Source organism: Planomicrobium soli, assembly GCF_003014655.1.
In the GTDB taxonomy this organism is placed as follows: domain Bacteria; phylum Bacillota; class Bacilli; order Bacillales_A; family Planococcaceae; genus Planococcus; species Planococcus soli_B.
The window spans coordinates 173,015-229,594 of the sequence record NZ_PYAT01000006.1 but is presented as its reverse complement, the minus strand read 5'-3'; the positions used below and the strand labels follow the sequence as shown (position 1 = coordinate 229,594).

The window sequence follows — 56,580 nt, the reverse complement described above, 5'->3', positions numbered from 1 at the left end:
CTTTCAGCAGATCTTCAATAATGTCGTGGCGCGAACCGCGTTTTCCTTCCGCAACCTGGTATTCAAGGTTCGAATAATTGCGCGCTGCTTTGGCTACATGATCCACTGCCCGGTCACTCAACCTCGCTCTGCCTAAATTGGTATGTAAAACCGTCCCGGTTCCATTAATCACTTGCATTAGACGGTCTTCCTTCCATTTCCCAGCTTTTTTCTCGATGTTGCTGAAAATCAGTGCTGCAAAGTTCGAATGGGCTGGAGAACCAGCCCATTGCCCTTGCAACAGCCGCTGACGCATTTCATTGATCTCCTGCTGAACGAACTTTGTCGCCTGCAGGTGAGTGAGTCCGAACCCTGTTGCTATCTCTTCGAAGCGGCTGTCTTTCTGCAGCTCGTGTACAGGCGGAATCTGGCGCAAATACTCTTTCATCCTATCCCCTCCTATTCTTAGCGATCCGGCTGAAAAGTTATCTTCCATCCTTCTCGGCCCATCGCCGTTTGTCCTGAGCACGCGTAGTCACGCCTAATTGATCGAGCAATTCCAGAAACGGAATCAAGTATTTTCTGGAAAGGTCGAGCGTGTCCTTCGCTTCTTTTAAACCGAATTCCACTTCCGTTTCCGCCTGCAGTTTAGCAACTGCGGCTTCAACTGCGGAACGGTGGACCAGCGTATCCTCCATAAAGCGGTACGCTTGTTTCGTATGAAGCAGATACGCAGTCATTTCGGAGATGTCCGCTTTTGGTATTGGCGTGCCACCTGTATACTCTTCCCATTTTTTCACTTGCACGCCGTCTTTTTCGATCGCTGTAATGATGCCTTCCATCCGCGTCTTCCACTGCTTCGGCAAATGCGGCTCGAAGTTTCCGAGCGCCATATACTGCTCCGCTTTTCTAACTTCGTTCAATTCCGCCAATTTATCGAGCGTATATTCAATAAACGGTTTAGGGTAAGCGCTGCTGAATGTTTGAACAAGTTCTGCTTTGCTCATTCCGATGCGCATCGGAAATTCTTCATGATAGGCATGCAGCCGTTCCAGAACTTCATCTTTTAGTTTGATGAATGTTTTCGATAAGCTGTACTTGCCAGCGGAAACTTCCACTATTCTCTCTTCTGTGATGCCTTTCGCAACGGTCTCCCGGAGCAGCCCTTCATCGAGCGATGTTTGCTGGATCAATTGTTTAACATCCAGCAAGATCTGCTTCGCCAGTACGTCTTCTACTAAATCATCCGGTGTGCCTTCTTTCATCTCCTGGAGCATCGTGATGGTTTCTTCGCCGAACCGGTATTTGCCGCCTCTTGGCTGAATCACCCAACCGCCGCCCAGCGTTTCAACAGGCGTTGGACGCCGCAAAATAAAACGGTCACCGCGGCGGACCACCACCTCTTCATCCAAACGGATCTGGCACAGCACTTCCTCATTTGTCTGCTCCAATTCGTTGCGGTCGAAAAAGACAATTTTGCCCATCACTTCAGACGTCCCGACATGCACCTTAACCGGAGCACGCTGTTTGATAGGGGAAAAGGTTTCATTGATCAGCTGTAGAGCAACATCGATTGTATCGGTGACCAAGAAATGGTCGGACGCCACGAGCACATCCCCCCGGCTGATTTCGTCCTTATCTACCCCACCAAGGTTGATGGCGGTCCGCTGTCCGGCCCTTGCTTGTTCCTGTTCCTCGTGATGGACTTGAAGCTGGCGGGCTTTTACTTTGTGCCCTTTCGGCAACAGCGTCAGTTGGCTGCCTTTTTGGACGACTCCTTCATAGATAGTCCCTCTAACGACTGTACCTTGCCCTTGAACGGTAAACACCTGGTCGATCGGCAAACGGAACGAGCCGTAGGCATCACGAAATTTCACATTTTTCAATTGGTTAAAAATCGTTTTCTTCAGTTCTTCGATGCCTTTGCCCGATACACTGTCAACGAGGACGTACGGTGCCCCGTCGAAAATCGTCCCTTCCAGCCGTTCCCGGATATCTTCTGTCACTAGTTCCAGCATCACTTCATCGACCCGGTCGATTTTTGTGATGGCAACGATGCATTGCTCAATGCCAAGAAATTGCAGAATCTCCAAGTGTTCCTCGGTTTGCGGCATGACGCCTTCGTCAGCAGCGACCACTAGTACGACAAGATCGATACCGGCTACACCGGCAATCATCTGACGGATAAAGCGTTCATGGCCCGGTACGTCAACAATTGAGACATGCGCCCCGTTTTCCGTCTTCAGTGGCGCGTATCCGAGTTCAATGGAGATACCGCGTTCTTTTTCTTCTTTCAGGCGGTCTGTATCCACGTTCGTCAGCGCTTTTGTCAGCGTTGTTTTGCCGTGGTCAATATGCCCCGCCATGCCAATCGTAAAATAAGTATCGGTCATTTTCTCACATGCTTTCTTTGAGTGTTGGTATCTTTACTTTAATCTTCGCGACGAGCGGTTTCAAGCGCTTTGCCCTTGCGCTTGAGCAAAGCGCTTGCGGTTCTATTTTTTTCAGTATAAACTTATCTTTGCTAGATTATGGGGTTGGTTGGGTGACTGGTGTCCTCCTGGGTCTTCAAAACCCTGAGGGGCCTGCGTGCCAGGCTCGGTGGGTTCGATTCCCACACAGTCCCGCCATACATAGAAAATCGATGGCCGTCATTTTGACGGCCTTTTTTCATTTTCCAAGCGCTATTTTTCTTTTCCTATATACAGGCAAGATAAGTGACAAATTAGACTAATTTCATGATAATTAATAGAGGAAATCCGTTTTACATATACCTTATTGGAATTTCTAACAAACTGCGTCACTAAAGGATTGAAATCTTATGAAGATTGTATTGGTTTCGCCGAATTATCCACAGCCGCGCGGCAATACTGTTACTGTCGAACGGATTGCGGCGAACTTAAGAAAGTTAGGCGTTCAAACTGAAATTATTTCTTCAACCGACGAGCCGTTTCCATCCCGATTGCCGGACGCCGATTTGGTTCATGGATTCCACGCCCATCGATTTCACAAATTTGTCGAGCAACTGGCTGAGCCGCCCTTTCGCTATGTTGTGACAATAACCGGCACCGATTTGAATGTCGATTTGTTTGAGCCGGACAAACGTGAAGATGTACTTGCTTGTTTGAAAAGGGCGGCGGCTATCCATGTGTTTGATAGAAAGGCAAAAGCGGTATTGGTTCAGGAAGCGCCGGAATTGCAAGATAAAATTTTCCCGATTGCCCAAGGAAACAGTGAATTTTCAACTGCCGATTCTTTTGCCGAAAAAGAGCCGGGCACCTTTTTGTTTGTATTGCCCGCGGGCATCCGCAAAATTAAAAATGTTCCCGCTGCTATCACCATGCTTGAGAAATTGCACGTTGGCTATCCGGATCTTCGCCTTTGGCTGGCCGGACCGGTTCTGGAAGAAGCCGAAGGAGAGCTTGTTGACAGCTTGATTGAGCAGCACAAAGACTGGGTCCGCTATTTAGGAGCTGTACCCCATCCGCTTATGGGTCCACTTTACAGACAAGCTGACGCGGTTCTGAACACTTCCCTCTCGGAAGGGCAGCCGGCCGCCATATTAGAAGCGATGGGATATGGATGCCCTGTTCTCGTCTCCGATATTCCCGGAAACAGCAGCATTGTCTCTAATGAAGAAAACGGCTTTCTCTACAACGATGAAACCGAATTTCTTGCTTATGCCGAATCACTGATGAATAATTACGAAGTGAGAGAAAAAATGGGGCTCAAGGCAAAAGAACACATTGCCGAGAATCATTCAAGCACTAAAGAGGCCGAGGCATTGCTCGCTATATATAGAAGCATCTTGTATTAAGCCCGGTTTTGGTTGCATAAAGACAAATTGAACAAAAAAGGAGAGAATACAAATGGCAGAAAAAGAAATGGTTCGCTTAACTTCTTTATCTACTAAAGGCGGTTGAGGCTGCAAAATTGGTCCTGAGGACCTGGCGCAGGTTCTGCGCCATTTACCGAGAAATGTAGAAGACCCTAATCTGCTTGTGGGACTGGATACAGCCGATGATGCAGGTGTTTACAAAATCAGCGACGAGGTTGCACTCGTCCAGACCTTGGATTTCTTTACCCCGATCGTCGACGATCCTTACATGTTCGGCCAGATCGGTGCTGCCAACTCATTAAGCGATGTATACGCGATGGGCGGTAAGCCGCTGACGGTTATGAATATTGTTGCTTTCCCAATTAACACATTAGATAAAAACATTCTTGCTGAAATTTTGGCGGGTGCGTCGGATAAAGTGAAAGAGTCCGGTGCCACATTAGTTGGTGGACATTCAATCGACGATCAGGAGCCGAAATTCGGCTTATCGGTTACCGGAACGATCCATCCGGATAAAATCCGCTCCAACGCTGGTGCAAAACCGGGCGACCGCCTGATTTTGACCAAACCGATCGGTGTCGGCATCTTGACGACAGCAATCAAACAAGGCATTTTGCCGGAGGAAGACTTGAACGAAGTAATGACGGTCATGGCGACGTTGAACAAAACAGCAGCCGAAGTCATGGCGAACTACTCAGTCAACGCATGTACTGATGTGACCGGTTTCGGACTTCTTGGCCATACGATGGAAGTTGCAAAAGGCGGAAACGTCGGCGTGACTGTATCCAGCAAAGATGTTCCTGTCCTTTCAAAAGCCAAAGAGCTTGCGGAACAAAATGTCATTCCAGGCGGAACACGCAAAAATCTGAAATGGCTGGCCGGCGACATCGATTATGCTGATAGCGTCAGCGAAATCGACCGTCTCATCCTTTGTGATGCGGTCACTTCAGGCGGATTGCTCATTTCCGTTCCAGAGGCCGAAGCCGAAGCGCTTCAACGCGACTTGCTTGAAAGAAACGTTCATTCAGCGATCGTCGGAACCGTTACAAGCGAAAATGCTGGACGGATTCAGGTGATTTAATCACAAGGGCTCCCTAAAGAGCCCTTGTTTTACCATTGTGGCGGAAAGCACAAGAAAGAAAAAATTGAAAAAGAGGTTTTAACATGAAAAAATGGAGTATTTTATTTGCTTTAACGCTCGTCCTGTCAATATTCTTAGCCGCATGCGGCAGTTCGGAGAACGGCAGCGGAGAGCAAGAAACAGAAGAAAAAGAGGTATTCACAATCGGAGTCATCCCTGCCCAAACGGAAGGCGAGATGGATACTGCTATGAAGAAACTGCAGGATTTGTTGAGCAAAGAATTAGATCGCGAAGTATCGATCAAAGTTTATCCTGATTACAACGGCGTAGTCGAAGCGATGAACTACGACCAAATCAACATGGCGTATCTTGGGCCGTTGACTTATGTTATCGCTGAAGCAAACAGCAATGCAAAAGCAATCATCACACAATTGATTGACGGCAAGCCTTATTATCATTCTTATATCATCACGCACAAAGACAATCCGTGGAATACGATTGAAGAGATGCTTGCAGACTCCAAAGAAGTCGACTTTGCATTCGGTGATCCGAACTCGACTTCCGGCTCGTTGATTCCTTCTATTGAATTGCAGGAGCGCGGCGTCTACAAATCAGAAGACGACAATGAGTTTGCTACTGTGCGCTTTACCGGTTCGCATGATGCAACAGCACTTGCTATCCAAAACAAGCAAGTGGACGCTGGAGCTATCGACAGCGCCATCTATGACCAATTGGTTGAATCCGGGAAGATTGAAGGCGAACAATTCAAGACCATTTGGGAATCTGAAGAATTATTCCAATACCCTTGGGCTGTTCTTGAAAGCACAGACGATGCAACTGTGAAAAAATTGCAGGAAACATTCCTTGCGATTGAAGATCCGGAAATTCTGGATGCGTTTGGAGCTTCCGGCTTTACCGAAGCCACTAACGAAGATTACGAAAGCATCAAACAAGCAGCGATCAAGCAGGGAATCATTAAAGAATAGAGTTGATCATGGTGTGGTTTAAAAAAAGCAACATTATCACGGTAGTTATACTCCTTATATTTATCTATTTGAGTATGAGGCTGACAGAATTTGATCTGACAAAATTCAAAGATTTCCGCAACATGATCGATTTCTTGTCGAAGTGGTTCCCGATGGACTTTTCACTGTTGCCGGCAATGGTCCAAGATACGTTAGAGACACTGTCTATGGCATTTTTAGGAAGTGTGCTGGGGCTTATCATCGCGTTGCCGATCAGTTTTCTGGCAGCGCGCAATACAGCTCCATCCAAGGCGCTTTTTCAATTCACCCGAGTCGTGCTTAGTTTTGTCCGGTCGATTCCTGAAATTGTCTTCGGACTGATCTTGCTGACCACGCTTGGACTTGGGCCATTTCCCGCAGTGCTGGCCATCATGTTCCACAATGTCGGCGTATTTGGAAAATTGATTTCGGAATTGATTGAAGCGGCTGATCCCGGTCCTCAAGAAGCGATGAAAGCGGTAGGAGCGAAAAAATGGATTGCCTATCTATTCAGCATCATGCCACAAATTTGGCCGAATGTTTTATCGCAGTTTTTCTACCGCTTTGAAGTCGCCATCCGGACCTCGCTGATCCTTGGATTCATCGGCGGAGGCGGTATCGGACAGCGGTTGTTCAATGACTTTAAAACATTCCAATACTCAGCCGTTTCGCTCGATGTACTGATTATTATGGTTATGGTTATCCTCATTGACTTTTTAGCCAGCTATGTCCGGAATCGGATCATATGAAGGAGGCGCCTTACATGATTGAAGTAAAAAACTTGTCTGTCCAATACCCTGGAAGCGAAGTTGAAGCCCTTACTAATCTGAATCTGACACTGAACAAAGGCGATTTCGTCTGTGTACTCGGAAAAAGCGGTGCCGGAAAATCGACGTTCATCCGCTGCATCAACGGCTTGCAAATACCGACGAGCGGTGAAGTTTGCCTAGATGGCCGAGTGTGTTTGGATCCGGATTATGTATCACGTGCCAAGGAAGAAAAATTGCGGAAAGTGCGCCGGGAGATGGGAATGATTTTCCAACATTTCAACTTGGTCCCCCGCCTCAGTGTATTGCAAAATGTCTTAACTGGAACATTCGGCTATCGGTCGTCTTTCAAAAATTTAATCGGTTGGTTTTCCCAGGAAGAGCTCGCGCTTGCCCGGAAAATCATCGCAGAAGTCGGATTATCAGAAATGGCCGACCGCCGGGTAGAGAACTTGAGCGGCGGCCAAAAGCAGCGCGTCGGAATCGCACGTGCCCTTGTCCAGCAGCCCCGGGTGCTGCTTGGAGATGAACCGGTAGCAAGCCTTGACCCTGGCACTTCGAACCGCATCTTCACTTTGCTGAAAGAAATGCATGAACGGCTCGGGCTGCTTACAGTCATTAATGTCCATGACGTCGATTTGGCCAAGCGTTACGCCACCCGGATTATCGCCTTGCGAAACGGGGAAGTGATTTTTGACGGGCTGCCGGAACAATTTACGGAAGAAACGTATCACGCTACGTACGGCTCTAAATCTGAGAATTCCTTTTTTGGTGCTGGAATCTAATCGCATAAGGGGATGAATCTAATGATGAAAAATCCTTGAGCAGTCGACAATACTCGAGTCGTGTACGACTCCACTAATGAAAATGTCGTGACCAAAATCGGAAGCTCCGGAGAAAAATTTGTTGTCTTGACCTTCGATGATGGGCCAAGCCGCCTCTTGCCCCAATTCCTTGATGTGCTGAAGCAGGAAAACGTTCCGGCCGTCTTTTTTTGGCAGACGCGCCTGCTGCATCCAAAACGTCCATGGCAGCGGGTACTGGATGAAGGGCATTTGATCGGCTCCCATACCGTCAAACACCGGAACCTGGTTGAGCTGACCAAAGAAGAACAATTTAAGGATATCAGCAACAGCATCAATGCCATCGAACAAATCACCGGTAGTTCCGTCCGCTATTTCCGGCCGCCTTATGGCCGATTTGATGCCGATACGCTTCAAGTGACCGAGCAATTGGACACAACACTGGTCATGTGGAAAATTGCTTCAATGGACTGGGAGCTGAAAAAAGATCCAGACCAAATAATTGCTAATGTTACCGAAAACTTGGAAGACGGGGCAGTGATCCTGCTGCATGAACTGCCGCAAACGTTAAAAGTTCTACCTGAATTGATTGCGTCCATTAAAGAACGGGGCTATGGATTTACACTCCTGTAGATGATACAGAAAAGGTGCCTTGAAGCGGGCTTCACAAAAACTGTGAACCCGCCTTCAAGGCACCTTTTTCTTAATTGAGAGTTTGCTCTTTTTTAAGACTGCGCAAATTCCTTCACCGGTTCTTCCGGAATAAAACCGACCGAGCGTTTTACTTCTTGGCCGTTTTTAATCAGAATCAAGGTCGGAATGCTTTGTACGCCGAATTTCTGAGCCAGATCTGGAGCTTCGTCCACATCCACTTTGTAAAAATCAACTGAATCAAGTTGTTCAGCTACGCTTGAGACCACCGGCCCCAAATGAACGCAGCTTGGTCACCAATCTGCTGTGAAATCGAGGACAAACGGTTTTTCCTGGTTTTCAGTTAGCGCAAAAAAATCTTCAGACTTAATCGTCTTTACCATGTTTATACCTCCCCATAAAAAATTCTATCGTACTATTAAAGTATAAACTTTTTCCGGCTCATTCTTAACTATTCTGCTCGAAGAGCGGAAGCAACCGGATTATTCTTCATCAAACATCACTTCAATAATTTTCTTCACATGAATTTCAGTCGTGTTCAATTGAGGAATGGCCAAATCTTCCGGTTTAAAGATCAGCGGCAGCTCAGTACAGCCTAAAATTAGCCCCTCGATGCCGTCCCGTTCAATCATCTTGGCAACAAGACCCAAGAATGCCTTTTTCGTCTTTTCATCTACAATGCCCTTCTCCAGTTCACTGACGATCTTTTCATGAAAAAATTGCTGCTCATTGGATGCCGGTACAATAATGGTTTTATCACCAGCAAGAAACGGCTTTTGGAAAAAATCATTTTCCATTGTGAACTTTGTCCCAAGGAGCCCGATCTTCTCCAAACCCAGCTCTTCAGTACGTTTATAGGTTTCCTCGACAATGCTGATCATCGGCACACTGACTTGCTGCTGCACTTGCTCAAATACAATATGGGAAGTATTGGCCGTCAATACAACAAAATCAGCTCCCGCTTTTTCAAGCGTCTTGACAGACTCCGTCAAATAATCGGCCAGCTCTTTGGTTTGTCCATTTTCCAGCAGCGTGAAAATTTTATACATATTGATGCTATTGATCAAAAGCTCAGGCAAATCTTCTTTGTTGCCGGCCTTCTCCTGGTATTTCGAAATGATCGACTGGTAGTAATCCACCGTCGATTCCGGTCCCGTCCCTCCAACAATTCCAAGCTTCCGCATTCAGCTCTCCTCCAATAACTCTATTCGAAATAAAACCATTTTTTCTTTTCCTGTCTTATTTACCCACCCAGCCACTCTTTCTAATCCAAGCGGCAAAAGAGCCTTATTCCTCTTCTTCTTCAGGCACATTCAAAAACTTTATCGTTTTAAATCCGGGAATTACTTTATAGTTAAGCCCCCAATTGTTATTGATTACTTCAAACTCCGACTCTTTAACAGTAAAATGCATCACTACGTCACTGTCCTGATCTAGGACAACATAACCGTTATCATTTGAGAACAGCTTGAATGTTTTATGCGCGATTAATGTCCATCCACATTTTAAGCCATGGCTTTTATTTCCCATTTCAGCACCCCCTTCTCGGATTATAGCCGATTTTCAAGCACTGGGTCATTGTTTTTTGAATATTTCTATTTATCCGCCTTCGATATAGCTGTATTATTAAATTAATGGAAAATAAATGAAGAGGTGCACTTTAAATGGACAAAATAACGTTTGGAGAGAAAACAGAGGGCTTGGATTACCTGCTGCGAAAAGGAGCTTATGCTGTTATCTTGAATGCTGCCAAAGATAAAGCTGCAATCGTCAGAACGAACCATGACCGTTATTTTCTTCCTGGAGGCGGCATTGAAGAGCAAGAGCTTCCTGAAGAATGTTTGCACCGGGAATTGCTTGAAGAAACAGGACACGAGATAAAAATCGGACCTTTTATCGGTACCGCCATGCGGTTCTTCCATTCCTCCCAGAATGAGCCGATGCTCAATGACGGTTATTTCTACTTGGCGGAATTGGGAGAGAAAATTCAGGACCCTACAGAAGTGGATCATTTTTTGACATGGGTGCCTATTGGGCAGCTGAAGGAACTTCTTGTCCATGAGCATCATTATTGGGCTGTCATGGAAGGACTAAAAAAAATATAAATAAAAGCGAAAAAGACTTTTCAAGAGGAAAAGTCCTTTTTGCATACTAGCAGTGAATAATGGATTATTGAGCCGTATATCCGTCATCAATCATTAATGTTGTCGCTGTTACAAAATCATTTTCACAAAGAAACACGATAGCATGCGCTACTTCTTGTGGACGGCCCAAACGGCCGATTGGGTGTTTCGCAACTAACCCATCATAAAACTCCGGACCCAGCGCATCTCTATTGACCATTCCGATTCAATATATCCAGGTTCGACAGCATTGACACGAATATTTCTATCTGCATATTGAAGAGCCAAAGATTTGGTCATGAGATTTACCGCACCTTTTGAAGCATTGTAAGCAAAAGCATTCGGCTCGCCTACACTTCCCAATATAGAGGTCATATTCACGTCAGCAATTACTACTTTTGCACCTTTTTCCATAAATGCCCGGGCAGCTGCCAACCCAATTCCGGAAGCACCACCAGTCACAACCGCAACTTTACCTGCTAAATCCATTCACTATTCCTCCTCATAGTAAAAATTTCCTTCGTTTTCTATTGCAACAATAGTATTCTGAATTTTCACGTATATAAATAGTGACCTATAAGTTCATCCTCGATCCTTTTTCTAGTTATTCAATTTACATAAAGCTCTCCATCCACTTGCTCAAGTCCTTCTAAAGCGGCTGACAGCCGTTGCGCAAAGTGTTCCGGCGGTTCTTTGGATGTCATGCGAAAGCAGAGGATGCTCGGTCCTGCAGATACATGCTGCTTGTAATGGATTGGCAATGGAAGCGGGTAGTGTATCAGGTTGAATTCAAATTTCTGCAGCTCTTCTGGCAGCAGGTATATAGAGGCTTCGTTCAGAGCAGATCCATCTTCTTTGAATTTTGTAAATGAGATGTTGAGATCCAGTGTACAAGATATATATGTGCCGCTTTCAGGAATCACCAAAGACCGTTGCTTGTGAACTAGGCATTCTTGTCCCAGCAGTTCGCATTCCGCTTTCATCAGTATTCCCACTTTTTCAGCCATTCGTTCCAATCGATCCATTTTAACCATTCCTCCCGGAGTATTAACCGAAATCTTTCATTCTTTTTCTTTCCAATTAAAAAACGCCGAAAAGAATTAGAAAATTCTTTTCGGCGTTGTATACAGCACTATTGTCTGTTACATCCAGCCAAATTATATAAAGTTAGTTTTCTATTCCCCTAATTTTTTACTTTAAAACTTTCGGATAGCTCTATTGGCTGATGATTAAGCCTATTTATCGCTGTTTGCTGGATGCACGATTAAAATAAGCGGTACACAATGTATCGGCAGCAAACAGCAAAAAAAGACAAAGCCGCTGATAACAGCGGCCTGCCTTTCTTATTATCAAACCGTTAGTTCTCCGAACCTGTTTAATTTTCGTCTGATTCGTTCTCATCCGGTTCATTTTCATCTTGTTCGTTCTCATCCGGTTCATTTTCATCCTGTTCGTTCTCATCAGGCTCATTTTCGTCCTGTTCGTTCTCATTAGACTCATTTTCGTCCTGTTCGTTCTCATTAGACTCATTTTCGTCCTGTTCGTTCTCATTAGACTCATTTTCATTCATCTCTGTATTACTTTCATTTTCCGAATCGTTATTCTCGCTTTGGCCGCAAGCAGCCAACATGCCAATCGATAAAAATGTGGCAGTCCCAGCTTTTATCCATTTTTTCGTAACCATTAGTTCCCCTCCTCGTACAGTAACTTGTTCAACCTTCCTTTACCCATGGAAGAAGAGCAGAAACATGGAAAAATATATAGCTAACCAGTTTGCGTGCCAACATGGTTAGTTATAAACAAGAAAAAACGGTGGCTTATAAAGACCACCGTTCAAGTTTATTTTAGGTTTTTCAGCCATAATTCCGCTTCTTTTTTTATGCCATCCCAGTCATTTGCTTCTATTAATTCTTTTTTCAGCAACGCGCCGCCCGCTCCTATCGCTACTGCTCCAGCATCGAGATAGCCTTTTGCTGTCTCTTTCGTGATTCCGCCTGTAGTGATGATATCGATATGGCCGAGGGGACCTTTTACATCTTTTATAAAACTTGGCCCAAGAACAGAAGCAGGGAATAGTTTGACCATTAAAGCTCCTGCTTTATCTGCACGGAGCATTTCACTCGGTGTGAAAACCCCTGGAATAACAGGTACTCCCGAATTGACGGCGTAAGCCACCACTTCTTCGTCAAATGCAGGAGAAACAATAAATTGTGCACCTGCTTCAATTGCTCTCTTGCAGTCATCAATTGATAATACTGTTCCCGCTCCTACAAGCATTTTCTCCCCATACTTTTCAAAAGTCTCCCGGATCATTGATTCTGCTCCAACTGATTCCATTGTGATTTCAACAGCACGGATTCCTCCATCGAAAAGTGCTTGCACAATTTCTTCACTTTTTTCATACGGTATTTTTCTTAAAACCGGAATAATGGGCAGTGATTTCAATTGATCGATATTCATATCTGCATATCTCCTTTATCGATTCGTGTAATGCTAACGTTTCTTATCTTTCGATCATTTCACGTTCTCCCATATACTCTTCGACTTCTTCGAGGTACGGAAGCCCTTCATTGTCTCCGGGCACTTGAACCACTAAAGCGCCTATAGTATTAGCAAATCGCATCGTCTTATTGAGGTCCCATTTTTTAATGGTTCCATATAAGAACCCCGCATTAAAGCCATCACCGGCTCCAACCGTATCGACCACTTTTGAAACTTTAACCCCTGGAAAATGAGTCCAATTATCCTTCTCCAAGAAATAACAACCATTTTCTCCATCTTTGATCACCACTTGCTCAATAGAGAACTCCTGCAATTTTTCGATCAGCTTTGCATCATGATTTGTTTCAAACAATAATTCCAATTCGTCTCTTCCAGCTAGTAAGTAATCGACATATGGAAGGTAAGTTAATATGGTAGCCCGCGCTTTTTCTTTCGACCATAGTTTCAATCGGATATTGGGATCAAAAGAGATTTTTACATTATTCGCTTTTGCTACTTGAAGAGCTTTAAGAATTACAGCACTGTTTACATCGTCAATCGCGGGGAAAACACCAGTAACATGAAGCACTTTAGCTTTTTTTATATAATCCTCAGGCAATAAGTCTGGAGTAAGTGTTTCGGTTGGGGAATGCTTCCGGTAATAAAACGTCTTTCCAGATCCCGATTCTTGTACTTCTTTGAAGTTTAAAGAAGTTGCATACCCTTCCATCAGTTCGACTTCAGAAACATCGATGCCTTCTCCTCTAACCGTATTGAGGATATGGCGACCAAACTCATCTTTTCCAAGTCTGCTGATCCAGCCCGTTTTGATGCCGAGCCTTGCGCATCCTATTATGACGTTTAGTTCTGCCCCGCCAATTTTCCGTTCGAATTGGTTAACAAAACGAAGGGGTCCTTTTGATTTTGGATCGAACGTAATCATTCCATCCCCGATAGTGATTATATCCATAGAGGCACTCCTTTTGTGATATCCGTTATTTATCTTCCCATCCATCCGCCGTCAACTACCAAGACATGTCCATTTACATAATCTGAGGCTCTCGAAGCCAAGAAAACCGCCGTTCCCGCTAAGTCGTCCGCTTCTCCCCAGCGTGCTGCTGGAATCCGGTCCAAAATGGATTGGTTTCTTTTTTCATCTTTTCGAATTGCTTCTGTATTGTTTGTTTCAATATAACCAGGTGCAATTGCATTTACTTGAACGCCTTTGCTCGCCCATTCATTTGCCAATGCTTTAGTTAAACCGGCCACAGCGTGTTTGCTGGCAGTATAAGCCGGTACGAACAATCCGCCTTGGAAAGAAAGCAGTGAAGCAATATTGATAATTTTTCCGGATCCTCTTGCCACCATAGTTTTACCAATTTCTTGGGCCAGAACAAATACGGAATTGATATTAACATCCATTACGCGCATCCACTCGTCTTCTTTGAATTCTGCAGCGGGTTCTCTGTGAATAACACCAGCATTATTTACAAGAATATCAATTTCGTATTTATTCAAAATAGGTGCTAATTTTTCGCGAATAGAAGAAACATCGCTTAAGTCTATTAAAACCGTGTCATACGTTCCTCCGATTTTCTCTATCTTTTCTTTTGTTTCATCTAAATTATCTCTATGGCCTAACAATAAAACGTGTGCGCCCGCAGCAGCCAATCCAACTGATATCGCCTGTCCAATTCCTGTTCGTGCTCCAGTGACCAGGGCGGTTTTACCTTTTAATGAAAAAAAATCAAACGAAAATGACATGGTATTGCCTCCTTATTTATAATGCGCTTAGCCTTAACACTTTCAGGGTCCTAACAAGTCTCTTGAATTATTACTGGTTTATCTTCCTAACCATCCGCCGTCTACAGGAATCGTAATGCCGTGTACATAATCTGATGCACGGGATGCCAGAAATATCGCTGCTCCTTGCATATCGCTTGCCTGCCCCCATCTTGCCGCAGGAATGCGATCAAGAATTTGCCGGTTTCTATTCTCATCTGCAAGTAAAGCCGTATTCATTTCTGTATCCATATAACCAGGAGCTATTGCATTGACATTAACTCCTCTATTAGCCCATTCATTAGAAAGTGCTTTGGTGAATTGCATGACCGCACCTTTACTTGCTGCGTATGCCGGCACTCGTAAACCACCCTGGAAGGAAAGGAGAGAAGCTAGATTGATAATTTTTCCATAGCCTTGTTCTAGCATGTGCTTGCCAAAAGTCTGGCAAAGAAAAAAAGAAGCGTTGGCATTTACATCCATAACAAAATCCCAATCTTCTTTAGGAAAATCTACAGCGTTGTGCCTTTTTTGCACGCCAGCATTATTGACCAAAATATCGATTTTTCCCATCTTAGAAACAATTTGATCGCACAGTTTGCTGTACTGATCGAAGTTCAATAAATCAAAATTGATTCCTATAGCTTTTACACCGTGCTTTTCCAAATCCGATATGACATCTTCTTCTATCTTTCTTGCAACGACGACTATATTTGCTCCAGCATTAGCAAGGCCAAGGGCTATTTCTTTTCCTAAGCCCCGGTTTCCACCTGTTACAACTGCCACTTTACCTGTTAGATCAAATAAATCTTTCATCTAGGAACCACTTCCTTACCCATTGAACTCGTACATCACCTTGACCGCATCCGTTTTCTGAGTCAGAAGATCGAAACCTTGTTTTGCTTCTTCAGCCGGCAACACATGAGTAATTATTTTTTCAAACATACTATTTTCTTGCAGTAATTCAGCTGCCAGAACAAAATCTTTCTGCGTGTAAACCCGGATAAAATTCATCGATAGTTCTTTGAACATTCCTTGCAGCAAATCGACTTCCGCCGGTTTTTTATAGGCGGCTACCATCACAATTGTTCCTCTGACTTTCGCAACGCCAGTTACATGTGGCAATACGGATGGATGGCCTGCACAGTCAAATACAAAATCCGCTCCTACACCACCGGTTTTCTCCAGAATTTCCTTTTTTACATCTTGCTGTAACGGATTGACCGTTGAAAAGCCTAATTCTTTTGCTTTTTCCAAACGGAGTTCGTTCGTTTCTACAATCGTTACGTTTTTTGCCCCATAACTTTTCAGAACCAGTCCTACGCAAAAACCAATGGTTCCGGCGCCAAAGACTACTGCATTATCACCCGGAATATAATTCCCTTGTCTTACTGCATGAACGGCTACTGCCACCGGTTCAACCAAAGCACCTAATGCCAACGACAAACCTTCGGGCAACTTAACTACGTTTTCAATCGGAACTTTGACAAACTCCGCCATCCCGCCATCGCAATCAATACCGATAAGCCGCAAATTTTCACATACATGGCTTTGCCCATTTCTGCATGAAGAGCATTTGCCGCAGCTCAACAAAGGATTTACCGTTACTGGAGTGCCTTCTTCAATAGTTGGATGCCCTTTTGCCATTGTCCCTGAAAATTCATGCCCCAATACTAAAGGGGCTTGCGCACGCGGATGTGCACCTGAAAAAATGTTCAAGTCACTTCCGCATATTCCAGCATGAGAAGATTTGATCAAAGCCCAGCCTTCTGTTAATTCCGGTATTTCCATTTCTTTAAATGAAACAGTCTGGGGACCTTCATATACGATTGTCTTCATCAATTTCACTTCCTAGTAGAGAAATAAGTATTTGGTCAATACGCTTCTTTAATCTGTTTAACGTCATTTAGGTGTAACTAAATCAAAAAGCTCTGGTAATTTCATAGATAATTCAGGTATATAAGTGATGAACATTAGCACTACAATCGTCGCGATAAAGAAGGGCATCAATGGCCGAATTACATTTTCAATTCGCAAATTCGCGATTTTTGTACCGACGAATAACACTGGCCCTACTGGTGGAGTAATAGTCCCGATACTAAGATTGAAGACAACGATAATTCCGAAATGAACAGGGTCAATTCCGAAACTTAATGCAATCGGCAAAAAGATAGGTGTAAAAATCAAAACAGCTGGTGTCGGATCCATAAATGTTCCCACAATCAACAGCACGATGTTCATGATCAACAGTATGACAATCATGTTATCTGTGAATCCTAATAACAAATCAGCGATGATTCCAGGAATATTGGTAAACGACATAACCCATGACATAACCGAAGATACGCCTATTAAAAAGATTACAATTGATGTAGTTTTTGTTGATTCCAATAAAATTCTCGGCAAGTCTTTTACTTTTATCGTTCGGTAAACAAAAGAAAGTAACAGGGAGTACACAACAGCTATCGCCGATCCTTCAGTTGCAGTGAAAACCCCGCCTATGATGCCGCCTATTACAATTACTATCAATAACAGACTCGGGATTGCATCCAAAAACACAAGCAACGCCTGTTTAAAAGTGACGCGTGCTTCGCTTTTATAGCCCATTTTCCGTGCGTACAAGAAAGCCACTATCATGCAAGACAGCCCCCATAAAATGCCTGGGATATATCCTGCCATAAATAAAGCTGAGATCGAGGTCCCTCCACTGATCAACGAATAAACAATCAATGTATTGCTCGGCGGAATAAGCATTCCTGCAGGAGCTGAAGCAATATTGACGGCTGCACTAAAGTGCTTATCATATCCATCCTTTTCTTGCAGAGGAGTCATGGTTCCGCCTACCGCTGCTGCGGCTGCAACACCCGAACCGCTAATTGAACCAAAGAGCATATTTGCCACTACGTTCGTATGAGCTAATGATCCTGGCAATCTCCCACTCAATACTTTTGCACAATTCACAAGCCTTATGGCTATGCCGCCATTATTCATAATGACTCCGGCCAATATGAAAAACGGAATCGCCAGCAAAGTGAAAGAGTTCATTCCGGTGAACATTCTTTGCGCAGATGTCAATGCCCCGTTGTCCATTTCTAAAAGTGTAAACATCGCCAAAGCTGACGCTACTCCTACACTGATACTAATTGGAGCACCGATAATTAAAAGAAAAGCTACACCGATAAAAAGAATCAGTGCGGCTTGAACAGCAACGTCCATTTGATACACTCCTCTAACCTTAGAGTTGAATCTCTTCTAAAGGTTTTTTCTTTTGAAATATCAATGAAATGTTATATATGCAGTAGAAGATAATGCAGACTCCACTTGTCGGCATAGCTGCATATAGATAGCCAACCGGTATTTGCAAGGAAGCTGAAAGCTGGGTCCAAGCAAGTTCAGTTACAGCGTATCCTCCCTTAATGAGAATCAAAGCCGCAAAAGCAATGATTACAAGTTCAATGAATACTTCAACCGCCATTTTTAGCTTGTCAGGAAATTTTTCGCGGATAAATTCGATGGACATATGCCCATTTTCGCCAAAAACATAGGCCGATCCAAACAATACCAGCCAAACAAAACAATACTTAGCAAGCTCTTCTGAGAAAACACTCGGCTCATTAAAAACGAACCGAGTGATCACTTGCCATGTTACAAGTAAAACCAGAAAGGCGAACAAGATGATGCAGAAAATCCCTAGAACTTTATCTAAACCTCTTTTTAAGAACTCCATATAATCACTCCGTTGCTCACTTACTTATTTAACTGCTGCGCGTACTTTTTCATACAACTCTTTTGCTGTATCAGTTATAAGTTTTTCTTCAACTACAGGTTGAACTGCTTCTTGGAAGACTGTTGTGTCCACTTCATTGAATTTCGCGCCAGCATCTTCTGCAACTTTGATGGCAGCTTGTGTATCTTCTTCCCAAAGTTCTACTTCAAGATCGACAGCAGCAGAAAGTTCTTCTTCGAAAATTGCTTTGTGTTCTTCAGACATTCCATCTACTATTTTTGTGCCGATTACAACATAGTCAGGAAGCATTAAATGTTTTGTATACGAATAATATGGAGCAATTTCAACATGTTTTAAATTCGCATAAATTAATTCGTTATTTTCTCCTCCATCCAATACGCCTGATTGAATGGCTGTATATACTTCACCTTGGCCAAGTGGCGTACCGACTCCGCCCATAGCATTCATCATTTTAAGATTTGTATCACTTTCGATAATGCGGATTTTCTGTCCAGCTAAATCTTCAGGTGTTTCAATGGGCTTTGTTTTGTTATAGACATTTCTGACTCCACCATGAAATGCGCCTAGTACTGTTAAGCCCTGATCTTCGATTGAAGTATAAAGATCTCCTACAATTTCAGGATCATTCAATACCGACATTTGATGTTCTTTTGAGTCGAATACATATGGAAGATTGAAAACGGAAAAATCTTCATTGAAGCTTTCCAGCAAACTGCCGGCAACTATCGACATTCCGATTGTTCCAGATTGGACAAGTTCAATAGTTTCGCGTTGAGCACCAAGAAGTTCGTTTGGATAAAGTTCAATTTCATATGCACCATTTGTTTTTTCTTTTAACTTCTCTCCGAAATCTTCCATCGCTTTGTATTGCGGATGGTTTTCTGGCTGGTTAAAAGCCACTTTCAAAACTTGAGTCTCGACATTGCCTTCAGAAGTTGCGCTGCCGCTGCCGGAATCCGAAGAATTCCCACATGCTCCAAGAACCGTCATTGATGCAAAAGCTGTAACAAGAGCGAACATTTTAAACTGTTTTTTCATTTCTTCCATCCCCTTTTTCATAATTGGTTTATTGGGTATTTCACTTGTTCACTTGTTAAAAAGCGAACCGCTTCTTCAGCAACTTTTCTTTTCAGTTCAACTGCCGATTGTTCTGAATACCATGCCATATGAGGTGTACACAAAAGATTATCGTGTTGCAAAAGAGGTGAATCCTTCCCCAAAGGCTCTTTTGCAGCTACATCCAGTGCCGCTCCAGCAATTTTTTTAGCTTTTAAACAGTGGTCCAGATCGTCTTCGTTAATAATTCCACCGCGCGAAACATTTATTAAATAGGCTGTGGATTTCATTTTTTCCAACGCTTCCTTATCAATCAGATTTCTGGCGGTCTCTAATGGACAATGAATAGAAATCACATCTGATTGCGTTAAAAGCATTTCCAAGTCAACCATTTCTACAAACTCCGGAACATATTTGTTTTCCAGATTTGTTTTCTTGGGATCGTAGGCAATTACCCGGCACCCTAATCCATGGACCTTGTGGGCGAAAGCGGTTCCTATTCTTCCTAAACCTATAATTCCGACTACTTGTTGGCTGTGCCTAAAAATGGGAATCGCATATTGGTAGTCCCAGTTCCCCTTTTTCACCTGGTCATTCATAAGCGACACTTTACGAGTAAGCGCTAACATTAAAGCTAATGCATGATCCGCCACTTCATGCATCCCATAGTCGGGAACGTTGCAGACCTGGATGCCCAGGTCAGTTGCCGCTTCCACATCCACATTGTTTACTCCAACTCCATAGCGGATAACCATTTTCAGTTCTGGCAGGTTTTCCATCACTCGTCTCGTAATGGGCGCATATTGATTAAGAAAAACTGCTGCCTCTTGGCAGTTATCGATAACATCTTGCTCAGTTATACATGTTTTTAGCGCAAAAGAAATCTGTGAATCATCGAATATCGCTTTTTCGATATTAATATTTTCATGGTCGCAATCGGTAATTATCACTTGCAGACTCATGTTCTCTCTCCCCTTTCAAAACAGCAGCTCCAAAAGTTAACGAAGGTCTTTCATTGCAACATGATCCATGTCGTCAAAATCCAGGTTTTCTCCGCACATTCCCCAAATAAACGTGTAATTGCTTGTTCCTGTCCCTGAATGGATTGACCAGCTAGGAGATAGGATTGCTTGTTCATTGCTCATCACAATGTGGCGCGTTTCAGTAGGCTGTCCCATCAAATGGAATACTCGCGTATCTTCTTCCATGTCGAAGTAAAAGTAGACTTCCATTCTTCTTTCGTGTGTATGGCAAGGCATTGTGTTCCAGCCACTGCCTTCCTCCAAAACGGTTACTCCCATGCTCAATTGGCATGATTCCAGTACATCCGGATGAATTAACTGATAGATTGTCCGTTTATTCATTGAAGCATCTTGTCCCATAGGACGGGCTATGGCTTGGTCCAAACCTACCTTCACGGTTGGGTACTTTTTATGGGCTGGACAAGAGTTTATGTAAAACTTTGCTGGCGTTTCAGGATTATCAGATTCAAAGGAAATTTCTTTAGTGCCACGTCCGATATAGATGGCATCTTTATTGCCTAAAGCGTATTCTTCATTGTCTAATACAATTTTTCCTGGACCTCCGATGTTAATGACGCCCATCTCCCGGCGCTCCAAGAAATATTCTGCTGCCAACTCTTTTCCTGCATCCAGTGTTAAAGCCTTTTCAACAGGCATAGCTCCACCATAGATAATGCGGTCAACGTGGCTGTATGTCAGTTCCACCTGATCTGCAAGGAATACTGTTCCCATCAAAAATTGATCTCTTATTTTTTCTGTTGTATACGTTTTAAAATCTTCTGGATGATGTGCATAAAGAACTTTCATTTTATCTCTCCTCTTTGAATTGTTTAGAAACTCATTATATAAAGCGCTTTCAATGTTAAATAAAAAAATAATTTGTTGCTCACTTTGTTCTTTATTTTCCTGTAAAAGATATGTTACACTTTGTTCCGTATTGTAGAACACTGTTCCATAAATTAATTATACATCCTCGGTTGGTTATTTCAACAATAATTTGAAATAAATTTATTATTTATCAAATATGGATAAAGTAAGATTTTATAAAACTCAAGATTCTACAGGAATTCTCAAACATCTGTTATATTAATAGAACCTTAAAGATTTATAAGAAAGAAAGGGATACATTATGTCGAATGTACAATCATTAGAACGAGCATTTAATCTTTTGGATACTTTGTCAGAATATCCTGATGGACTCCAAATTACGCGTCTGTCCGAAAAAGTAGGGTTATCTAAAAGCACTGTACATCGCCTCTTAGCTACGCTTATTACAATGAATTACGTGTATAAAGATCCCGAATCAGAAAAATACCGGATTGGATATCGCCTCCTTTACTTGACTCGGAATATCTTGAACAATATTGATGTTATAAGTATCGCAAAGCCATTTTTAGAAGCACTGTCAGCAGATGTAAACGAAACCATCCACCTATGCATTGAAGATATGGGAGAGGTTCTATACGTAGACAAGATAGAGAGCAATCAGACAATCCGCATGTTTTCCCGAGTGGGCAGCAGAGCGCCGATGTATTGTACGGGTGTTGGAAAAATGCTTCTTTCCGGTATGGAGCAAACAAAATACAATAATGTTGTCGATAGGATTTCTTTTGTCAGCAAAACAGAGAACACAATAAAAAGCAAAGATCAGTTGGCCACGGAACTTCAGGTTATTAAAGAGCAAGGCTACGCGCTTGATAACGTGGAAAATGAGGAAGGAATTCGTTGTATAGCTGCTCCCATAATTGATTCGAAGGGAGACATTATCGCCAGCTTCAGCATTTCCGGGCCAAGCAACCGAATTACCATGGATCGAGTTAATGAAGAACTTGTCCACAAAATCACCCAAACTTCCGCCAAGATCTCTCGTCATTTAGGGTATGAAATGCAAAGCCCTCCTAAAAGTTCTTGAGAGCAAAGAATGACTACTGTTTCCCCTGCAAAATCAATGTAAAAAGGCAATTTTTCAAGCTGTCGCTTTCTACTTATGCAAATAAAAAAAGCTCCTCAATCTAATTGAGGAGCTTTTTTTATCATTCATTTAACTTTTTTAGTACCGATTCTGTAAACTTTTCACACCTTATATAATCTTTTTCCTGAGGAGCTAATTCAATCTTCAACGTTGCCGCCAGATCTGTGTGAACAAAAAGCATATCTCGGAAACGATTAACCGCTCCGCAGAATTCAGCGAAAAAGCTGTCGCCGGTACCGAATACCGCTGTCACTAATTCTTTTCGGTCCAGCCTTTCGAAAGCTTCGAACAGCGACCGCATTTCTCTCGGCAGTTCCCCGCTTCCCCACGTATAAGTGCCTATTAAAACAGCATCATAATGGGGTAGTTCTGCTAACGAAAACTCTTCAACTTTCCATACGCTCACTTCTAACAGTTTTTCCTGGGCAATGGCCCTTAAAATTCCTGCTACAGCTTCTGTATTTCCGGTCACAGACGCGTAAACAATGGCAACTTTCCTTTTACAGTTCGTCAAACCCATTCGACTGTGACACTTTTGAATAAGTTCTGGATTTCTGCTCAAAAAAGTCCGATTTCGTATCGTTCATCATGTCGTCGCCGAATACCTGAATCCAAGGCATCGGGTTGTTGCGCTCTTCGTAAAGGTTGTCTAATCCGAGCTGGCGCAGCCGTTTGTTTGCCAGATACTCTACATAGTCACCGAATTCTTCTAGGTCAATCCCTTGGATGTCTGCCAATATATATTGTGCCCATTCTTTTTCAAGCTGAACTGCCTGATTGATGGCACCATATACATATTGAATATTCTCTTCCGTATTAAGCTCTGGGTTTTCAGTAAGCATAATGCGGATAAATTGCGCGATAAAATATGCGTGTTGCATTTCGTCACGCTGGATATAGCTGATCATCGTACTCGTCTTCAGCATTTTCTGTTGGCGTGCCAGATGGTAGAAAAAGGCAAAGCCCGCATAGAAATAAATGCCTTCCAAGTTAATTGAATTTACGCTCAAGCGGAACAAGGTTTGCGGCGTTGGATTTTGCCGGAACTCCTCATAGGCGTCCAAGATTAAGTTGTTCCGTCTTTGGACAATCGGATCGCTCTTCGCCTGGTTGAAGCGGGCGTTTTGTTCACTAATCGAAACGAGTGAGCTTAGGATATAGGAATACGATTCGTTATGCACCGCTTCCTGTTGCGAAACGACCGCAAAAATCGCTTTAAAGCTCGAATCGGTGACGTAATCCATTGCTTGGCTCATTGTTGGGGTTTGCAGGCTATCGAGTGATGCGAGTTGCGTATTGATGCGCAAGAACACGTCTTTCTCCACATCCGTTAAAGAATCCCATTGCTTGATGTCGTCCTGCATGTTGATTTCCTGAGCTTTCCAGAAGTTCGACAACAGCGTTTGGTACAGGTCGTACATTTGCGGATAAGCAATATCGTTCCAATTCAAAAGCCCGGAAGATTCTCCGTTCAGGATACCTGTAGATTTATTTGGCTGCTCCGGGTTGAGCAGTTTGATTTTTTTTAATGGTGCGTGTATCGACATTCGTCTTCCTCCTTTAGCTTTGGCAAGCTTCGCATTCTTCAATTTCAGCCTGCGAGGTGCTCCGTACGTAATAAGTTGTTTTCAAGCCCTGCTCCCAAGCTTCAAAGTGCAAAGTCAATAAGTCTTTCGCTTTGATGGTATGCGGCACGTAGAAGTTAAAGCTTATCGCCTGGTCGATATGGCGCTGGCGTGCAGCATTCTGGCGGATGCTCCAGTTCTGGTCAAGCACGTGGCGCGCACGGCGGTAATAGTCGTATGTGTTATGGTCAAGATCCGGCGCAGTCACCTTGAATTTAAAGTTTTTCTTTTCCTCTGCAAATTCCACCGCGTACAACGGATCAATGCCGTCCGTTGAGCCGCCGATTTTTGCAGTTGACGAGTTTGGCGCTACTGCCATCATCCAGCCGTTGCGCACGCCTTTTGCTGCAACTTCTTCCTTTAATGCTGTCCAGCGCTCGCTGTTGTAGCCTTTACGTTCAAAATATTCTCCGGTAGCCCATTCAGAACCTTCGAATTTCTTGTAAGCGCCTTTTTCTTCCGCCAACTCCATTGAAGAACGGATAGTATGGTAGGCAATTTCTTCATACAGCTTGTCCGCAAACTCCACAGCTTTTTCAGTTTCCCAGTGGATGCCTTCAAGCGCCAATAAATGATGCCATCCAAATGTTCCAAGCCCTACGGCACGATATTTTTTGTTTGTAGCGTCTGCTTGTCCAACGGAAATCGTATTCAAGTCAATAACATTATCAAGCATGCGCATTTGGATCGGAATCAATCGATCCAATACATCCGCTTTTACTGCACGCGGCAAGTTGACTGAAGAAAGATTGCAGACAACAAAATCGCCCGGCTTGCGGATCATTACAAGGTTACCTTCTTCATCGGTATACTCTTTTGTAATGGTTGTGGCTGACATGTTTTGCATGATTTCGGTACACAAGTTGCTGCAGAAAATTGACGTACGGCCTTTACCGTTTAAATGTTTGTTCGGATTTTGGCGGTTGACTTCATCGCGATAGAACATGTACGGGGTGCCCGTTTCAAGCTGCGACACCATAATGCGTGCCATGATATCCATTGCCCGGTAAGTTTTTCTCGGCAATAACGGATGATTTGCCGCTTCTTCGTACTTCTCCGTAAAGTGCTTGACGTCGCGCTCGTCATAAAAGTCTTCCAACCCTAACGCTACGCCATTCTCATCTTTCCATTCCATGATCGTTTTAACTTGATGCGGACAGAACGTATGCCATTCTCCGATACTGCGGCCATTTTCATCTGTTTCGCGCAGCTTCTCCATAAACAAGTCAGGCAGAGAGACACCGGTGAAAATATCGTGCGCTTTGCGGCGCTCGTCGCCGTTATTGGTCTTCAGGTCCAGGAAGCCGTTCATGATGTCTTTGTGGAAGACATCCAAGTAAATGGCGACTGCTCCTTGGCGCTGTCCAAGCTGATCGACACTGACGGCCGTATCGTTGACAAGACGGATCCAAGGGATGACACCGGATGAATTGCCTTTGAATTTTTTAATATCAGATCCAAGCGCCCGAACTTTTCCATAATAGACACCGATGCCGCCGCCATCTTTGCTGAGGCGCGCGATATCCCAGTTGTTCAAATAAATGCCGTCAAGGGAATCATCCACTGTATCGATAAAGCACGAAGAAAGTTGGCCGAAGCTTTTGCCTGCGTTCGATAAAGTCGGTGTTGCCACCGTCATGTATAAATTGCTCATTGCCCAATATGCTTCTTTAACAAGAGCAAGACGCTGTTCTTGTGGCTCTTTTTGCATGAGCGTCATCGCAATGACAAGAAAACGTTCCTGTGGCAATTCGAACAAATTGCCTTCGTAATCTTTTGCTAAATAGCGGTCTGCCAGCAAGAACAGGCCGATATAATTGAACAGCAAGTCACGGTCAGGGTTGATTTCAGCGCCAAGCGCCTCAATTTCTTCTTTCGAATATGCCGTAAGCAATTCTTTTGAATAAATGCCGATACGTGAGAGTTCTTCAATCAGCCCGAAAAAGTCACCGTATTTTTGGGAAGCATCAAAGTTTCGGCTCTTTGCCGCTTTTTGGTACAAACCAGCCAAATAAAGTTCTGCGGCAACGAATGTCCAGTTTGGCTCCGCCATTGAAATTTGGTTTAACGCATAAAGCATGGATCGTTCTGTTTTCGTCGAATGGTCCAATCCTTCAATTTGAGTGCGCAATGGCGCTATATCCAATTTATGTATTTCAGCTGCCCGGTCGAGCGCTTTTATTACCGTATCCATTTCTGTCTCTGTTTTGATGTTCATGTCAGACCAGCTCCTTCACAAATTCATTAATTTTCATCAGGTATTCGTTGCGCTCTTGGGCGCTTCTACAAGTATTTTCTGTGTTCCGCATTGAAGGTCCTGCAACTGAAAAGCCGCCATTACTCCTGTCTTGCCCAAATAAAACACCCTTATCCTCCCGCGGGAAGATAAGGGTGTAAACGCAGAATAATCTAACGGAGACAGTTTAAACCGACTGCTCCACAAAAATTACCTTCGTTATACTTCCCAGCTCCCGGAGAAGATCGTTAACAGATAAAAATGGCAGGTCTCCTGGCTCGTGCGTCTTCCGCTGCTATCTCCTTCCCGCCTTTTGGACAGTGGATTTTGATAGCTTGTCAGCACTTACAGTTGCGGGTACAGCTCCGTTTTTCGACGGATTCCCTATTAGGCCTTGTCAGGCACCATTTTTATTGGCTTCACTATATATGGTGTTTATACTTATACAATTAACTAAATACTGTATTTCTAAACTATAAACTAGATCTTTTTCTTTTACAAGCCGACTGGTTAAAATCAAAAATTCAAAAAACCCCGAAAGCTTTCGGGGCCAGTGTTAAACGCGCTAAAAAGTTTATAAGAGAGGGCCGATCAACCCAATCGCTTTGAAAACGGCAAAGACAAAGATTATGGATAACCTGATAACTTGAAGCATATCATATAGAAGCCAGTTTAATCTCATCAAAAAAACCTGATTTACTCATCTAGAGAATCAGGTTTTCACAGGGGTATCGCCCCCTTTATCCAGCTGCTGCATTTCTGCTTTAAATTAAATCGTTAACGGGCTGGAATCAGAATTTTAAGCGCATGTTTAACTGTCGCCATGGTCGTGAGCGACGCGATATTCGGACAGACTTCCACTGCTTTTTTCGCAAGTTCCGGCCGGAGTCCGGTAAAAACAGGTGAAATTCCAAGCATTTTCAGCACTGCATTGATCTTATAAAGATAGTCGATAATCACTCCATCAATTGTGTAGATTCCTGAAATATCGATGATCAGAAACTGCAACTCTTGCCCTTGGACTTTCGTTGGAATAATATCCAACAATCGCTTGCAGCGGTCTCCATCTAAAGAGCCAACCACTGGAAGTACCGCAATCCCTTCGTGGACAGGTACAATTGGCGTTGCGATTTCATTTTTCAATTCCATCAAATCCTGTTCCAGCTTCTTTTGGCCGGTGATGTCCCGGATGATTGAATGAATGGCTTCGGTTTCTCCGAACAGGGCTGGATGGCTATATAAATTCACATCAGCGACTGTTCCGTCAAACCGGCGGACAACCGTTTCTATCAGTTCTCCGATCTTTCGCTCTTCGGTTCCTGCCCGTATACGCTCAGTGATCAATCCGCGGTATTCTTCTGTGAAAATCTCCACGACGCTGGCTCCAATGATGGATTTCTTGTCTGTCTTGAAAAACTCAGCACCTGATTGGTTTATGTAAAGCACTTTGTAGTTTGAATGGACGATAATCGGTTCCAAGGAATACTCGACAATCTGCTGGTATATGGTTTCTTTCTCCATGGTGGTTAAACTTTTACTGGATGAAGGTTGCATGACTGATCCCGCTCCTTTTGCACCACTATTTCTTACACAATACTATATCTTTCCATAAAAATATACAGCTTTTCCAAAGGAATAAAGATAGATTTTTAATAGTTTCTCCGGAATACTGAAACAACTTCATTTCATTCGGCCAGGACCAGTTTCCAGTTTAAAATTTAGAGGTGCGCAGTTGCACTTTTGAATAAGTGCCCCTCTAAAATTGAAAAAGACTCAGCCGCTTACGACCAAGTCTCTTTTGGCTATTTTTCAAGTTTGATAAGTCAGCGATATCGGTTTCTATCGTCTACAGCGTTTGCCATCAGCTTTATCTTCTTGGCTGGCATCCTATTTAACGCTTCACTCTGCACTCAGACAGTTAAGTCATTTTCGGATTTTATATCTATTGCCGCTTTCAAAAGCTTTTGAAGAACAGCCGCAAAAGTGGCAATAACGCTTGAAGCAAAAGTGCAGAGCAGGCATAAGGTTATCATTCCCGCTATGTCTCCTTTAATAAGTAAAATCAAAATGAATAATCCAGCTACAAAAAAGCAGCTGATTGCGCTTGCACAGTACTTAATGTATTTTAGTGCGTTGATCGACAACTCCGAAAAAGCTTCGTTTCGGTCGATGTAGTTTAGCAGCTTATAAGTTTGATGCAATGCTATAAAAAATGTACTGAACAATATATATGAACAAATCAGAAAAGGATATTGCAAATATGCGGTAACCGGATGAGCTGCGGCGTCTCTGCTGGCCATCACAGGTAATCCGAAAATACAAAATGCAAGAGCCAACAATATGATAAAAAGAAGAACCGCCTTCAAGAAAATAATTGAGCCTTGTTTACGTGTCATACAAATCACCTCATTTGTACTTTATTGAGATGATTTTAACATCATGTTTATTGATAATCAATAAATGTTTATTATATATTAACAATTAATTGTTGTATCGGTTTTTTCTTATCTTGTTAAAACAGGAATTTCCCCTGCAACAAAAATACACCTGGCAAACCGGATTTCATTTGCCAGGCGTCTCCTATTGAATGGGCTTTTCTTATAAAATTGGCAGACCATCGCAAAACGGGCGTTCTTTCTGCTAGAGGGACTGCAGTTTCGTTACCAGCTCTTTTGTAGTCAGCACTTCGGCAAACTCTTCATGCAAGGTTGCAAGGGAAACGGCATGGATCGTTTCCGGGTCATAATAGCGCCCCTTTTCATCATTCATCCCAAAGGCAGCTGTAGCATCTGAAACAAGATAGGTAGAGAAACCTAAATTTCCGCTCATACGGGTCGTGGTTGAAATGCAATGCGGCGTAGTCAATCCTACAATTACGATTGTTTTAATGTTGTCCTTTGTTAATCGATTCTCCAAATCCGTATCGATAAATGCACTGTTCACTCTCTTCGTAATCACCGCTTCCCCTTCGATCGGCTTTGCTTCTTCTTTTATGGCAAAACCTCTGTTTGAAGGATGGAACAGCGAATCGGGATTGTTGGATAAGTGCTGGATATGGATAAACCGTTTTCCATGTTCTCGCCAAACGGCCAGCAGCTCCTCTATGTTCTTTTCGGCTTGCGGATTGTTCCGCAAGCCCCATTTCTTATCTTCAAATGCTTTCTGCACATCTACAACCAGCAATGCCGCACGTTCTTGATTCATTTATTGTTCCTCCTGACAGTGGTGTATTCGATTTATCCTATATCATTGCGATTTCGAAAGAAAAAACCCTTTCAAGGGGTACATAAACGAATAAAAAAGAGCTTATGGTAAGTTTAACTTTCCATAAGCTCAGTAGAGCAAAGCAAGCAGCGTCAACTTTTGAGTCTGCCCGCTTTTTCTTCTTTTTGTCTCTCAGAAGCAGTTTCAATCCTTCGTTTCCACCAGTCCTCCATTGTTCCAGATCCGAATAGCACGCCCCCGACAATGAGCAAAAGCCCTACCAAATGATTTTGGTTGATGCTTTCCCCCAAGAACATCACGGACCCCAAAAGGGCAAATAACGTATTCAGGTTCATAAAAATGGCTGCTTTGGGCGGCCCCACTTCTCCTACTGAATAGTTATAACTCATATGCCCTATTCCTGTTGCCAAAATACCGGAAGCAAAGATCAACAACCAGAATAGCGTGTTCATCTCGCCGAACATTTTCCACTGTCCCGGTTCCATAAACAAGCCAATCACAAATAATCCGATTGAGCCAAGCAGAAGCATATAGGCAGTCAACAAACGCGGATCCAGTGTTTTAGCGGCTTTTGTAATGATGACAAAACTTAACACCTGACTAATAATCGCCAATAGGACATAACCATCTCCTATTGAGATATCGCTTAGCCCGTTGCCGCCGGCTAAGATGGTCGCAAATACACCTAAAACACCCAGTACAAATCCTAGCCATTGCCACTTTGATGGAGTTAACTTTAGTAGCAGTAAACTGAATACAGCGGTCATAATCGGTCCCGTTCCAAGAATCAGGCTCGCATTTGTCCCTGAAGTGATTGCCAGCCCAAGAGAAATGAGGGAATGGTGAATAATTACATTCAACAAAGACCCTCCAGCTATGTAAACCCATTCTTTCTTTGATGGTTTTCTAACAAGGCCCATTATACGGAGAATAACGAACACTGTAATACCTGCAAGAAAGATTCGAAGTGATGTCATGGTTACCGGCCCCATTTGAACGGTTAAGTATTTCAGGGCAGGAAGATTCATCCCCCATATAAACATTACCATCACCAAAATCATGTAAAGCCTGAGATGGTTCATCCTATCCCTCCTCTTTTGCCAGATCATCGCCCATTATAATAAGCGTAGCAGCACTCTATGACAAAATGCTGATACGCTCTGCTCTTCAATCTTTTCAATCCATGAGTTTACAATACCACCATAAGAAAATACCAAACCCGGAAGGCATATGAACACAAATCAACAAATTTCCATTGATTTTGTCCCAGCTTTTGCTTGTGCTACATCATTTGCGTGCAGCAGTTAATCAGATATCAAATCAATTCCATAATAGTTTATGGCCTCACGGAAGTAAATAGACCAAGCGCACTTCCTTCTTCCGAAAAGAAAAAGCATTTCAGCCTGCTTCAGGTAGAAATGCTCTATCGATACAATTATTCGCTATTTAGCCATCGATCCATTCAGTGGCTTTATCTTTGGCAGTCTCCTTGCCATTCGGCTCTTCTTGCCGTTTAGTTCCTTTACTCGTATAAGGTTTGGCGCTCTTGGCTTTGTTGGCGCCAGCTTTCCACCGGTTCCAGCCTTTTTTGCCTGTTCCTTGCCCTATTCCGCTTTTCTTTTTTTTCGCCATTTCTATCACTCCGATACTTTCTTGACTTGCCCGCATGAAAATCTACTTTATCACAACCCGCTCCTTTATAGGTAAAGAACTTATAGATGACAAATTTTATTCGCAGCAAAAAGCCATTCCATGAAAAGAATGGCTTTTTCTATTTTTATCACAAGCCGGCAGGCCCTCTTTTTCTAATCTCATCAGTATCGCTTCCAAGGCTAGTATCTTTTCCGGTTCCATGGCGATCGTTCTCAAGAAGGGTATCCGGACCGGTTGAATCCCGATCATTTCCTCCGAACAAACCGCTGCCTCCCGAGTTGCGGTCACGTCCGCCAAACAACCCTGTACCTGTCACATCCCGTTCATTGTCACCGTGTGCGTCCTTGTGAAATTCATCGCGGTCATTTCGGTCTGGAATAGAGCTTCTGTGTTCTTCCACCATCACCAAAATTCGCCCTTCATCAAAATGCCGGCCATATTCTTCCGCTTCGTCATCCGGGACTCCCATACCGATCAACGCCCCAGCAAGGCCTCCGGCACCAGCTCCAGCTGCTGCTCCCATCAAACCAGCGGCTATTGGCCCAGCAGCGACTATCGGACCGATTCCAGGAATCGCAAGAGCTCCCATGCCGGCCAAAACGCCGCCTAATCCACCAAGCGCGCCTCCGGCAGTAGCCCCTGTTGCAGCCCCTTCTACAAAATTAGTATTTGTTTCGCCTGCTACGTTTTCGGTTTCTTGTTTGTCTTTGCTAAGAACCGAGATGTTTTCTGAGTCATATCCCTGTCTCTTCAAGTCTTCTATGGCATTGATCGCTTCGTTCTCGGTATTAAAGGAACCCACTACTCTTTTTTGTGACAACCTTAACGCCTCCTCAGCTTTAATATTATTCCAATGCACAGTTCGTTCTCTTTTTACCCCGTATGTTACATTTTAAACTTTGGTCGATCCCTATTAAAAATATTTCACACTTGTTAATTCTTTTGAATTAATCACTATTTTCGTTATGTTTAAATAATACTTAAGTAACATAAAATCCTTATCCATAAGCATTTATTACCCTAAATCATTTTCGTTGAATCTAAAATGATATGTAATTGTAATAAAAGTAAACATTTAAGCTGTTATAATACTACTTGTGGCTTTTAAACGAATTAAGTTTTTTAATAAAGTTTTTACAAGCGTTTTTAGAAGAAGAGGGATTCTTCTCGTAAATCGTTTCTCCATATTACACATATTTTATTTCTCTTATCAGATAGAGAGAATACATACATTATTAATGAGCAAGTAGATTTGAAAGGGGAACATGAAATTGAAATTGAAATCAAAATGGCTATTATCCGGTATTTCTTCTGTATTGGCATTAACTATTTTCATGCCAACGGCAGCAAATGCGGATAAATTAGGTGACCTGCAACAACAACAGCAAGAAGCAAAACAGCAACAAGGTGAATTGAATTCCGGCATCAGCGACAAAACAGAAAAAATGACCGAAAACGCATCAAAATTAGAAACTCTTTCTAAAAAAATTGATGAATTAAACAAGAAAATTCAAGATACCGAAACAAAAATCAATGATGTTCAAAGTAAGATTGATCAAACTAAAACTGAAATCGAAGAATTAAGAAAATCGATTGAGGAATTAGAACGCAAAATTGCAGAACGTGAAGAATTGCTGAAAGAACGTGCCCGCGCTATCCAATTAAGCGGCGGATCAGTTGACTACATCGATGTGCTTCTTGGCGCAAACGATTTTGTCGATTTTATCGATCGCATGTCAGCTGTTAACACGTTAATCGAAGCGGACCGCGACATCATGCGTGAACAAGCGGCAGATAAAAAACTTCTGGCAGAACAAAAAGAGCAAGTGGAAACGAAGCTTGCCCAACAAGAAGAGCGACGCGCAGAGCTCGTTGGACTCAAAACATCATTGGATGCTCAGAAAAAAGAGCAAGCTGGCCTTGTTAAAGAGTTGAAAGCCGAACAACAACGCTTGGAAAAAGAAAAAGCTTCTCTAGTACAACAGCGCAACGAATCAATTGAAGTCAGCTCACAACTTGAAAAAGAAATTGCACAGGAACAAGAACGCCTTGCGGAAATCGCTCGCAAAGCAGAAGAAGAACGCCAGCGCAAATTGGCAGCTGAAAGAAAAGCAGCTCAGGAAAGAGCGGCAGCTGCACGTGTTGCGGCTGAAAAACAAGCTGCGGCTGAATTAGCAGCAGCAAGAAACGCAGCTGAAAGAAAAGCAGCTGCAGAACGCGCTGCAGCAGCTAAAAAGAAAGCTTCTGCTTCTGCGGCTGCAGTCCGTACTACAACACCTGCGAGCAATTCAGTAGCTGCTTACTCTGCGCCTGCACCCGCAGCAACAGTAAAAAGCAGCTCAGGATTCATCAGACCGGCAGCTGGACGCTTTACATCCAGATTCGGATGGCGCGATATCGGTGCTGGACAAGAGTTCCACCAAGGAGTAGATATCGCTAATGGCACCGGTACAGCTATTGTTGCCTCTGCCGGCGGCTATGTATCCTTTGCAGGATCTATGGGTGGATACGGAAACGTCATTATTCTTACTCACTCTATTAACGGACAAACGCACGCAACAGTTTACGCACACTTGAGCTCTATCGGCGTATCAAAAGGCCAAGCCGTTTCCCAAGGACAGCGAATTGGCGGAATGGGCAACACAGGCCGTTCGTTCGGTACTCACTTACACTTTGAAATTCACGTGGGCCCATGGAACGGATCTCGTTCTAATGCAGTTAACCCGGCAGCATACGTTTCCCTATAATAATTACCAAACGGCATCTTCCAAGATGCCGTTTTTTACTTCTTCCAATAACTGTCCGAAAACTATTTTCTGTACTTTTTTTGTAAAAGTGATTAAAATAAACTTAATTAAAAAATGGCTGTTAAAAGCCGCTCCATATTTCTTAGGTTAAGTGTTGCAGACCATAGCGCTGTTAACAAAGCCGGAAAGAATCCCAACGCTAGGGTCTCTTTTCGGCTTTTTGTCTCTTCAAAAAACAATAAAACTTTCATCATCCAATAATCTGGTCCTTTGCCTCAGGCTTCTTTGTGATTTAAAACAGTACTCAATCATGGGAAAAGAGGAATGCACTATGCTATTTAGATACAAGAAATCTTGTGAAAAAATCGCGATGGGAATGTTAGCATTTATGCCTGAAGAGCGCGATTTAAAAAAATTGCGGAAAACGATGCAAGTTTATCAAGAAAATCCGAATTGGCAGCTTTTTCTTTGGAAAGAAGAAGAAGATTTTGTCGGATTGATCGGCGCAGAAGTCACAGACGATCATTTTACGGTTCATCATTTGTCCCTGTGCCCTTCCTTCCGGGGTGAAGGAATCGGCCATCAAATGGTCTATAAACTTCAAAAAATCCTGCAGCCGCGCGAAATTCGCGGCACACAGGAAACCCAAAGATTCTTAGATAAATGTTTCAACAACCCACCAGTTTCCAATGAAGTTTACCCGTCCACCAATAAACATATATCATAGAAAAAAGGCGAATCCATTCGATGGATTCGCTTTTTTCTCGTTTATAGGGTGAATATACAACTTTAAATTAATTTTGAAAAAGAAATCTGCTAAAATAAAAGTCCTTTTAATATCACAAAAATATTTATGTGGATACCGCCTTTTGATAATAGACTAACGTTGCCCACATAGTTAGTTTTTTATTTACTCCTATTTTGACGTATCCCATTTTTTCGTATAAATAGCAATTGCCCTGTTCCTCAAGCAAAGTGGAAAGTTCCCATAACTCAGCTTCTGAAAATATCAATTCTGTCAGTCGAATCGTTTCTTGGGCAATGCCGAGCCCCTGGAATTCCGGGAGAACAAAAAGCGGACTGATCCGGAAGCGCTTATCCCCTTTTCTTTCTACACATATTCCGCCTGCAAGCATGCCATCTGCCAAAATTTTAAAAAAATCATTTTGGCGGCTGGATATTTTCGAATAGAACCGCTCTATTGGTTCAGTAGCAGGGCTCGTCTCATAATCCTGATACTTTTCAAGCAAAGGCAGAAATGCCCTCCTTTGCATATCGAAAAGAGACAGCGTATCCTCTTCGTATGCTTTTTCCAATGTTACTTTCATCTCCCGGTTCACTCCTTGTTATTTCTCGGAACTTGTAAAAAAGAAAATAAAGCAGATACACGCTTCTGGAAACAAGAGTATTAATGCTGACCATTTTTAATCGTCACAAAATGAGAATTGGGAACTTTTCCTTTAATCTTTTCATAAAAAGCTTTGTTCGATAAAAGGAATCTTTTGCTGATAAGTGTCCCTTCCCCTGCTTCATCTGTGCCGCAATCCATGTAAATTCGATTCATTTTTGATAGATCGGCGTTTTCTGCCAGTTTTTCCATTTCTTCTTGATTCGCGTAAAAAGCAGATGACAAAATAGCAATGTCTTTAAAGACATTAGGATACTGGAGAGCAGCATACGCAGATATTAGTCCGCCCATCGAAATTCCTGCCATCGCCGTTTGATCTTCCATTGTCCGATATGTTTTATCAATGTACGGTTTCAGTTGATTAACAATAAATTCGATGTACTGCTTTCCTTTTCCGCCAAATGAAACGGTTGGATCCGCTAAGAATTTAGTACTGTATTCTCCATTTGGCCATGGACAATATTCATTTTTTCGTTCAGTACTGTTTTGATTGACCGCTACAACAATCACCCTTAAGGCTTTCTCTTCTAGATACCGTTCAAGGTTAAGAGATACTCCGTCAATAGCCGTCTCATCTCTAAAGACATTTTGACCATCATGCATATACAACACCGGGTAACGTTCAGCACTATTTTTGTAGCTTTCCGGCAAGTAAATCCTTATTAAACGTTCGTCCTCTAACGAATCTATACGGAGAGAAAAGGACTCAATCATTCTTTCCACATTTAATCAGCGCTATAGGGTCCGCAAATCCTTTCTCCATTTCCCGCCATTCCTGTTCAAGCACGCTGTACAGCAAAGAATCTCTCCAGCCGTCTTTCATGAGCAGGTCTTCGCGCATCAAGCCTTCCTTCACCATTCCGATTTTCTCAAGGATTTTTTGGGAAGCAATGTTCCTTGGATCGCAGGTAGCGTATATACGATGGAGACCCAACTCGCTGAATCCGAACTCCACCAGCCTTCTAGCTGTTTCCGTAGCAATGCCTTGGCCCCAGTATGCCGGATTGACGATATATCCAATCTCCCCAACTCTATTCGCTATACTTTGCACGTTGAATTCTCCGGCGCCAATCAGTTTTTCTGATTCGCTCAACACAATGGCGAAGACAAAACGGCTTCTCGGCTCCTTGCTTGCATCCAGCAGAACCGTATCTACAAATGCCCGGGATTCTTCCTCGGAATTCGGTCCCCACGGTTGGTAGCGTGAGACGATTTCCAGCGAAGCGTACTCATGGACAGCTTGCCAATCGTCTTCTGCCAATTCCCGCAAATACAAGCGGGTGCTTTCTAAATGATTTTCCATATCAACTCCTACTTTCTGCTATGCAGCAATCTGCGCTTAATGGCCCGGATTTGGCCGCGGTGGCTGATTTCGTCTTCAAGCACATGAAACCACAAGAAATAATTATTGAAAGGTGTCCCGTTTGGCCAGCAATCGCCTTCATAAAGCCAACCGTCCGTACGCAAGTGCAATTGCTTCATTATCTCTTCCCTAACATCCGCAAGCTGCCGAATGTAAAAATCGATACTTTTTCCTTTGATTGTATTTCGGGCGTGTTCCTCCAGGTCAATGGCCGGCACCCATTTTGCGTATTCCTCAGCGTTAAAATCCCTTTTCTCAAACGAAATCACTTGATGGACTTTTTCAATCGCTGCTATATGAAGCAACAGTGCCCCAATGGAGTTATCATCAGCATGCTCCAAATAATCCAAATCAGCTTGGCTCAGATTCTTAATTTCATCTAATGTAACCGCTCTTGCATGTTCCAGTAAAAAGACCAGCTCCCCTATCTTCTCCCCAAACCCTTCAAGTGCCGTTACTTCATAATTGATCACTTTAACCCCTCCTGTCCCGTTCTTTTAACCCTAACAATAAATTCCAAAAAATAAAAGATTGAAATTTCAGGAAGTCAACGGTCTAACTTAGTCAACAAAAAAGAGGAATCCATATAGAATCCTCTTTTGGTCTGCGGTTACTCTTCTTCCGGTGTGCTGACCTCAATCAGCATTGCCGTAAAGACGATAAAGATAACCATTAATGAAAGCAGTGTAACGAACATCTCACTCAACTCCTACCATGTTTTAAGTCCTTCTGATCCTGGAGGCGAATGCTGAATCATGTCACTAAGCGGAATCGCATAGGCAATAAAAATAAGGGCGAAGGCAATCCCGATCCAAATCCACCAGTTTTCGAGAAATTTTGGTGTAGAGGCTTTGCCGCTCTCTGCCATCGGGAATTCGACCATATCTTTTTCCTTTACTGCCTTAGGAGACAAGAACATCGTCATGACCACAATATAAATCAGCAACATCGCCGATAAGAATAGGATACTTCCCCCAATAGCCATCGTCACATGGCTGGAAATAATGCCGTCAAACCAATCGAGCGTCGACGCATGGTTGTTGTAACTGGAAAAAGCTGTACGCCGTGGTGCGCCCAGAAGTCCCAGTACGTGCTGTGCGGTAGACATTAAAAGCATGCCGATTGACCAAGTGATGATTTGGACAAATCCAAGCTTTTGCATGGATTTTGTAAATTTCCGGCCTGTTAAATACGGCACTAGCCAAAACGTCAGTCCCATGAACGTCATCGCAACCGGAGTTCCAACCGTAATATGGAAATGGCCGACAATCCATAACGTGTTGTGCACCACTTCGTTCAATTGGAAACTCGCATTAATAATGCCCCCCGCTCCGCCCGGAATAAAGAATGCCATTGCGATGAAAATTGAAGTAAAGCGGACATCTTTCCAAGGAAGTTTTGTGAACCAGCCAAAGAGCCCTTTCCCGCCGTTCTTGCGGCCAACAGTCTCAAATGTAGCGAACATTGAGAATGCCGTCATCAAGGACGGGATGATGACCATGAATGTCAGGACTACCTGAAGGAATTTCCAAAAGTTCGAAATGCCGGGTTCTGTCAACTGATGATGGAATCCAACCGGAATGGAAAAAAGGATAAATAAGACGAACGATAAGCGAGCCAGCGAATCGCTGAATACGGTTGTACCAAGCAGTTTCGGAACGATTACATACCAAGCCATATAGGCAGGCAATAACCAGAAATACACCAACGGGTGACCGAAATACCAGAACAGCGAGCGGCTCAATTCTACATTGATTGTATCCACCCAGCCAAATGCCCAAGGGATGTATTGGAATAACACGGTAGCTACCACACCAAGACAAGCGATGAGCCACATGATGATTGTTGTAATGGTCATGAATGCGAATAAAGGACTTAACTGGTCTTTGTTGTTTTTGCGCCACACCATATAATGGCCGACAAGCGCGAAACTGCTGATCCACGTTCCTACTACAAACAAAGCCAATCCGACATAGTACCACCCGCTAGCTTTTAGTGGCGCATAAAATGTATAAAGGACAGATGCTTCACCGGAAACAATCATGGCAGTAGCCAAAACTGTGCCGATTACTGTTACCCAAAAACCGAGCCAGGAAGTAAGGCGTACTTTCGGACCAAAATCGCCTAAGCTTTTGCTCATTCCGGTAGCAAAAAATCCAAATATGAAAAATGTCGTAAATATAAGAGCAAGAAGCACACCATGTGCTGTTAGAATTTGATAATAATCCAGCCATGCCGGCAATTGAATGGCGTCATTCCGAATAAATACCTGAAGCAATCCGCACAAAGTGCCGATTAAAAATGCTGTATAGGCGACTGCGATATTCGCTAAAGCGAGCTTACGGTCTTGTGCAGCAATCATTTTAGTACACCTCGATTTCATTGAACATCATGTGGTGACCCGTACCGCAATATTCGTTGCAAAGAATCAAGTACTTGCCAGGTTTTTCAAACGTGTAAGATTTTGTAGTAATTTGCCCTGGCACTACCATCATATTGACTTTTGTGTTATCAATCGTAAAACTGTGAACTACGTCCGTGGCTGTTACATGAAAGATAATTTCTTTCCCGGCCGGCACCCTAAGATCCGGTGCATTATAACCGAATGCCATGGCAACGATGGCCACTTGGTACGTATCATCATCCAGTTGCGTCACGCCCGGCTCATCAAACGGGGCTGTTTCATTGACCTTTTTCGGATCAATCGTGTGCATGCCGCCAGCCGGTGTATGATCGTGGGAAAAAGCGCTTACCCCAACAACTCCTAAAAAGATGGCGAGTGCCACCACTCCAAAAACGAGCCAAATTTTTTCGTATTTATGAAGATGCATGTTCATCTACTCCTCTTTCAGTTTTATCTTGCCATGTACATTGCGTAAACAGCGACCCACATTGCGATGATTACAATTCCTACGAAAAAGACACTGATCAGTGTTCCTTTTAAATCAACGTCTGGCGTTTCATTATTCTTCGCCATTTCTTTTCACCTCTTCTATTGTTCTTCTTGTCTTTAGCGTAAATTATTGCTGCCTTAGGCATTGTGATAAATATCACACTTGCGTTCTTTTTTAGGGAGGTGTCAATTTTTAGACATAAAAAAACAAGCTTGCTTAGTTAGCAAGCTCGTCTAATCGATTTTACATACTGAAATCGGACAATTTTCACAATTGATTTCAACCTTCAAGTGGTTAACGTCGTGGATCGTCAATTTGCCTTCCTGCATTGAAAGAACTTCTTGTTTTTTCAATTCGCTCAGCATCCGGTTGACCACTTCGCGTGTCATGCCGCAAAAGTTGGCAAGTTCCTGGTTGGTCAAGTGCAAATCTATTAGTATTCCGTTCTTCTTTCGAACTCCGTAACTATTGCTTAAACGGATCAACGTAGAATACAGCGCCCCTTTTTTGCCATGCAACAAAAGATCGCGGAACTTGGTCTGTGTTTTCTGCTGATCGATGCCCATCCATTTCATGAAAATTGCCGCAAGTTTTGCATTGTGAAGAAGCGCTTCTTCCAAATCGTTGATGGTAATTTTTGCGCAAACTACATCTTCTATCGCTTTAGCATCCAGCATATACTTGGCATCTGTAGAAAAAACGGTCACTTCTCCGACCATCTGGCTGGGTCCGCAAATTTTAAGCGTCAGTTCCCTGCCGTCCGGCGTCACTTTACCGATTTGGACTTTTCCTTTATAGATAATATAAATTCCTTTAATGGCATCGCCGTCTTGAAACAAGTACGTGTCTTTTTTAAATTCTTTTATCGAGTGGTGAATGGAAAGCAGTTCTTTTATTTCCGAACTAAGTTCCGCACTCATTGTTTCATCATTCAAAGCAAGACCACCTTTCTTATCCGACTTGCTGCCAGTTTTTCTATTTAAAGAGTATCATATACTATTTTTCGCTGTTTGCTAATCATTAATTTGGGTGCCAAGAGCCGCCATTCAAATTTTCCATACAAGCAGGAATTGGAAAGAGTTTATCGAATTTTTTATACAAGAAAGATAAGGAGGAATACATTATGACTTTAAAGTATTCACAAATTATCGTAGCAGTGGATGGGTCGGACCAAGCCGCTCTTGCTTTTAAAAAGGCAGTTGATATTGCGGTGCGGAATCAGGCAACATTAAACTTGGTAAGCATTGTCGACAACCGCTCTTTTGGATCTATTGAAGCCTATGGCCAAGCTTTTGCCAAAGGGGCAAAAAAGGCAGCGGAAGGGTTATTGATCACGTATAAAGAAGTTGCAGCAGAAGCAGGAGTGCCAGAAGTAAACTGTATTGTAGAGTACGGTTCACCTAAATCTATGATACCTGTGGAAATGGTCAAGCGGTTAAATGCTGATTTAATCATTTGCGGCGCCACTGGATTAAATTCAGCTGAACGCTTCCTTATGGGGAGTGTTTCAGAACGCATTGTCCGCTCAGCGAAATGCGATGTGCTGATTGTCCGCACTCCCGCAGTAGAAACAGCCGAAAAACCGGTAAAGTAAGCGACCATAAAACCGTTTCCTTCTCAAACCGGAAACGGCTTTTTTATTTTTACTGATCAGAAAAATTTGAAATCTCTCCATAAGCTTGTAGAACCCAAAGGGGAAGTCCATAATTAACGTTGATAAAAATTATGGGAGTCCTTAACTATGACATTAGCTAATACCATCTCCAAAAAAATCACGCCGGATTACGATCCGTGGGAAGCTTATATGGATATTGAAGAACACGGAAAACTGACGCTTTCCAGTATTGAATTTACCACCACTTATTTATGCAATATGCGCTGCGAACATTGTGCTGTTGGCTATATGCTGGCCCAGAAAGACCCAGAGGCCTTGCCGATTAGCTTGATCTTATCCCGGCTAGATGAAATTCCGCACCTGCGTACCATCAGTTTGACCGGCGGCGAACCGATGTTTTCAAAAAAATCGGTCGAGCGCTATGTATTGCCTTTATTGAAGTACGCCCATGCCCGCGGCGTGCGGACGCAGATGAATTCCAACTTAACTATGCCGCTTGAGCGGTATATGCTCATCGCGCCTTATCTGGACGTTTTGCACATTTCCCACAACTGGGGAACCGTCGATGATTTTGTTACTGGCGGATTCGCCAATATGGAGCGCAAGCCTTCAGAAGAGCGCCACGCTGAACAATTCCAGCGGATGATCGATAATAGCCGGGCGCTTTCAGAAGCCGGTGTCATGGTGTCTGCGGAAACAATGCTCAACAAACGGACATTGCCGCATCTCGCCAGCATACATAAGCAAATTATTGAGGAAATGAAATGCACGCGGCACGAGGTGCACCCCATGTACCCTAGCGATTTCGCTTCCCAGCTGAAAGTCCTGACATTGGATGAAACCCGAAAAGCGATCCATGAGCTTTTGGATCAGCGTGATGAAAACGTTTGGATGCTGTTCGGCACGCTGCCATTTTATCCATGCAGCCCGAACGAAGAAGACATAGCCTTGCTCCAACGCATCGGTTCCAGCAAAAACGTCACGGTCCGAAACGATCCGGACGGCCGTTCGCGCCTGAACGTCAACATCTTTACGGGTGATGTTATTGTTACAGACTTCGGCGACACTCCGCCGATGGGCAATATCCAGGCCGATTCGCTCCCCGCTATGCTCGACAATTGGCTGGAGCGCCCGCTCGCGAAAACCATCGGCTGCCATTGTGCAGCTGTTTCATGCCTAGGACCAAACTTGCTGGTGAAAGACGCTTACTATCCAGAGATGGACTTTACGAAAAGAAAAGCAAAGCTTTCACTTTAGATCAAAAAGCCTTTCCCTAGTATTCGGGAAAGGCTTATCCTATTTTCCTATCTATTTTTTACTGCATTCCAAATCAAGATTCCGGCACCTGCAACAGCGACCTCTTTCAGCATGGAACGTTTTGTCTCCTAGACATACTAGCCTGGAAGGATCAGGAAAAACAAGTGATGTACATTAAAACAATTGTATATTTCCCGGGAAATAACAAAAAACAGCCGTATATCATTCATTATGGTCCTACTTTAACGAAAGGAGCAGGTTTTATCATTCGTATTTCTGCAACAAAATGATGCCTTTGTTGCCATTCCTTCCTCGCCTTTTCAAGCAACTCACATCAGTGAGCACCTAAAAATGTAGTAGGAAGTTCGGTTTCCTTTACTTGTCCATCAAAAGAAACCTGATAAGCTCGGGCATTTGGACGTGAACTGACAATTTTCGATATCTCCTCACCCACATAATGAACCGCTACTCCGTCATCTGCTGCAACACCAGCCTGCAATGTTTGAGAACCGATAAGCTGACGATACGTCGGCCTTCTGTTTTCTTCTCCGTCATAATGTGGACAGTTGCTGCCTTTTAGGAAGCCCAGAGCTTTGAGTGGTTCAAGCCCATCCCCGAACGAATCAGTCACGCCTTCTTCAAACCAGCAAATCGACCCTGCGCTGATTCCTGAAAGTACAATGCCTTGTTCCCAGGCTTTCCTCAGGATGCTGTCCAGCCCCCAATCTTTCCATAAGGCCAGCAAGTTTTTAGTGTTCCCGCCTCCAACATAAATAATGTCTTTATCCAATATAAATCCCTCAATATCCCTTGTAGGCGGTTTAAATAAAGAAAGGTGGGATGGCTGGCAATTTTGCTTGGAAAAAAATTCATAGAACTTCAATGTTGCACTCTCCGAATCGCCGCTCGCTGTTGGAATAAAACAAATTTTTGGTTTCTCTTTTTTCGATTGCTCTAATATGTATATATCCAATAACGGATTTTGCGGCTCCATCAAGAAACCGCCTCCGCCAAGTGCGATAATTTGTTTCATATTCCTTCCTCCTCTTTAAAGCGTTACCTTACTATTTCTTTAAACGTTGAAAAAATCCTTCTCCGGTTCTGGCTCTTCCTGCGAAGTTGGAACTCATTAGTGTTAAGTTGGAACTCGGCAGCCATTTGTTGCAACTCACTTGCAAAAGGTTGCAACTCACTCGCCACTCCACAAAAAAGAGCAGAAAGCTCCTCGCCTCCTGCCTTTCTACAATCAAACCTTCAAATAAGCTCCCGTATATGATTCTTTATTTGCAGCTACTTGTTCCGGCGTCCCTTCAGCTACCAGGTAACCCCCTGCTTCTCCGCCCTCCGGGCCCAAGTCGATGACCCAATCGGAAGCGCGAATGATATCGGTATTGTGCTCAACGACAATCACAGTATTTCCAGCATCCACTAATTTATTGATCAACAAGAGCAGCGTCTTCACATCGTTTGGGTGCAAGCCTGTTGACGGTTCATCTAAGATATAAAGCGCATGTCCTTTCGCCGGTTTGCTCAGTTCTCTTGCCAGTTTCAAACGCTGGCCCTCGCCCCCTGACAAAGTTGTCAGCGTTTGCCCCCATTTCAAATAGCCAAGTCCCACTTCGCACAGCAAACCAATGATCGCTGTGATTTTCTTCTGCCCTTCAAACAATGGCAAGCTTTCCTCGATACTTAAATCCAGAATATCGGAAATTGAACGGTCTTGATAAGTGACAGCCAATACTTCCTCTTTGAACCGCTTGCCGTGGCATAACGGACACTCTACTTCAATGTCAGGAAGAAAATACATTTTTGCCAGCACATACCCAAGCCCTTGGCAGTTTTCACAACGTCCACCTTCTGTATTAAAAGAAAAGTGTTTGGCGGTCAATCCGGTATCGACTGCAGCCGGCAGCTTCGAGAATAAATTCCGCAGCAGAGTGAAAACTTCCGTATACGTTGCCACATTCGACCGCTGCATGCGACTTAGTGCGGATTGATCGACCGTTACCATCTTGTCGACCTTTTCGAGTCCTGTAATCTGATCATAACCGCTCTTATCCTCTTCGCCTAAGCCGCTTGCCGCAAGGATATCAAACAGCAATGACGATTTTCCCGACCCTGAAACTCCGGTCACTGTCACAAAGCAGCCAATAGGAAAAGAAACCGTGATATTTTTCAGATTGTTTTTATAAGCATTTTTCACAGATAAGTGCTGACCCGTTCCTGCCCTTCTTATTGCAGGCGGCGCATACGGCTCTTTTACAAATGCACCAGTTACAGACCTCGGCTGCTTTTGCAGTTCAAGCAGCGTTCCTTCCCCTACAATTTCGCCGCCCAAAGTTCCTGCTCCCGGACCTAAGTCAATAATATGGTCCGCCTGCTCCATAACTGAGACATCGTGTTCGATGACCAGTACAGTGTTGCCAATATCCCGCAGCTGCTTGATGATTTTGACCAGCCCTTGCGTATCCCTTGGATGCAAACCTGCTGTCGGTTCATCTAAAATGTAAAGAACGCCCGTCAGCCCAGACCCTAGAATCGTCGCCAAACGAAGCCGCTGTGATTCCCCTCCCGATAAGGTGACGGCTTCGCGGTCCAACGACAAATAAGAAAGCCCTACGTTGACGATCCGAGTGATTTTGGCTGCTAAATCTTCCAATATCATAGCCGTTAAAGAATCTTTTGCTTCTTGCGCTTGCCGGTTCAGTCCGTTGATCCACTCTAATACTTCTTCCAGTGTCCATTTGGATACTTCTGTGATTGGAAAGCCGCCAATTTGGGCGAGACGGCTTTCTTTCTTCAACTTTTCGCCTCCGCATTCCGGGCACGTATGGGTATAAAAGAACTTGTTCTCTACCGAATTCCCCCCATTTTCTTTATATCTTCTCCATAAGCCCGTAAGCACCCCTTCAAACCGCCCCCGCGACACTGTTTTCGGCGGTTGCTTATCGGGAAAATAATGTTTGAATTCTTCGCTTTCCGCTCCATAATATAAAAAATTGCGTTGTACATCGCTATATTCTTTCAACGGCAACTCCATTTCAAGGTTAAATCCGTAATGCTTGGCTCCAGTTTCTACGATTTTGCCGTAATATTCCCGCACAGTCGGAAACCAGAAGGTCACTGCTCCATCTTTCAAGCTCAAATCTTGATTGAATACTTGATCTATCCGAATGTCGACGGTTTTTCCTATTCCCGAACAGGACGGGCAGGCGCCTTCAAGCGTATTAAAAGAAAAATGAGCCCTTGTCAGGTTTTCTAATTCATGTCCGCAATTTCTGCAGGCAATAGTCTCGCTTAGTTCATCCCTTGCCATCGATTGATTGACGATGGCCTGGCAATTCGGGCAATTACGCTCGCCCATCTTTTCATAAATCACCCGCAAGTACGTATACATGTCGGTTACCGTGCCGACAGTCGAACGCGGATTTCGGTTCGTAACTTGCTGGCCGACGCCAATAGACGGAGAAAGGCCGATCACTGATGCTACTTTCGGCTTGTTGATCAAACTTGATATGATGCCATTCGCTTCCATGTACTGGCGTTGGCTTTCCCGTTGCAGAATGTCGAGTGCCAATGTGGATTTCCCTGAACCTGAAGGGCCGGTAATGACAACAAACTGGTTTTTCGGAATGTCGACCGATACATTTTTCAGATTGTTTTCTGTTGCATTGGTGATTCGGATAAATTGATTCATCTTTAACACCTCCATGCCCTCATCTTACAACATTTATACAGTGACTAAACTAAAGATTTTGTATCTTTTTTCTGCTGTTTAAGCGGAAAAGAATACAGCTGAGCAGTCAAAAGACTATATTCTATCCCCACTTTCGATACAACAAAAATTCCCTTTTGCATGCAAAAGGGAATTGAATTATCTCTATTTAAACGCTTTTTTCTTTCATCAATCTTTTAAGCATATAAACTGCTTCAGAACTTCTTTACTCTTTCTGTTCAAAGTGAGCATTTAAAGCTTCAACGATTTCACTCATCAATTCACTGGTCGATAAAGGTTTGTTTGGCACCAAAGACAGAAGGTGTTTAGAAGGTCCTTGAGCTGGAGGATGTTCAATTAGAAGCACTTGATCTGTGGCATTGGGCTGATTTTCTAGTGAAACAAGGTATACCGAATAAAGCCCGGTTTCCATGATAGTTTTTTGAATGCTATAACCAACGTCTGATCCGTCTATGTCTATAATTTGCGTGATACCTACTTTGCTTTTTATGGTATCCATTGTTATATTTCCCCTTCTTTCTTTTTCCTTATATAAATGTAATTTCCCTACTCTTTACCGCTTAATCCTTTTTTTGAATCAAAAGACTTAATAAACTATACAAAAATTGAAAAATCAAATAATCAGTATTAAGTTTTTAATATCACTAATATCTTTTTTATTTTTAAAAAAAGGATTGAAATCCCAAAAGCAGGGTATTTCATAATAGTGAAGACAAATTCTAACTGAGGAGGAAATAATATGAATCATGTTAAAGCTCTTATTATGAAATTCATTATGATTCTTGTTGTACTCTCTATTATCTTAACAGGAATTTATGATGTAGAGTTCAGTGACACGCTATTAATAAGCGTCGTGCTGACTGTAGTTGCTTATGTTTTAGGAGATCTAATGATTTTCAGAAAAACCGGCGACCGCACAGCCAATACTCATACGGCTGATCACAGCAATGCGGCAGACCATAAGAAACGAAATACGATGGCCACTATTGGCGATATCGTAACTTCTTTCTTAGTAATTTGGTTAATGGGCCAAGCACTGTTTGCCAACACGGAAGATATTATTGCTGCATCGCTTATTTCCGCTCTTGTAATTGGCGGCGGGGAATGGTTCTTCCATAAATACTTGGATAAGAACGTTTTCCCTGAAAAAGATGGTCATGCTGCGACTGGAAATACTCGTCATTAATCTATCCGCTATCAAGCAGTAAACTGCCTTTTCTTTAGTATTAACACTAAAGAAAAGGCAGTTTTTTGTATTTTAAAAGACTGCAACACCTGCATCTTTTATTCAATAATAAAGGAGCTAAGCACTTAACCCTGCTCAGCTCCGTTTTTTATTGCCTCAACTATTGTACCGTTACGATTTGCCTCCGTAAAGTTGCTGCAATTCATCTTCTTTCATGGTGAATCGGTGCTCTTCACTTGGGAAGGCTCCTGATTTCACTTCAGCGACGTAATCACTTAGCCCAGCTCTCATCAGCGTCCCTGTTTCCGCATAGGAACGGACAAATTTAGGCAAGTGGTGCGAGCCGTATTTCAGTGTATCGTGATAGACAAGCACTTGGCCGTCCGTTTCACTGCCAGCCCCAATTCCGATGACAGGTATGGATACGGCAGCGGTCACCTCACGCGCCAATTGGTACGGAATGCATTCAAGTACCAGCATAAAAGCACCTGCAGCTTCGCAAGCTTTGGCGTCTTCGATTAATTTCTTGGCTGCGTTCGCTGTTTTCCCTTGGACTTTGTAGCCGCCAAGAACTCCAGCGCTTTGTGGAAGCAGACCCAGGTGAGATACGACCGGAATGCCAGTACGGGTAAGCATACGTGTGACTTCTACGACTTCGTCCGCCCCTTCAAGCTTCAACGCCTCCGCCCCAGTTTCCTGGAAAATCCGGACCGCATTTTCATGGGATCTTTCCAAACTTCCATGGAAAGAACCAAACGGCATGTCCACCACTAAAAATGTATCCGGCGCTCCGCGGCGCGCTGCTTTGCCATGATGGATCATGTCTTCAACTGTGACTTTTACGGTTGAATCATAACCGAGCACCACCATGCCAAGCGAATCGCCTACTAAAATAATATCCATACCCGCTTCTTCAGCAAGTTTCGCTGACGGATAATCATAAGCCGTCAACATGGCGATTTTTTCTCCTTCTGCTTTCATCTTTAGAAATGATACTGTGTTCTTCATTTTTGCTCCTCCTTCTGGGAAGAAAACCGAACGAAAAGCCCTTCTGTTCATGAACCGGACAGAAGGGCAGAATGTTAAGTGGAAGGTTTTCTCCGTCCCTGTCGCTTTAAGATCAAGGCAGAACTATTCATTTGAAATTTTCAAGTCCTTGCTGGTGCAGTTCCGTCCGGATACTGCCCTTACTCACACTATAGCAGAAGCGGAAATAGAGTGGCAATCATCTGTTCATGGCTGCATAGCCCGAACTTTCTTTCGTTCTATCAATGATCACTGCTCTTTACTCCTCTTTCTCCTCCCACTCTGTCTTCAATAGCGAAAACACCAGAGCATCATGCGACCGGTGCCGTTGGTATAAATAGCCGCGCAAACGCCCTTCCTCCGTGAAACCGAGCTTCTTCAACAAACCGCTTGAAACCGTGTTTTCGGGAAACGTGACGGCTCCTATCCGGAAAAGGCCCAGTTCCGTAAATGCGTATTGCAATACTGCCCTATTGGCTTCGCGAACAATTCCTTGGCCCCAGTAATCCGGATGCAGTTCATAACCGACTTCCGCTTTTTTACCCCGGAGGTTTAGGTTATTCAGGCCGATTGTTCCAGCAAAATGGCCGCTCTGTTTTACAATGATGCCCCAGCGAATTCCTCGGCTCCCTTCAAAACTTGTCTGGAAGGATTCAATGATTTGCGCCGCCTCTTCGAAGCTTGCCAAGCTGTCCATTCCATAGTATCGGGTTACTTCGTCCCGTGACATGATGTCAAAAAGTTGTTCTGTATATTGCTGGCTGATTTTCACCAGTTCGAGCCGTTCTGTTTCAAGTGTTGGAAACTCCATTCTACTTCCCCTTTGCATTTGAATATACATAGATGGTTCTGCCAGCCAATACTATTTCTTTTTCAAGTTCCATGCCAATCCGCTCCGCGACTTTTCTTGAAGCTGTGTTGGCTGGCTGAATCAAGGAGACGAACCGCTTTCTGCCAAGTTGTCGGCTGCCATATTCTTTCAGGGCTGATGCGGCTTCTGTAGCGTAGCCTTGGCCCCAATGCTCGCGGGCAATCCAATAGCCGATTTCCAACTCTTCAAAGCCGTTCACCGTTTGAGGAACAAGACCGGCATGACCGATGAGTTTTCCGTCATCTTTCCGAACCAAAACACGCAGTCCCAATTTCGGATTGGTTTTATAGGACCGGTAAACCCAATACAAAAATTCCATAGCGCCGTCTTTGCTGCGTGTTTGCCCATTTCCAACAAAACGGACCACTTCCGGATCAGAAAAAAGAGAACAGAGAAACTCAAAATCTTCATCTTGATAGGGCCGCATTACCAGTCGGGCTGTTTGTATCGTCATCGCTATTCTCCTTTCTGCCTGATCCTTTTTTCGATCATCTGATCGTTATTTTTTCGCCATCGCCTTGTTGCTCTCCTTCTTTTAAGCATAAAAAAAGACCCGGCACAAATGCCGGGTCTTTCACATGCTTTAAATAAATCGGGTAACGTCTTCAATTGGCAGGCGAGATGTCCCGAATGCCGGAGCTGCCGCTTTCCCAATGGCAATTAAGACGATAGGAAAAAGGTTTTCCGGGAGGCCAAATCTTTCAGCAAACTTCACTTTGTCGAAACCGCCCATTGGAATGGTGTCATAGCCGCGTTCTTTGGCGATCAGCATCAATTGCATGGAAGCAAGGCCTGCATCATATGATGCAATATTCATCCGTGCTTCTACTGGCGCATTTGGATAAACTTTGTACGTGTTGGCAACCGACCGTTCTTTGACCGATTCATCCATATATCCTTCTTCAACGTTTTGCGTATAAATTTTCTCAACGTTTTTATAGGCATCAATATTTCCAAGAACTGCTATGATTGCAGAAGATGTTTCTACTTGCGCCTGATTGTTCGCAATCGCGCGCAATTCTTTTTTCACTTCCTGATCTTGGATAACGATAAAGTTCCAAGCTTGCAAGTTGCTTGATGAAGGTGCTGTAGTAGCAAGTTTCAACATTTCCTCAAGTTCTTCTTTGGAAATCTTGAAGTTCGGGTCATATGCCCGAACTGATTTTCTTTCAGTCATCACTTTCTGCAAGGGTGATTCTGTTTTTATTGACATTGGATTTCCTCCTCGAATGCACTTACTAATGGTAAGCTAATAAAAATAACTTACCATTAGTAAGTTGGAGAGTCAATAAAGACGAATCAAGCGGATGAGAGAGAAAAAAGAAGGGCGTGCTGGAACTTGTATGTGCCTTTTTAAAAAAACAATAATGCTAAACTGCAATAATTCATTGAAAAAAGCATCCTGGCATTATGCTGCCGGATGGCATAATCCGGTTCTCTAAAAGAAATTCCTGTCATCTTTCGGGTTAATGATCGCCAACACCTGGTGGTCTTCCCATTTACCATTGATCTTCACATTGCTTTTAGCGATCCCTTCTTTGTGAAAGCCTGCCTTTTCCAATACTCGCATGGACGGAATATTATGCGGCATGACCCCTGCTTCAATGCGGTGCAATTGCAGTTTCTGAAAAGCATAGTCGACAATAAGCTTTACCGCTTCGGTGGCATATCCTTTATTGTTGTGGTTTTTGTCGAGCGCATATCCTAGAAATGCCCTTTGAAGCGGTCCCCGAAAAATTTGGAATAGCGTAATCATCCCGACTAAGGTATCGTCTTCATTCTTATAAATCCCAAAACTTTCTTCCCGGCCTTCTTCCCGTTGTTCGTTGCCAATTTCAATAATCTCTTTTTGAACCATCAATGTATAGAAATCCGGATAGCGGGTCATCGAAAATTTCTCAAAAAATTCACGGTTGTCTTTTTCAAGCTTCAACTTTGCTTGAGCATCGGCCGGCCTGAATGCCCTCAAGTAAATATGATCACCTTTCATCGTAAATCCCGCCTTCCTGCTCAAATTATCTTGGTCTATATACTTTTCCCCATTCATCCAATCCTAAGCTAAAGAAAAACCGCTCCATTAAGATGAGCGGTTTTTCATCATTCCGAAATTGTCTTCCGAAAACCATGAAAAGGGCGAAAACCTTGTGATTCGTAATAAGTGTAAGATGTGCTGCTTGCAAGGAGCTCCATACGTGTTTCAGGATATCTCTGATGAGCATGCTCCATCAATTCTTTTCCTATTCTTTGTCCACGGTATTCTTTATGAATCAGTAACTCGCAAATAAACAAGCTTACCGAGCCGTCAGTCAAGCCCCGAAGGCATCCGACAATCTTTTCGCCGTTTTCTGCCACCAGTGCAAGTTGGGAATTGCGCCAGGCTTGTTTTGTCTTTTCATATTTTTCGACTAAATTGGTCCAGGCTTCTGCTTGGTTCAGTGCATGGATTTCCGGAAAATCTTCTTCGCTGTATGCCCGAATCGTTATGCCTGCTTTTTCTATTGCCATAATAATCATCCTTTTTATACGAATCTTTGTTCAGTATTCTCTCATCAACCGGCGGGCAAAATCCATCCTCTATTTTGAGGGGCTGTTCATCTGATCAACTCTTTCATAAATTTTTTAAACTGTTGATCCCATCAGTTTCGTTTGGATTTATCATTTGTAATCCACCCGCACCCCTCTTGTTCGAATATTCTTCCATCTCTCCTTATCGTAGCAGAAGGATTTGGAATATTATAGATAATCTTATCGGTTCCGCTACATAAAAAAGATACATTCTTCTATATAAAAGAATGTATCCTTTTCCACTTATTTCTCACTGTTTTTTAACGGAATCCAAATCTCTGAATAGTAGTCATCTCTATAAGCATCTCCGGGCGGATAAACTTCCAGCTCTGCTGTTCCTGCTGGCTCAAACGGATTGGATGGAAACCATTCCGAATAAATTTGTTTCCAAACTTTTTGTATAGCATTCGGCATGGCCCCTTGCACTTCAAATACTCCCCATTTTGAAGCTGGAATACTAAGCTTAAGCAATCCTTCCGGAGTTTCTCCTTCATGTGCTGCAGCTATCCAATAATCCATCGTTCTTTTATCCGCGAAATTAGTGCATACACCCAACAAGGCTTTAAAATCCCCGTTGTTGTTCTGAAGCAACAAATCGCTTGTGCCGTTCGAATTTGCCTCTGTCCACATTCGGGGTATGCCAGTCATATTCTCCTCGGTGTCCATAGAAAACTCGCGTTTAACTCCTACCACTTCAAATGCTTCTTTTTCAACCACTTTGAAATTCATCGGTTCTGCTCCTTTCAAATTCACCTGAATCACCAGGCGGTTATAGGATTGCAGCTTACCCAAATTTTTTCTCGCTTCACTCGGAGTAATGCCATGTTGCCTGCGAAACGCTTTGGTGAAAGCTTCCGGAGTGTCATAGCCGTATTTAAAGGCAAGATCGATGATTTTTGTGCTGGTGCTCATCAACTCGTGACCCGCCAATGTTAGTCGCCTTTTGCGAAGATATTCCCCGACTGCCATATCCGTCAAAATTGAAAATGCGCGCTGAAAATGAAATACTGAAGAATCAGCCTGCTTTGCAATGTCTTCAATTGTCACTTCCTCCAGTAAGTTTTCTTCTATGAAATTGATTGCCTGCTGCAACGATTCTGCCCATCCCACGCCTATCCCTCCTTACTTTCATCTTAATGATTTTCCTTCATATAATCTGGTCTTTTTGTGCTTTGTTCTGACAACTTAAAATAAAATTATTTGTTCTTGATTTATTGAAGCTATTTGAATTTTTCGTTAAGCTTTCGCTAAAATAGGTAAAAATTTCAAATATTTTTTGAAAACTATACCAATTAAATATAAAGTTTAGTATGATGAATTTAGATAATTGTACCCTAAATAATATTATTTTTTTATAATATTTAAGTAAAAAGGACTAAAAACAGCCTTTGGCTTAAGGTGTTGAGACAATGACGTTACAAAGAAAAAATGTATGGTGGTTTATTTTTTTATTGGTTTATGTTGCTCTCTATTATGTTTGGCTATCGATCTGGAAATCCGACCATGGCATTTTGACGCTTGGAGGAAATCTTTTTTCTATCTTTGGAGGAGCCATCTCCACTATTTGGCTGCTGCTAGCTGCCAATAGAACATCTAAATGCGGAAAGCCGTTTTGGTTTCTTTTAGCGGCTGGTACTTATAGTTTTTTTCTTGCCCAGTTTTTATGGCTATCTTATGAAAACATCCTAAAAATAGAGGTTCCTTCACCGGGGATTCCCGATTTGTTTTTTCTCTTGCAAGTGGGTTTTTATCTTGCTGCATTTTCTTACAAAGTAATCATGGAAAAACAGCAACTTGATTTTATCAGATTTATTTTTGATATATTGATTGTTATGACTGTTGCTTTTACATTCAGCTGGTATTTCCTTCTTCAGCCGCTTATTGCCATCAGTGAAGTTTCCGCTTTTTCCTTAGCGGTCACTTTGGCATATCCTATAGGGGATTTGGCTTTGTTGTTTGGCCTGATCATTCTTTTCTTAGGCGTGCAGCAAACTGTATTTGATAAAACAATTATCTTCTTATTTTTAGGTTGGCTAACTCAAATTATTGCAGACTCTTCTTTCTTATATTATGTCTCTATAGACGAGTATTCTGCAGGCGGTATAGGTGACCCATTATTTACGTTAGCTGTTTTATTGATCGGTTTAACTGGCCTGGCCAGTAAAGGGGAAAAGGCAGGAGAACAAGTTTCAGTGATCAAAAAGAGGCCGAACCGCATCCTCAATACTGTTCGAATCATTTTCCCATACATTAGTGTCGCCGTTTTATTTGTTTTTATGATTTTACGCTCTTCCGGAATTGATACCTTAACAATCGGATCTGGTTTTTCCATTCTACTGGTCATCATAAGGCAGATTTTTGTGTTAACAGAAAACCAAAAACTGCTTCATCAAGTCCACGACACAAAAGAGATATTGAAAACCGGCGACACCGAATCCAAAGCAATGGTCTATTCACCAAAATATTCGGATAGCGAGACAAAAATCCAATTTCTGGCTTACCACGATTCGCTGACCGGATTAGCGAATCGTGCCTTCTTTGAGACCATGCTAAACCAAGCAGTATCAGATGCCCAACTTCACAATGATTCGTTTGCAATCATGTTTTTGGATCTTGATAATTTTAAGCAAGTCAATGATACGATGGGACATGATGCCGGCGACCAATTATTGATATTAATAGCTGATAGGTTGAAAGCATGCACTCGCAAAGATGACGTAGTAGCGCGATTAGGCGGGGATGAATTCACTTTTCTGATACGAAATGTTTCCAATCCACAAAATGCTGCTTTTATTGCTGAAAAAATTATCTATTCTTTGGCTCAACCCTATACTGTAAACGGTCAAGATGTTTCCAGTTCTCCAAGCATCGGCATTTCATTGTATCCGCTACATGGGACGACCCCGTCAGGCTTGCTGAAAAAAGCCGATATGGCCATGTACCAAGTAAAAGAAAAGGGCAAAGGGCATTACCGCATGGCTGAAACAGAAGAATCTTTGATGAAATAAGGTGCCGGCTACTTTATCAATAGCTGTTGATCGGCTCTTGTTTATGCAAAAAACGGCAGCGCTGAATAGAGTGCTGCCGTTTTTATTTTCCTGTAAGAGATTCCCTTCTCAGTACGGGGTATATTGCAAAAGCGGTAAAAAGCTGCTGTTCCATCTTCAAAACAGCAACCGATATTTCTCAAAAAGTTTTATTCTCTCTCTACTTTATTTACAATGGTAAAAGATAAAGGAGATGACTGCATGACCACAATAGGATTAGTCCGGCATGGCATTACTGATTGGAATTTACTTGGCATCGCTCAAGGCAGTTCCGACATTCCATTGAACGAAACAGGCCGGCAACAAGCGGTTGCGCTGGCGGAACGGCTGGCGCTTGAATCATGGGATACGATCGTTTCAAGTGACCTTTTGCGAGCGAAAGAAACAGCCCAAATTATCGCGGATCGCTTAAACTTGCCTATCAGCTTTTTGGATCCGCGAATCCGTGAAATGAACGGAGGAAAAATTGAAGGCACTACAGAAAAAGAACGCGTTGAAAAATGGGGAGAGAATTGGCGGTCACTTGACCTCGGCATGGAAAGTGCAGAAGAAGTTTCTGCACGGGCAATCGATTTTCTTGAAGCTCTTCTAGAAAATCACAAAGGCAAGCGCATATTGATGGTAAGCCATGGTGGATTGATTGGCATTACACTAAAGGCACTGCTTCCTGAACGCTTTAAAGAAACCAATATGAACAACACATCCATCACCATTCTCGAGAATTTGGAAAGCCAATGGGATTGCACCCTTTATAATTGCACAAAACACTTGCAAGAAGCGGTACAATAAACCAATGTAATCCAAGCATCCGCTATCGATGCTTGGATTTTTATTGTGACTCTTTACTTTCTTTTCGGCATAAAAACCGCTCGCGTCCTGGATATTTCTCGCCTAAACTCATTATTTCAAAGGCGTTTTTCCGGTAAAAACCCACTGCATCGCGATCTGTTTCAGCAAAGACCGAAGAAAACCCATATTTTCTGCAGATAAAGCCAATCATCTGGCTGCCGATTTGCTGTCCCCTATTCTCAGGAGAAACGGCAATATGTTTGATTTCGCAGATCCTTCCCGCTGAATGTTCAATGCCGATGCATCCTGCAATTGCACCATCCATTCTACAGACATATAGCTTTTTATTGGCTGCCTTCTTGTATTTGGCGTATTCTTCCTCTGCTTTCGATGCAGCATAAGACAGGAGTTCCAACAGTTCTGATTGAAAGGCGACAAGATCATCAATCTTGCAAATTTCCATTATGACCGCTTCCTCCTTTTATTGATTGCTGGCGTACGTCGCTGCTTCCGATACATCCACTTTCCAGGAAACCACGGTCGTACTATCCCTGACGCCATTCTTTTGAATTGTTTCCAGCAAAGATTGAACGCTTTTCTTTTGCGAATTAATGGCAAAGGCTTCGGCTATATTTATTGGCGTTGAATAAGGTTCTCCAGGACATTCCAGCAAACCGTCTGTTGTCACAAACAGCTGGTTCTCTCCTTCCCGAAGCTCTTTTGTGCCGCTGCTGAAACAGGGTACAAGCCGGTCGAACGTGTTCATTTGGCCGATCCATTCGTAAAAATGCCGTTGGTTCAGCTGGAATTGCCCCATTTCTGATAGTTCCCGGTGAAACAAATACAGCACACAATCACCGATTGAGAGCCACCAGACAAATTTCCCTTTTCTCACTGTAATCATACAAGCGGTCTCTCCTTGAAGTTTTCGGCAAGCTGTCCGGAATTCTTCGTTTTGAAAAATAGCCAAGACCTGCTCTTCCATAGTTCGAAAATAAGCAGGATTCAAAGGCTTCGCCAGTTCTTCGTA

Annotated in this window: 61 protein-coding genes, 1 tRNA gene, 1 pseudogene and 1 riboswitch (2 of these 64 only partly in view); of the genes and pseudogenes, 16 read left to right on the top strand and 47 right to left on the bottom strand. The window is 43.1% G+C overall.

What is annotated here, in order from left to right:
• Together selA and selB are read right to left on the bottom strand one after the other, a co-directional pair.
• Nucleotides 1-427, bottom strand: the 5' portion of a protein-coding gene (gene selA / locus B0H99_RS09980) for an L-seryl-tRNA(Sec) selenium transferase (RefSeq protein WP_106533518.1). The gene continues 977 nt to the left of window position 1, outside the view; the window shows 427 of its 1,404 coding nt (coding positions 1-427); the start codon lies at nt 425-427; its stop codon lies off the left edge, out of view.
• A 37-nt stretch (nt 428-464) separates the two neighbouring features.
• Complete coding sequence (gene selB, locus B0H99_RS09975) at nt 465-2,372, bottom strand: selenocysteine-specific translation elongation factor (RefSeq protein WP_106533517.1); 1,908 nt, start codon at nt 2,370-2,372, stop codon at nt 465-467.
• Between the two features lie 140 nt (nt 2,373-2,512).
• Here selB and B0H99_RS17850 point away from each other — a divergent pair.
• From B0H99_RS17850 to B0H99_RS09945, 7 genes are all read left to right on the top strand, one after another.
• Nucleotides 2,513-2,609 (top strand) — tRNA-Sec (locus tag B0H99_RS17850).
• Between the two features lie 191 nt (nt 2,610-2,800).
• Nucleotides 2,801-3,796 carry a glycosyltransferase gene (locus B0H99_RS09970; RefSeq protein WP_181313639.1) on the top strand — a complete coding sequence of 332 codons (996 nt, stop codon included), beginning with the start codon at nt 2,801-2,803 and terminating at the stop codon, nt 3,794-3,796.
• A 52-nt stretch (nt 3,797-3,848) separates the two neighbouring features.
• Nucleotides 3,849-4,898, top strand: coding sequence for a selenide, water dikinase SelD (gene selD / locus B0H99_RS09965; RefSeq protein WP_181313638.1), 1,050 nt, complete (start codon nt 3,849-3,851; stop codon nt 4,896-4,898).
• A gap of 83 nt (nt 4,899-4,981) precedes the next feature.
• On the top strand, nt 4,982-5,884 hold the full coding sequence (gene phnD, locus B0H99_RS09960) for a phosphate/phosphite/phosphonate ABC transporter substrate-binding protein (RefSeq protein WP_106533515.1): 903 nt from the start codon (nt 4,982-4,984) through the stop codon (nt 5,882-5,884).
• Between the two features lie 11 nt (nt 5,885-5,895).
• Nucleotides 5,896-6,651, top strand: a complete 756-nt coding sequence (phnE, locus tag B0H99_RS09955) for a phosphonate ABC transporter, permease protein PhnE (RefSeq protein ID WP_106533556.1) — start codon at nt 5,896-5,898, stop codon at nt 6,649-6,651.
• A 14-nt stretch (nt 6,652-6,665) separates the two neighbouring features.
• Entirely contained in the window at nt 6,666-7,454 is a 789-nt protein-coding gene (phnC, locus tag B0H99_RS09950; RefSeq protein ID WP_106533514.1) for a phosphonate ABC transporter ATP-binding protein, read from the top strand.
• A gap of 87 nt (nt 7,455-7,541) precedes the next feature.
• Nucleotides 7,542-8,105 carry a polysaccharide deacetylase family protein gene (locus B0H99_RS09945; protein ID WP_106533513.1) on the top strand — a complete coding sequence of 188 codons (564 nt, stop codon included), beginning with the start codon at nt 7,542-7,544 and terminating at the stop codon, nt 8,103-8,105.
• A 92-nt stretch (nt 8,106-8,197) separates the two neighbouring features.
• Here B0H99_RS09945 and B0H99_RS09940 read toward each other — a convergent pair whose 3' ends face one another.
• The 3 genes from B0H99_RS09940 to B0H99_RS09930 all read right to left on the bottom strand — a co-directional run bounded on the left by B0H99_RS09940 (nt 8,198) and on the right by B0H99_RS09930 (nt 9,653).
• Nucleotides 8,198-8,401: a thioredoxin family protein gene (locus B0H99_RS09940; RefSeq protein WP_106533512.1), complete on the bottom strand. Its 204-nt coding sequence runs from the start codon at nt 8,399-8,401 to the stop codon at nt 8,198-8,200.
• A gap of 204 nt (nt 8,402-8,605) precedes the next feature.
• Nucleotides 8,606-9,307: an aspartate/glutamate racemase family protein gene (locus B0H99_RS09935; protein WP_106533511.1), complete on the bottom strand. Its 702-nt coding sequence runs from the start codon at nt 9,305-9,307 to the stop codon at nt 8,606-8,608.
• Between the two features lie 103 nt (nt 9,308-9,410).
• Complete coding sequence (locus B0H99_RS09930; RefSeq protein ID WP_106533510.1) at nt 9,411-9,653, bottom strand: hypothetical protein; 243 nt, start codon at nt 9,651-9,653, stop codon at nt 9,411-9,413.
• 134 nt (nt 9,654-9,787) lie between these two features.
• Here B0H99_RS09930 and B0H99_RS09925 point away from each other — a divergent pair, with 134 nt between their 5' ends.
• Entirely contained in the window at nt 9,788-10,228 is a 441-nt protein-coding gene (locus B0H99_RS09925; RefSeq protein WP_106533509.1) for an NUDIX hydrolase, read from the top strand.
• A gap of 64 nt (nt 10,229-10,292) precedes the next feature.
• Here B0H99_RS09925 and B0H99_RS09920 read toward each other — a convergent pair.
• The 13 genes and pseudogenes from B0H99_RS09920 to kduI all read right to left on the bottom strand — a co-directional run bounded on the left by B0H99_RS09920 (nt 10,293) and on the right by kduI (nt 21,142).
• Nucleotides 10,293-10,735: pseudogene (locus B0H99_RS09920) on the bottom strand (SDR family NAD(P)-dependent oxidoreductase).
• Between the two features lie 119 nt (nt 10,736-10,854).
• The gene (locus B0H99_RS09915) at nt 10,855-11,271 is read right to left on the bottom strand and encodes a hypothetical protein (RefSeq protein ID WP_106533508.1); all 417 of its coding nucleotides are present in this window, start codon (nt 11,269-11,271) and stop codon (nt 10,855-10,857) included.
• 350 nt (nt 11,272-11,621) lie between these two features.
• Complete coding sequence (locus B0H99_RS09910) at nt 11,622-11,930, bottom strand: hypothetical protein (protein WP_106533507.1); 309 nt, start codon at nt 11,928-11,930, stop codon at nt 11,622-11,624.
• 155 nt (nt 11,931-12,085) lie between these two features.
• A complete protein-coding gene (locus tag B0H99_RS09905) occupies nt 12,086-12,706 on the bottom strand; it encodes a bifunctional 4-hydroxy-2-oxoglutarate aldolase/2-dehydro-3-deoxy-phosphogluconate aldolase (protein WP_106533506.1) in 621 nt (206 codons plus the stop codon).
• A 43-nt stretch (nt 12,707-12,749) separates the two neighbouring features.
• Nucleotides 12,750-13,697: a sugar kinase gene (locus B0H99_RS09900; RefSeq protein ID WP_106533505.1), complete on the bottom strand. Its 948-nt coding sequence runs from the start codon at nt 13,695-13,697 to the stop codon at nt 12,750-12,752.
• A 29-nt stretch (nt 13,698-13,726) separates the two neighbouring features.
• Nucleotides 13,727-14,491 (bottom strand): 2-dehydro-3-deoxy-D-gluconate 5-dehydrogenase KduD, encoded by a 765-nt coding sequence (gene kduD, locus B0H99_RS09895; protein ID WP_106533504.1) that lies wholly within the window; start codon nt 14,489-14,491, stop codon nt 13,727-13,729.
• A gap of 78 nt (nt 14,492-14,569) precedes the next feature.
• Complete coding sequence (gene kduD, locus B0H99_RS09890) at nt 14,570-15,325, bottom strand: 2-dehydro-3-deoxy-D-gluconate 5-dehydrogenase KduD (protein ID WP_106533503.1); 756 nt, start codon at nt 15,323-15,325, stop codon at nt 14,570-14,572.
• A 15-nt stretch (nt 15,326-15,340) separates the two neighbouring features.
• Nucleotides 15,341-16,348, bottom strand: a complete 1,008-nt coding sequence (locus B0H99_RS09885; RefSeq protein ID WP_106533502.1) for a zinc-dependent alcohol dehydrogenase — start codon at nt 16,346-16,348, stop codon at nt 15,341-15,343.
• A gap of 63 nt (nt 16,349-16,411) precedes the next feature.
• Complete coding sequence (locus B0H99_RS09880) at nt 16,412-17,725, bottom strand: TRAP transporter large permease (protein ID WP_106533501.1); 1,314 nt, start codon at nt 17,723-17,725, stop codon at nt 16,412-16,414.
• Nucleotides 17,726-17,744: 19 nt separating this feature from the next.
• Nucleotides 17,745-18,236, bottom strand: a complete 492-nt coding sequence (locus B0H99_RS09875; RefSeq protein WP_106533500.1) for a TRAP transporter small permease — start codon at nt 18,234-18,236, stop codon at nt 17,745-17,747.
• 24 nt (nt 18,237-18,260) lie between these two features.
• Complete coding sequence (locus tag B0H99_RS09870; RefSeq protein WP_106533499.1) at nt 18,261-19,295, bottom strand: TRAP transporter substrate-binding protein; 1,035 nt, start codon at nt 19,293-19,295, stop codon at nt 18,261-18,263.
• Between the two features lie 17 nt (nt 19,296-19,312).
• Complete coding sequence (locus tag B0H99_RS09865) at nt 19,313-20,275, bottom strand: C-terminal binding protein (RefSeq protein ID WP_219905820.1); 963 nt, start codon at nt 20,273-20,275, stop codon at nt 19,313-19,315.
• A 36-nt stretch (nt 20,276-20,311) separates the two neighbouring features.
• Nucleotides 20,312-21,142: a 5-dehydro-4-deoxy-D-glucuronate isomerase gene (gene kduI, locus B0H99_RS09860; protein ID WP_106533498.1), complete on the bottom strand. Its 831-nt coding sequence runs from the start codon at nt 21,140-21,142 to the stop codon at nt 20,312-20,314.
• Nucleotides 21,143-21,464: 322 nt separating this feature from the next.
• On the opposite strand from kduI, the gene B0H99_RS09855 reads away from it, so the two are divergent.
• Nucleotides 21,465-22,247 carry an IclR family transcriptional regulator gene (locus B0H99_RS09855; RefSeq protein WP_106533497.1) on the top strand — a complete coding sequence of 261 codons (783 nt, stop codon included), beginning with the start codon at nt 21,465-21,467 and terminating at the stop codon, nt 22,245-22,247.
• A 121-nt stretch (nt 22,248-22,368) separates the two neighbouring features.
• On the opposite strand, the gene B0H99_RS09850 is transcribed toward B0H99_RS09855, so the two are convergent.
• The 9 genes from B0H99_RS09850 to B0H99_RS09810 all read right to left on the bottom strand — a co-directional run bounded on the left by B0H99_RS09850 (nt 22,369) and on the right by B0H99_RS09810 (nt 31,866).
• Nucleotides 22,369-22,827 (bottom strand): flavodoxin domain-containing protein, encoded by a 459-nt coding sequence (locus tag B0H99_RS09850; protein ID WP_106533496.1) that lies wholly within the window; start codon nt 22,825-22,827, stop codon nt 22,369-22,371.
• Complete coding sequence (locus B0H99_RS09845; protein ID WP_106533495.1) at nt 22,808-23,854, bottom strand: ribonucleotide-diphosphate reductase subunit beta; 1,047 nt, start codon at nt 23,852-23,854, stop codon at nt 22,808-22,810. Before B0H99_RS09845 ends, B0H99_RS09850 begins: the two co-directional genes overlap by 20 nt.
• Nucleotides 23,855-23,867: 13 nt before the next feature.
• The gene (locus tag B0H99_RS09840) at nt 23,868-26,150 is read right to left on the bottom strand and encodes a ribonucleoside-diphosphate reductase subunit alpha (RefSeq protein WP_106533494.1); all 2,283 of its coding nucleotides are present in this window, start codon (nt 26,148-26,150) and stop codon (nt 23,868-23,870) included.
• Nucleotides 26,151-26,414: 264 nt separating this feature from the next.
• Nucleotides 26,415-26,592: riboswitch (cobalamin riboswitch) on the bottom strand.
• A 353-nt stretch (nt 26,593-26,945) separates the two neighbouring features.
• A complete protein-coding gene (locus B0H99_RS09835; RefSeq protein WP_106533493.1) occupies nt 26,946-27,722 on the bottom strand; it encodes a PAS domain S-box protein in 777 nt (258 codons plus the stop codon).
• Between the two features lie 356 nt (nt 27,723-28,078).
• The gene (locus tag B0H99_RS09830) at nt 28,079-28,564 is read right to left on the bottom strand and encodes a DUF2975 domain-containing protein (RefSeq protein ID WP_106533492.1); all 486 of its coding nucleotides are present in this window, start codon (nt 28,562-28,564) and stop codon (nt 28,079-28,081) included.
• A 244-nt stretch (nt 28,565-28,808) separates the two neighbouring features.
• Nucleotides 28,809-29,372, bottom strand: a complete 564-nt coding sequence (locus B0H99_RS09825) for a cysteine hydrolase family protein (protein WP_106533491.1) — start codon at nt 29,370-29,372, stop codon at nt 28,809-28,811.
• Between the two features lie 152 nt (nt 29,373-29,524).
• Nucleotides 29,525-30,475: a DMT family transporter gene (locus B0H99_RS09820; protein WP_106533490.1), complete on the bottom strand. Its 951-nt coding sequence runs from the start codon at nt 30,473-30,475 to the stop codon at nt 29,525-29,527.
• Between the two features lie 364 nt (nt 30,476-30,839).
• The gene (locus tag B0H99_RS09815; RefSeq protein ID WP_146137260.1) at nt 30,840-31,025 is read right to left on the bottom strand and encodes a DUF3934 domain-containing protein; all 186 of its coding nucleotides are present in this window, start codon (nt 31,023-31,025) and stop codon (nt 30,840-30,842) included.
• Nucleotides 31,026-31,173: 148 nt separating this feature from the next.
• Nucleotides 31,174-31,866, bottom strand: coding sequence for a YflT domain-containing protein (locus tag B0H99_RS09810; protein ID WP_106533489.1), 693 nt, complete (start codon nt 31,864-31,866; stop codon nt 31,174-31,176).
• Nucleotides 31,867-32,317: 451 nt separating this feature from the next.
• On the opposite strand from B0H99_RS09810, the gene B0H99_RS09805 reads away from it, so the two are divergent.
• Together B0H99_RS09805 and B0H99_RS09800 are read left to right on the top strand one after the other, a co-directional pair.
• Complete coding sequence (locus B0H99_RS09805; RefSeq protein ID WP_106533488.1) at nt 32,318-33,793, top strand: murein hydrolase activator EnvC family protein; 1,476 nt, start codon at nt 32,318-32,320, stop codon at nt 33,791-33,793.
• A 331-nt stretch (nt 33,794-34,124) separates the two neighbouring features.
• On the top strand, nt 34,125-34,520 hold the full coding sequence (locus B0H99_RS09800) for a GNAT family N-acetyltransferase (protein WP_106533487.1): 396 nt from the start codon (nt 34,125-34,127) through the stop codon (nt 34,518-34,520).
• Between the two features lie 124 nt (nt 34,521-34,644).
• On the opposite strand, the gene B0H99_RS09795 is transcribed toward B0H99_RS09800, so the two are convergent.
• From B0H99_RS09795 to B0H99_RS09760, 8 genes are all read right to left on the bottom strand, one after another.
• Nucleotides 34,645-35,121, bottom strand: a complete 477-nt coding sequence (locus tag B0H99_RS09795; protein ID WP_106533486.1) for a GNAT family N-acetyltransferase — start codon at nt 35,119-35,121, stop codon at nt 34,645-34,647.
• Between the two features lie 80 nt (nt 35,122-35,201).
• Nucleotides 35,202-35,915, bottom strand: coding sequence for an alpha/beta hydrolase (locus tag B0H99_RS09790; protein ID WP_106533485.1), 714 nt, complete (start codon nt 35,913-35,915; stop codon nt 35,202-35,204).
• Complete coding sequence (locus tag B0H99_RS09785; protein WP_106533484.1) at nt 35,908-36,504, bottom strand: GNAT family N-acetyltransferase; 597 nt, start codon at nt 36,502-36,504, stop codon at nt 35,908-35,910. The genes B0H99_RS09790 and B0H99_RS09785 overlap by 8 nt, the downstream gene beginning before the upstream one ends.
• 8 nt (nt 36,505-36,512) lie before the next feature.
• The gene (locus B0H99_RS09780; RefSeq protein WP_106533483.1) at nt 36,513-37,037 is read right to left on the bottom strand and encodes a mycothiol transferase; all 525 of its coding nucleotides are present in this window, start codon (nt 37,035-37,037) and stop codon (nt 36,513-36,515) included.
• A 236-nt stretch (nt 37,038-37,273) separates the two neighbouring features.
• On the bottom strand, nt 37,274-38,926 hold the full coding sequence (locus B0H99_RS09775) for a b(o/a)3-type cytochrome-c oxidase subunit 1 (protein WP_106533482.1): 1,653 nt from the start codon (nt 38,924-38,926) through the stop codon (nt 37,274-37,276).
• 1 nt (nt 38,927) lies between these two features.
• Nucleotides 38,928-39,395 carry a cytochrome c oxidase subunit II gene (locus tag B0H99_RS09770; RefSeq protein ID WP_106533481.1) on the bottom strand — a complete coding sequence of 156 codons (468 nt, stop codon included), beginning with the start codon at nt 39,393-39,395 and terminating at the stop codon, nt 38,928-38,930.
• A 23-nt stretch (nt 39,396-39,418) separates the two neighbouring features.
• Nucleotides 39,419-39,541: a cytochrome C oxidase subunit II gene (locus tag B0H99_RS09765; protein ID WP_106533480.1), complete on the bottom strand. Its 123-nt coding sequence runs from the start codon at nt 39,539-39,541 to the stop codon at nt 39,419-39,421.
• Between the two features lie 150 nt (nt 39,542-39,691).
• Nucleotides 39,692-40,378, bottom strand: coding sequence for a Crp/Fnr family transcriptional regulator (locus B0H99_RS09760; RefSeq protein WP_106533553.1), 687 nt, complete (start codon nt 40,376-40,378; stop codon nt 39,692-39,694).
• A 203-nt stretch (nt 40,379-40,581) separates the two neighbouring features.
• On the opposite strand from B0H99_RS09760, the gene B0H99_RS09755 reads away from it, so the two are divergent.
• Entirely contained in the window at nt 40,582-41,052 is a 471-nt protein-coding gene (locus tag B0H99_RS09755) for a universal stress protein (protein WP_106533479.1), read from the top strand.
• A gap of 147 nt (nt 41,053-41,199) precedes the next feature.
• A complete protein-coding gene (gene yfkAB / locus B0H99_RS09750) occupies nt 41,200-42,330 on the top strand; it encodes a radical SAM/CxCxxxxC motif protein YfkAB (RefSeq protein ID WP_106533478.1) in 1,131 nt (376 codons plus the stop codon).
• A gap of 334 nt (nt 42,331-42,664) precedes the next feature.
• Here yfkAB and B0H99_RS09745 read toward each other — a convergent pair whose 3' ends face one another.
• The 3 genes from B0H99_RS09745 to B0H99_RS09735 all read right to left on the bottom strand — a co-directional run bounded on the left by B0H99_RS09745 (nt 42,665) and on the right by B0H99_RS09735 (nt 46,565).
• Nucleotides 42,665-43,363 (bottom strand): Type 1 glutamine amidotransferase-like domain-containing protein, encoded by a 699-nt coding sequence (locus B0H99_RS09745; protein WP_106533477.1) that lies wholly within the window; start codon nt 43,361-43,363, stop codon nt 42,665-42,667.
• Nucleotides 43,364-43,576: 213 nt separating this feature from the next.
• Nucleotides 43,577-46,027 (bottom strand): excinuclease ABC subunit UvrA, encoded by a 2,451-nt coding sequence (gene uvrA, locus B0H99_RS09740; RefSeq protein ID WP_106533476.1) that lies wholly within the window; start codon nt 46,025-46,027, stop codon nt 43,577-43,579.
• A gap of 244 nt (nt 46,028-46,271) precedes the next feature.
• Nucleotides 46,272-46,565 (bottom strand): hypothetical protein, encoded by a 294-nt coding sequence (locus tag B0H99_RS09735; protein ID WP_106533475.1) that lies wholly within the window; start codon nt 46,563-46,565, stop codon nt 46,272-46,274.
• Nucleotides 46,566-46,805: 240 nt separating this feature from the next.
• Here B0H99_RS09735 and B0H99_RS09730 point away from each other — a divergent pair, with 240 nt between their 5' ends.
• Complete coding sequence (locus B0H99_RS09730) at nt 46,806-47,252, top strand: YndM family protein (protein WP_106533474.1); 447 nt, start codon at nt 46,806-46,808, stop codon at nt 47,250-47,252.
• A 171-nt stretch (nt 47,253-47,423) separates the two neighbouring features.
• On the opposite strand, the gene panB is transcribed toward B0H99_RS09730, so the two are convergent.
• The 7 genes from panB to B0H99_RS09695 form a co-directional block, all read right to left on the bottom strand.
• Nucleotides 47,424-48,260: a 3-methyl-2-oxobutanoate hydroxymethyltransferase gene (gene panB / locus B0H99_RS09725; protein WP_106533473.1), complete on the bottom strand. Its 837-nt coding sequence runs from the start codon at nt 48,258-48,260 to the stop codon at nt 47,424-47,426.
• 277 nt (nt 48,261-48,537) lie between these two features.
• Nucleotides 48,538-49,089 (bottom strand): GNAT family N-acetyltransferase, encoded by a 552-nt coding sequence (locus B0H99_RS09720; RefSeq protein ID WP_106533472.1) that lies wholly within the window; start codon nt 49,087-49,089, stop codon nt 48,538-48,540.
• Between the two features lies 1 nt (nt 49,090).
• A complete protein-coding gene (locus tag B0H99_RS09715) occupies nt 49,091-49,603 on the bottom strand; it encodes a GNAT family N-acetyltransferase (RefSeq protein ID WP_106533471.1) in 513 nt (170 codons plus the stop codon).
• A 129-nt stretch (nt 49,604-49,732) separates the two neighbouring features.
• Nucleotides 49,733-50,362, bottom strand: a complete 630-nt coding sequence (locus tag B0H99_RS09710) for a nitroreductase family protein (protein WP_106533470.1) — start codon at nt 50,360-50,362, stop codon at nt 49,733-49,735.
• 225 nt (nt 50,363-50,587) lie between these two features.
• Nucleotides 50,588-51,139 carry a GNAT family N-acetyltransferase gene (locus B0H99_RS09705; RefSeq protein ID WP_106533469.1) on the bottom strand — a complete coding sequence of 184 codons (552 nt, stop codon included), beginning with the start codon at nt 51,137-51,139 and terminating at the stop codon, nt 50,588-50,590.
• 107 nt (nt 51,140-51,246) lie between these two features.
• Entirely contained in the window at nt 51,247-51,654 is a 408-nt protein-coding gene (locus B0H99_RS09700) for a GNAT family N-acetyltransferase (RefSeq protein ID WP_106533468.1), read from the bottom strand.
• A gap of 303 nt (nt 51,655-51,957) precedes the next feature.
• A complete protein-coding gene (locus B0H99_RS09695) occupies nt 51,958-52,824 on the bottom strand; it encodes an AraC family transcriptional regulator (protein ID WP_106533467.1) in 867 nt (288 codons plus the stop codon).
• 299 nt (nt 52,825-53,123) lie between these two features.
• Here B0H99_RS09695 and B0H99_RS09690 point away from each other — a divergent pair, with 299 nt between their 5' ends.
• Complete coding sequence (locus B0H99_RS09690; RefSeq protein ID WP_106533466.1) at nt 53,124-54,722, top strand: diguanylate cyclase domain-containing protein; 1,599 nt, start codon at nt 53,124-53,126, stop codon at nt 54,720-54,722.
• A 240-nt stretch (nt 54,723-54,962) separates the two neighbouring features.
• Nucleotides 54,963-55,550, top strand: a complete 588-nt coding sequence (locus B0H99_RS09685; RefSeq protein ID WP_106533465.1) for a histidine phosphatase family protein — start codon at nt 54,963-54,965, stop codon at nt 55,548-55,550.
• Between the two features lie 40 nt (nt 55,551-55,590).
• Here B0H99_RS09685 and B0H99_RS09680 read toward each other — a convergent pair whose 3' ends face one another.
• Together B0H99_RS09680 and B0H99_RS09675 are read right to left on the bottom strand one after the other, a co-directional pair.
• Nucleotides 55,591-56,013, bottom strand: a complete 423-nt coding sequence (locus tag B0H99_RS09680; protein ID WP_106533464.1) for a GNAT family N-acetyltransferase — start codon at nt 56,011-56,013, stop codon at nt 55,591-55,593.
• Between the two features lie 18 nt (nt 56,014-56,031).
• Nucleotides 56,032-56,580, bottom strand: partial view of a PP2C family serine/threonine-protein phosphatase gene (locus B0H99_RS09675; protein WP_106533463.1) — the 3' portion only. It continues 264 nt past the right edge of the window; 549 of the gene's 813 nt are visible here — the last part of the coding sequence; its start codon lies off the right edge, out of view; it ends in the stop codon at nt 56,032-56,034.

Excerpts from the sequence above, each read along its gene's own strand:
- selB (WP_106533517.1), bottom strand. The coding sequence starts at position 2,372 with ATGACCGATACTTATTTTACGATTGGCATGGCGGGGCATATTGACCAC.
- B0H99_RS09970 (WP_181313639.1), top strand. The coding sequence starts at position 2,801 with ATGAAGATTGTATTGGTTTCGCCGAATTATCCACAGCCGCGCGGCAAT.
- phnD (WP_106533515.1), top strand. The coding sequence starts at position 4,982 with ATGAAAAAATGGAGTATTTTATTTGCTTTAACGCTCGTCCTGTCAATA.
- phnC (WP_106533514.1), top strand. The coding sequence starts at position 6,666 with ATGATTGAAGTAAAAAACTTGTCTGTCCAATACCCTGGAAGCGAAGTT.
- B0H99_RS09935 (WP_106533511.1), bottom strand. The coding sequence starts at position 9,307 with ATGCGGAAGCTTGGAATTGTTGGAGGGACGGGACCGGAATCGACGGTG.
- B0H99_RS09930 (WP_106533510.1), bottom strand. The coding sequence starts at position 9,653 with ATGGGAAATAAAAGCCATGGCTTAAAATGTGGATGGACATTAATCGCG.
- B0H99_RS09925 (WP_106533509.1), top strand. The coding sequence starts at position 9,788 with ATGGACAAAATAACGTTTGGAGAGAAAACAGAGGGCTTGGATTACCTG.
- B0H99_RS09915 (WP_106533508.1), bottom strand. The coding sequence starts at position 11,271 with ATGGATCGATTGGAACGAATGGCTGAAAAAGTGGGAATACTGATGAAA.
- B0H99_RS09910 (WP_106533507.1), bottom strand. The coding sequence starts at position 11,930 with ATGGTTACGAAAAAATGGATAAAAGCTGGGACTGCCACATTTTTATCG.
- B0H99_RS09905 (WP_106533506.1), bottom strand. The coding sequence starts at position 12,706 with ATGAATATCGATCAATTGAAATCACTGCCCATTATTCCGGTTTTAAGA.
- B0H99_RS09900 (WP_106533505.1), bottom strand. The coding sequence starts at position 13,697 with ATGGATATAATCACTATCGGGGATGGAATGATTACGTTCGATCCAAAA.
- kduD (WP_106533504.1), bottom strand. The coding sequence starts at position 14,491 with ATGTCATTTTCGTTTGATTTTTTTTCATTAAAAGGTAAAACCGCCCTG.
- kduD (WP_106533503.1), bottom strand. The coding sequence starts at position 15,325 with ATGAAAGATTTATTTGATCTAACAGGTAAAGTGGCAGTTGTAACAGGT.
- B0H99_RS09885 (WP_106533502.1), bottom strand. The coding sequence starts at position 16,348 with ATGAAGACAATCGTATATGAAGGTCCCCAGACTGTTTCATTTAAAGAA.
- B0H99_RS09880 (WP_106533501.1), bottom strand. The coding sequence starts at position 17,725 with ATGGACGTTGCTGTTCAAGCCGCACTGATTCTTTTTATCGGTGTAGCT.
- B0H99_RS09875 (WP_106533500.1), bottom strand. The coding sequence starts at position 18,236 with ATGGAGTTCTTAAAAAGAGGTTTAGATAAAGTTCTAGGGATTTTCTGC.
- B0H99_RS09870 (WP_106533499.1), bottom strand. The coding sequence starts at position 19,295 with ATGAAAAAACAGTTTAAAATGTTCGCTCTTGTTACAGCTTTTGCATCA.
- B0H99_RS09865 (WP_219905820.1), bottom strand. The coding sequence starts at position 20,275 with ATGAGTCTGCAAGTGATAATTACCGATTGCGACCATGAAAATATTAAT.
- kduI (WP_106533498.1), bottom strand. The coding sequence starts at position 21,142 with ATGAAAGTTCTTTATGCACATCATCCAGAAGATTTTAAAACGTATACA.
- B0H99_RS09855 (WP_106533497.1), top strand. The coding sequence starts at position 21,465 with ATGTCGAATGTACAATCATTAGAACGAGCATTTAATCTTTTGGATACT.
- B0H99_RS09850 (WP_106533496.1), bottom strand. The coding sequence starts at position 22,827 with ATGGGTTTGACGAACTGTAAAAGGAAAGTTGCCATTGTTTACGCGTCT.
- B0H99_RS09845 (WP_106533495.1), bottom strand. The coding sequence starts at position 23,854 with ATGTCGATACACGCACCATTAAAAAAAATCAAACTGCTCAACCCGGAG.
- B0H99_RS09840 (WP_106533494.1), bottom strand. The coding sequence starts at position 26,150 with ATGAACATCAAAACAGAGACAGAAATGGATACGGTAATAAAAGCGCTC.
- B0H99_RS09835 (WP_106533493.1), bottom strand. The coding sequence starts at position 27,722 with ATGCAACCTTCATCCAGTAAAAGTTTAACCACCATGGAGAAAGAAACC.
- B0H99_RS09830 (WP_106533492.1), bottom strand. The coding sequence starts at position 28,564 with ATGACACGTAAACAAGGCTCAATTATTTTCTTGAAGGCGGTTCTTCTT.
- B0H99_RS09825 (WP_106533491.1), bottom strand. The coding sequence starts at position 29,372 with ATGAATCAAGAACGTGCGGCATTGCTGGTTGTAGATGTGCAGAAAGCA.
- B0H99_RS09820 (WP_106533490.1), bottom strand. The coding sequence starts at position 30,475 with ATGAACCATCTCAGGCTTTACATGATTTTGGTGATGGTAATGTTTATA.
- B0H99_RS09815 (WP_146137260.1), bottom strand. The coding sequence starts at position 31,025 with ATGGCGAAAAAAAAGAAAAGCGGAATAGGGCAAGGAACAGGCAAAAAA.
- B0H99_RS09800 (WP_106533487.1), top strand. The coding sequence starts at position 34,125 with ATGCTATTTAGATACAAGAAATCTTGTGAAAAAATCGCGATGGGAATG.
- B0H99_RS09795 (WP_106533486.1), bottom strand. The coding sequence starts at position 35,121 with ATGAAAGTAACATTGGAAAAAGCATACGAAGAGGATACGCTGTCTCTT.
- B0H99_RS09790 (WP_106533485.1), bottom strand. The coding sequence starts at position 35,915 with ATGATTGAGTCCTTTTCTCTCCGTATAGATTCGTTAGAGGACGAACGT.
- B0H99_RS09785 (WP_106533484.1), bottom strand. The coding sequence starts at position 36,504 with ATGGAAAATCATTTAGAAAGCACCCGCTTGTATTTGCGGGAATTGGCA.
- B0H99_RS09775 (WP_106533482.1), bottom strand. The coding sequence starts at position 38,926 with ATGATTGCTGCACAAGACCGTAAGCTCGCTTTAGCGAATATCGCAGTC.
- B0H99_RS09770 (WP_106533481.1), bottom strand. The coding sequence starts at position 39,395 with ATGCATCTTCATAAATACGAAAAAATTTGGCTCGTTTTTGGAGTGGTG.
- B0H99_RS09765 (WP_106533480.1), bottom strand. The coding sequence starts at position 39,541 with ATGGCGAAGAATAATGAAACGCCAGACGTTGATTTAAAAGGAACACTG.
- B0H99_RS09760 (WP_106533553.1), bottom strand. The coding sequence starts at position 40,378 with ATGAGTGCGGAACTTAGTTCGGAAATAAAAGAACTGCTTTCCATTCAC.
- B0H99_RS09755 (WP_106533479.1), top strand. The coding sequence starts at position 40,582 with ATGACTTTAAAGTATTCACAAATTATCGTAGCAGTGGATGGGTCGGAC.
- yfkAB (WP_106533478.1), top strand. The coding sequence starts at position 41,200 with ATGACATTAGCTAATACCATCTCCAAAAAAATCACGCCGGATTACGAT.
- B0H99_RS09745 (WP_106533477.1), bottom strand. The coding sequence starts at position 43,363 with ATGAAACAAATTATCGCACTTGGCGGAGGCGGTTTCTTGATGGAGCCG.
- uvrA (WP_106533476.1), bottom strand. The coding sequence starts at position 46,027 with ATGAATCAATTTATCCGAATCACCAATGCAACAGAAAACAATCTGAAA.
- B0H99_RS09735 (WP_106533475.1), bottom strand. The coding sequence starts at position 46,565 with ATGGATACCATAAAAAGCAAAGTAGGTATCACGCAAATTATAGACATA.
- B0H99_RS09730 (WP_106533474.1), top strand. The coding sequence starts at position 46,806 with ATGAATCATGTTAAAGCTCTTATTATGAAATTCATTATGATTCTTGTT.
- panB (WP_106533473.1), bottom strand. The coding sequence starts at position 48,260 with ATGAAGAACACAGTATCATTTCTAAAGATGAAAGCAGAAGGAGAAAAA.
- B0H99_RS09720 (WP_106533472.1), bottom strand. The coding sequence starts at position 49,089 with ATGGAGTTTCCAACACTTGAAACAGAACGGCTCGAACTGGTGAAAATC.
- B0H99_RS09715 (WP_106533471.1), bottom strand. The coding sequence starts at position 49,603 with ATGACGATACAAACAGCCCGACTGGTAATGCGGCCCTATCAAGATGAA.
- B0H99_RS09710 (WP_106533470.1), bottom strand. The coding sequence starts at position 50,362 with ATGTCAATAAAAACAGAATCACCCTTGCAGAAAGTGATGACTGAAAGA.
- B0H99_RS09705 (WP_106533469.1), bottom strand. The coding sequence starts at position 51,139 with ATGAAAGGTGATCATATTTACTTGAGGGCATTCAGGCCGGCCGATGCT.
- B0H99_RS09700 (WP_106533468.1), bottom strand. The coding sequence starts at position 51,654 with ATGGCAATAGAAAAAGCAGGCATAACGATTCGGGCATACAGCGAAGAA.
- B0H99_RS09690 (WP_106533466.1), top strand. The coding sequence starts at position 53,124 with ATGACGTTACAAAGAAAAAATGTATGGTGGTTTATTTTTTTATTGGTT.
- B0H99_RS09685 (WP_106533465.1), top strand. The coding sequence starts at position 54,963 with ATGACCACAATAGGATTAGTCCGGCATGGCATTACTGATTGGAATTTA.
- B0H99_RS09680 (WP_106533464.1), bottom strand. The coding sequence starts at position 56,013 with ATGGAAATTTGCAAGATTGATGATCTTGTCGCCTTTCAATCAGAACTG.